We start from the raw sequence: 55,219 nt of genomic DNA on the forward strand, positions 1-55,219 counted from the left end.
CAGGAGAACCACCATGCACAGCAACGACGTTCAGGAACTGCTCGACCGCGCCGCCATCACCGACGTGCTGTACCGGACCGCCCGCGCGATGGACAGCAAGGACTGGGACCTGCTCGCGGCCGGTTACACCGAGGATGCCCAGGGCGACTACGTCAACGCCGCCGCCAGCGGGCGCGCGGAGATCGTCGAGGGCACGCGGGCTTTCCTGGGGCCGCTCGATGCGACCCATCATGCCGTGCACAACATCGAGGTCAGCATCGACGGCGACGCCGCCACCACCCACGCCACGATGACGGCCCAGCACGTGCGAGGTGGAGAGCAGTTCCTGTTGGGCGGCACCTATGACGACACCTTCCGGCGTACCGAGCAGGGCTGGCAGATCAGCCACCGCCGTATCCGGGGCCTCTGGAGCACAGGGAACCCGACCGTTCTCACGGTGCCCGTCTCCTGAGTCGATCGGTGCCTGAAGACGTGTTCGGCGGACCACGGCGCACGCTGGCGGCGATCCGCCGAACACGTCCCAGGTGACTGGTGACGGACGGTCAGATGCCCGCCCCGCCGGTCTCGGCCATCCGCAGGGGCCGGTAGCCGTCGGTGTCGAGCTGGGCGAGTTCACCATCGATGTCGACGGAGTGGTGCCGTAGATATGCACGTTCTCGTGGTGGGTCGGGCCAGCACCTCGTCGTCGACTTGGCGGCCGGTGCGGCGCAGAGCGGCCACGCCGAGCCCGTGATACTCCGTGGACCAGCACACGATCGCGTTGGTGGCCAGGGTCAGGCACCACATCTGCTCGGTCTGCTGCTCGTGATGCCGGTGCCGCAGTGCTCCCTCGCTCGCGTAGGCCAGAGGAGAGCGGCGCAGGGCGTGCAGGTTCTCGCCCTTGTTGAGCTGCCGGGCGATCCGCCGCCGGTAGGTCCCGTCGGCCAGGTACCGGGTGGCGTAGACGGTGCGGCGCAGCGCCCCGTATTTTTTGATCGCGCTGGTCAGCGCGTTCTGCTGCCGTTTGGAGGAACACAGCTTGCCGACGACCAGGGCTGCGATGGCGTGTCCGCCTTGCACGCTGGCGGCGACGCGCCGCAGGTCGTCCCACATGTCCGTGATCAGGTTAAGGTTCAGCCGCCGGGTCAGCAGCGGCCCGGTGCGCGGGTGCCGGTCGAGGAAGTGGGCGCGGGCCCCGTCCGGTACAGGGCGATCTTCCCGAGGTCCCGGATCCGCGGCGAGAGTTGCTTGCTGACCAGGTCGAACAGGGCGAAGTTGGCCAATGTTGCGCCGTGGGTGTCGGTGGCGTGCTCGAAGGTCGGCAGGTCAGTGGCGTTGCCCAGTAGCCCGTCGAACACATAGTGCGACTCGGGCGCGGTCGCCACGATCACTTTGGTGTCGAAGGTGGAGTGCTGGTCGGAGACGTGGGTGTAGATCGACAGGGCCATGGTGTGTGCCTCAAGGCGGCGCAGGTAGGTCAGCTTCTCCAGCTCTGCCTTCACCGCGGCCGGGCTCGACGACGTCGGCCCCACGCCCAGCCACGCCAGCGGCGTGCGGCCGAGATAGGCGTCCGGGACCAGCAGCAGATCCAACTCGGCGCAGCGCCGGTCGGTGAGAAGGTGCTTCACCCGGGTCCAGGTCTCCGTCCGGGCGCGTGCCCGGGCCGCGGCCACCCGGCGCAGCAGCAGGATCACCCCGGGCCGGATCACCCGCGACGAGAGCAGGTACTCGCAGGCCAGCCGTCGCCGTGATGGCGTGGGTGGCTGCCGGCGCTGATGGCCGCCCACTATCCTCCGCCGAGGTTGTGGGTGCCGGGAGTCAGGCGCGCAGGGCGACGACGGCGTCGATGCCGGTGGGCTCGGCGGCGTCGAGCCGGGAGCGCCCGCCGCTGGCTTCGGCGAGTTTGGAGACCAGCGCCAGTCCGATTCCAGCTGGGCGAGCGCGTGCTGTTGCTCGCCCAGCTGGAATCGGACTGGCGCTGGTAGACGTAGCCGAACGGCAGTGCCAGGCCGGCCAGGACGACCAGGGTGAGCGACACATAGGTCAACAGCAAGCGGCGGATCACAGGGATCGGTACGGGTGGTCCGGCTGCGCGGGTCCAACCATGAGGTGGCCTGCTCCGTATCTGTCATCGCGGGGACAACGCTGGTCGAGGAGGTCATGGTGCGGGTTCTGCTGGTGGAGGACGACGAGTCGATCGCTGAGCCGCTCGCTGACGGGTTGAGCCGGTACGGCATCACCACCGACCGGGTGGGCACCGGCGCCGCGGCGTTGAGCGCCCCGCTCCGAAATTTCGTGCTGCTGGATCTCGGACTGCCCGACATCGACGGCATCGACGTGTGCCGGCGGCTGCGGCAGGTCAGCGACGTCCCGATCATCATGCTGACCGCCCGCGGCGACGAGACCGACCGCCGGGGGTCCGCCGCGCGGCTGAACGGCGCCCGGCGCCGACCAGCGGGCCACCACCCCCTCGCCCACCACGATCTCCTTGACCCCGCCTTCACCGGATACGAAAAGCCGGTCGCGGCGCGCCCACAGCCGCTCCGGCAGTTCGCCCTGTTCCATCTGCCACAGCGTCTCGCCCGAGGAGGTGGTGACGAGCAGGTCACCGCGGTGCCCGGCGACGGCCCGGTTGCCGTTGGGCAGGAACGCCGCCGCCCGGGCGGGCCCGCCGAACAGGCTGAGGAACGTGCCGGTACGGGCATCGAGTTCCACAACGCCGGCATTGGTGGCCACCAGTGCCCGCATCGAGGCGATGTCAGCGGCGACGCTGTGCGAACAGCCGGGCAGCCGCGTCTCCCACACCAGGCGTCCCGCCATGTCCATCCGGAACACCCGGCCGTCCGCGGTGCTGGCGAGAACCCCGCCAGGCACCGCCGCCGGCCGCCGGGTGGCGGCGAAACCCGTCGGGTGATGGTCCTCGACGGTCACCGTCCAGTGGATGTCGCGGCACAGCCGAACCACGGCAATCCCCGCGTCGGTCGCCACGTATCCCGTGGCCGGGTCCTCCACGGTCGCCTGCACATCCCACACAGTGTCAACTGCCAGCTGCGCCGTCGTCGCGGGTGTCACCTCGCCCGCGATGTCCGTCTGCGCGACGGGCAGACCCTCGTCCGCGATCGAGATGACCTCGCCGGTGACCGCGTCGACGTCCGCGGCGCACAGCCAGGTGCCACGGACGAATTGCACCACGAAAACGTGGCGGCCGAACTCGTGCGCGATCCGCACGCCGGCCATCCGGTCGCCACCGGCCTCCCGCAGGACCGCGTCCACCGCCCGGGCGATGTCCGCCGACGACCACGTTTCCTGCGCTGCTGTCTCTGTCACGTCAACCTCCACCGCATCAGCCGTACGCAGCGGTAGACGTGCCGTCACCAGACTCCGGATTCGTGCCCGGACAGACCCTGCCCAGCCCCTGGACGATTCCCGTAGCTACGACTCGCCCACCGGCCACCAACGGCCCGCCACCGCAGCCGTGGGCACCCGATCGCCTTGTCGCAGGCAGCCGACGACGTCGATTGCCAGGAACTGGCCAGGGAAAAGCCAGACATTCGCCGGGGCCGCGTCCGCAGGCCCCGATCCCCCGTACTGCCCGACGTCACCCGTCGACCGGTGGCGTCCTTGGCCGTCGATGCGGCGGCCCCGGCAGTTGGAGGATCTGATGCGGAGAAGTCTGTTGGTCGCGGTCACCGTCGTGGGCGTTGTCGTGCCCTTGAGCGCAGGTACCGCTTTGGCGATGGCCGGCGACTCCGCGGATCGGCGGAGCACCTCGGCCGGATTCGAGATCGAGATCGATCCGGAACTGGACGCGAAGTTCGGCCCGCGGCCGGTCAACGCCGTCGAAGCAGCCGACATCGTGACCCGCCGGTTCCCCGGCGCCCGGGTGCTGGAGGCCGAACTCGACGAGCGGGCCGGCGGACCCATCTGGGAGATGGAGTTCCGGCTGCGCGGCAACGAGAACGAACTGGACGTCGACGCGGTAACCGGCGCCATCCTCACCGACAGTGACGACGACTGACCCAGCAGGGTACGGCCGGTCAGAGCAGACGGTTGGCTTCCCGGCGGCCGCGCTTGCCCAGCGGCACCTCGGCCATGTCGACCGTCTGCACCGACACACCCTTGATCGGATAGCCGCGCCCGGCCATCCAGGCCTCCGCCTTCGACTGCGCACGCACACCCGCCGCCGGCACCTCGTCGGGGCCGTCCACCTCCTCGGCGAACCGGAACGTGAAGAACGGCCGCGCCGGCAGGTCGTACGCCAGATACCCCTCCGCGGTGTACTGCGTGTTCATGAAGTCGTGAGCCGCCGACTCCGCCCGCAACTCCGCCATCTGCGCCTCGCTCAAACCGTCGAAACTGCCCCGCACCGTCACCCGCACCGAACGACCCATGGCCCCACCCTGCCAAAAGCCGCCCCGGCCCGAAACCGGATTACTCACGGCCAGCCGACCTCGTCCAGGAACTCCTCGACCGCCACCACGATCCGCGCCAGCACCGCGATCGTGTCCGTCAACGGACCCGGCACATACATGCCATGGTTGGCCGCCGGCACCTCCACCACATACGGCGACAACCGCCGCGCCGCAGCAGGATCCCACAGCGGATCGGCCGAACCACCCACCAGAAGAAACGGCGCCGTCGCCCGCTCCAACGCCGCCGTCAGCCACACCGCCGTCAGAACCGGAGTCAGCCACACCGCCGGCAGACTCCGGTCCGCCGCCAGACCCGCCGCGAAACACCCCAGCGACTTCCCGATCAGCAACGGCTGGCCCGGCAGTCCTTTGAGCACCGGGGCGACCTCACCCTGCACCCACGCCTCAACGCCCGGCCCCGGACCCGGCGGCTCCCCGGTCCACTCGTACCGATGCACCACCGCGCCGCGCTTCTCCGCCACATCGCCCGCATACATCGGAAGCGGAGAACCGGGCCCGAACCTGCGTCCAGGAATCACCACCGCATCGGCCATGCCGTGACGCTATCGGGGCTGGAAGCGGAACGCGATGCCCCGTGGATCATCCACCTCGGCCAAACCATCCGTCACGGTGAACGCCGACAACCGGTCCAGCGCCGCAGCCGCCGACGAGACATCACTCAGCTGCACCGTGAAACCCCGGAAAGCCAGCCACGTGTCCACAGCCACCTCGTCCGGGCCCAGACCGTCGATGTCACCCGACACCGACGCCACCACCCGGATCCGGTCGCCCCGCTGCTCGGCCACCCGCACCGCCACCCGGTCGTACCGGTGATGACCCCGGAAATACACACTCGCCTCGGCCGGCTCCGCGAACGACGCGCACGACACCTCGGCCCCGGCCATCGCCCGCCAGTCGGCTGCCGCCCACGGCAACCAGTCGAGGTCGAGCGCAGCCCGCTCCCCCCGCACCGGCTCCAGCGGAACCGAACACGTCCACGTCAGCGCCGGGGACAACCCGATCACCGGATTGTCGAACAGCAGACCGGACCAGCCGCCACCCTCGGCGGCGATCAGCGCGCGAGCCTCCAGCCCGCCCTTGTCGTCAGCCACGCGCGGCAGTTTCTCACAGCCCCCCCGGCACTCTCCCGGGCCGCCACCGTCAGCAGATGACTGCTCGCCCCCAGCAGACTCGGCTCGTCCTCGACCTCCCGCAACCTGTCCAGCAGCAACGCCGGATCGTCGAGAAAATCGGCCAGGGCAGCCGGGCTCATCCACAACGGACCCTCCACCGACACCAGCCGCCGCAACACCAGACCCGCCTCGGCCACCTCGACCGGCAACTCCTCCGGCCGGTGGAAATAGGCGCTCGTGAACCAGCGCGGCACCTCCCGCGGATTGCCGTGCCGCCCCTCGGCCAGCGTCCGCTCGACCAGCGGGCCGAACCCCGGATCCCGGAAGAACCCCTTCACGAACCCGTCGAACAACGACGCGAACCGGCTGATCGTCGCGGCCACCACCACGCCACCCGGCCGCACCACCCGGGCCGCCTCCCGCCACGCCGCCAACCGATCCGGCCGCTCCTGCAGGTGATACAGCGGCCCGAGAAGCAGCACCACATCGGCGCTCGCATCCCCCGCCGGCAGATCGCGGGCATCACCCACCACGGCTTGCACCCCGGGCAACCCGGCCGAGACCGCCACATGCTCGGGCACCGGGTCGACCACGGTCACCCGATAACCGGCCTGCGCCAGGGGCGCCGCGTACACGCCCGTCGCGCCGCCGACGTCGAGCACCTCGGCCGGGGCGGGCGGCAGCATGCGGGTCAGCACGTCCCACGTACGCAGGAACTCGAGCCGCCCGGCGCCGGAGCTCAGCCGGCCCCGTTCGCCCCCGCGGCGGTAGTACTCCAGAACCTCAGGTCTCAGCATGCTGCCGATCGTCCGGCCGCTCGGCGCGCCGAGCAAAGGGTTTTGGTCGGAGCCGCGGGCGGCCCGGAGGGTCGTCCGTCCTGTGTGTCGTTGATCTCCGTGCCTAAGCCATCCTAGGATGATAGGAGTGACAGGGACGGCACCGTACGCAGGGGGTACAGGCCGTCGGGCAGGTCGCGGCCGGTGCGGTTCACGAAGATCGCGGGGATGCCGAGTCCGGCCGCGCCCAGCAGGTCGGAGGCGGGTGAGTCGCCGATGTGGACCACGTCGGCCGGTGCCGCGCCCAGCAGGCGCAGAGCCGTCTCGAAGGGTTCGGGGCGGGGCTTGTAGGCGCGGGCGTCCTCACTCGTGACCACGTGGTCGACGGTGATGCCGAGCCGCTCCAGGATGCCGTCGAGGTGGTCGCGGTCGGCGTCGGAGACCAGGCAGACGGGCACGTCGACCGCGTCCAGGAACGGCCGCGCGTCGGGGAACAGCGCGGGCGAGGGGTCCTGGGCCGCACGGCACAGGGCGGGGGCATCCACCCGTACGCCGAAATGAGCGGCCGCCGCGGCCAGACTGCCCGCGTTGAGGTCGTCGAGGGTACGGAAGCCTTCGCCGTACGCGGTCTCGGCCATCGCCCAGAGCCGCGTCTCCCACTCCCGGGCGACCTCGTCCGCGGTCGCGCCGGACCGAGCGGCCACCTCGGCGGCGATGGCTGCCGCGCCCGCGCCGTCGTCCCGCACGAGGGTGCCGAACACATCCAACAAGATCGCTTTGCGCATGGGCCGATCGTAAGGTGGCAGGATGAAGACGTTTCGCGAGGCGACCGCCGTCGACCAGGATCTGCGAGCCGACCTCGATGCCCAGTGGGCGGTCGGCGACAAGCTGCACGGCGGCTACCTCATGGCTGTCCTCGGCCGGGCGGTGGCGGCCGTCGCCCCGCTCCCCCACCTGGTGGCGATGACGACGACCTTCCTGCGCCCACCGGCACCGGGGCCGGCCCACGTCGAGGTCGAGACGCTTCGCGCCGGGCGTACGGCGGGACAGTACCGGGCCCGGCTCGTGCAGGACGGGGAGCCGTGCGCGGAAGCGCTGGTCACCCAGGGCACGCTCGACACGGCGGAACCGTTCTGGAGCCGCGCCAAGGCGCCCGACCTGCCCGCCGAACAGGACTGCTTCCTGCTGCCCGCGAACGCGCCCGGCTCGCTGTTCCCGGTGCCGCTGCTCGACGTGGTGGAACACCGGCACGACCCGGCCGTGTTCGGCTTCGCGGCCGGGCAGCCGTCGCGCGACGGACGCGTCGCGGGCTGGCTGCGGCTGGCCGACGGCGCCGACTGGGATCCGCTGAGCCTGCTGATCGCCACCGACCCGGCCCCGCCGGTGTCGCTCACCCTCGGCGTGACCGGCTGGGCGCCGACGCTGAGCCTGACCGCGTACGTGCGGCGGCTGCCCGTGCCCGGGCCGGTGCGTGTCGTCATGCACTCGAACGAGATCACCTCGGGGCGCATGGACGAGATCGTCGAGGTCTGGGACGACGGCGACAACCTGGTGGCGCAGGGCATCCAACTGGCCGCCGTACGGGTCTAGGGCAGCGGGACCACGTAGGAGTCGACCCGGGCGATCAGGCCGTCCCGGAACGTGAAGAGGTCGTTGAAGGCGAAGCGGAAGGGACCGTGGTCGACGGTCGCGCCCTGCCCCTCGCCGGTCGTGATGACGGTGGCGCCGTCCTCGTAGACGCGCTGCAGGTCGAGGGTGGGGCTGCCGGTGAAGGCCGGGTTCTCGATCTCGCCGTCGAAGTCACGCTTGCCGCGGGTGGTGCGGTGGCCGTGGATGACCCACTCGACGTCCTCGGTGAGGGTGGCCAGGATCCGGGCGTGGTCGCTGGTGCGGAAGCCGTCGAAGTACTGGGCGACCAGGTCGCGCTGTGCGGTCATCGTGTCTCCATCAGGTGGGTGGCCAAGGCGTCGAGGATGGCGGCCAGGCCGTCGGCGGCCTGGGTGGTGCGCAGTTCGGGAGGCAGTCGCTTCTGGTGGACGGTGAGGTCGGTGCCGCCGGGGGCCGGGCGCAGGGTCACGGTCGTGCGCAGGCCGGTACGCGGCTCGTCGAAGACCAGTTCGCGCGGCGGCGACACGGTCACGTAGACGAACGACAACCGGCCGGCCCGGCTGCCCGGGGCGACGGTGTCGAGCCGGAACGAGCCGCCCGGTCGCAGGTCGACGCGCACCGAGCCGGCGGGCACGGTGGCGTGCGACCCACCCCAGAAGGCTGCGATGCCGGTGGCCGAGGTGAAGGCCGCCCAGACCCGCTCGGGCGGGGCGGGCAGATGGCGCGAGGCGATGAGCTCGTCGCCGTGCAGGCGGGCGGTCACTGCGCCTCGAGATGCCGGGTGAGGACGTCGAGCCGGTCGTCCCAGACCCGCCGCTGCTCGTCGATCCAACCGCCGACCAGCGCCAGCTGATCGGCTCGCAGGCGGCAGGGGCGGCGAGTGCCCTCGCGGCGCTGCTCGACCAGGCCGCAACGGCGCAGCACGCCGACGTGGTGCGAAATGGCCTGCTGGGTCAGGGCGAAGGGCTCGGCCAGCTCGCTCACCGTGGCTTCCCCCCGAGCGAGCCGGCTGACCAGGGCCCGGCGCACGGGGTCGGACAGGGCGGCGAACGAGGCGTCCAGCTCGGAAGGGGGCATGCACCGCACTCTAATACAAGCGGTCGTTTGTGCAAACAGGCGTTTGTGCGACGAGGATGATCTCGGGTGTGATCGCCGCCTCCGGCTTTCCGTCCCCATCTCCGTACGAGAAGGACAGCGCCCGGCGCAGGTCGTGCAGCGTGCCGGTGCCGCGGCCCAGGTCGAGAACGCTGGTGGCGCCTAGCCGGGCGGCCAGGGCGGCGTAGAAGCGGTGGTCGTTGTCGGCCGGGTTCAGTTCGTCGTACGCGGCGGCGAAGTCGAGAGCATGCGTGCAGTGAGCCCGTCCCGAGGCGGACACGCAACGCGATTACGCGCGATAGGCTGCCACCCTGTGATCACTGTTGCCGGGCCGGACGACCGCCGGGGCGTCCTGGAAGCTCTCGTCGCCGCGTTCGTGAAAGATCCCGCACTGCGCAACGTCTTCCCCGACGACGACACGTACCCCCGCTACGCCGAGGCGTTCTTCGGCGCCTGCTTCGACAAGCGCGTCGGCCACCGCTCCATCTGGACGATCCAGGGCGGCGCCGCCACCGCCATCTGGGAGCCGCCCGGTGTCACGCACGCCGGTGGCGCGCTCGAGTCGGTGCTGCCGGCCGACGTGGTGGAGCGGGTCCGTGCGTACGACGAGGCGGTGCACGCCGCTCTGCCGAGCGAGCCGTTCTGGTATCTGGGCGTGCTCGGCACCCATCCCGACCACACCGGACGCCGCTGGGCGCAGGCCGTCATGCACGCGGGCCTCGACCGGGCCGCCGCCGACGGCCTGCCCGCCGTGCTGGAGACCAGCAACCCCGCCAACGTCGACTTCTACCGCCGGGCCGGCTGGCAGGTGACCGGCGAGATCGAGACTCCGCTCCCCACCTGGATCATGCAGCGCTGACCGAATTGTTAGACCCTCCCACCTTATGAAGGAGATCGCCGGGTTCTATCGGCGGCCGAGCGCGACCTCCGGCCCCGGGCGTCACCGAGACCAGCTGCCCGGCCTTCCGACCAGCCCTGCGAGGTCTGCTGATTCACAACTACACAGCCGAGGTTCAGGGCGTGCGATTCTCGGCCGGGCGGTGGTCGCCGGGTCGGCGTTGGCGGGCGCCACGCCCATAGTCGGGAAGAGCCATTCGGCCTCGGCCGGGGCCGGCAGCGCAGTGCCGTACATCTGGTGGACGACGGCCCGGCCGCCGGGGCGCAGGACCCGGCGGAAGCCCGGTCGAGCGGGGTGACGTGGACGAGCACGTCGCGGCACCAGATCAGATCGACCGGCCCGGAGGCGGCCGGCAGCTCCGTCGCCCGGCCCGCCGAGCGCGGCCACCAGCTCGTACAGCAGGTCAGGGCCATCTGCACGCCGGCCTCGACCGCGGGCTGGTGGCGGTAGAAGATGTCCAGGTCCATGACGGGTCACATTGCCGGGAGGCCGCCGATCTCTGCCACGACTGTTCGCGTCGCCGGGCTCGTTCCGGCGGGAGCGGCCCGAGTCGCCGTCGACGGGGTGGACGGGGTCGGGAAGACCACGTTCGCCGCCGAGCTGGCCGGGGCGCTGCGGGCCGGCGGCCGGGAGGTCGTTCAGGTGTCGGCCGACGACTTCCATCAGCCGCGGGCGGTGCGTCATCGGCGGGGGCGCCAGTCGGCCGAGGGGTTCTGGCTGGACAGCTATGACTATCCCGCGCTGCGGCGCACCGTGCTGGAGCCGCTCGGGCCCGGGGGTGATCGCCGCTTCCGGCGGGGCGTGCACGACCTTCGTACGGACGCGGCTCTGGATCTGGAGTGGGAGACCGCGCCGGACGACGCCGTGCTGATTGTGGACGGGCTGTTCCTGCACCGGGACGAGTTGCGCGGGTGCTGGGAGTTCACGATCTTCCTGGACGCGCCGTTCGAGGTGACCGTGCCGCGGATGGCCGCGCGGGACGGCTCGCACCCCGATCCGGGCCATCCGAGCCTGGCCCGGTACGTCGGCGGGCAGCGGTTGTATTTCGCGGCCTGCCGCCCGCAGGAACGGGCCGATGTGCTGATCGACCACTCGGATCCGGGCGCCCCCAGAATTGTTCGCCGGTGAGGTAGAAATCCGTCGGGCGGCTCCGTTCAACCGGTGACAGCACGAACGAGGACGGGAGACAGCAATGCCGAAGTACCTGCTCATCGTGGATCACCGGCCCGGTGCGGTCGAGACGCCGATGGACGAGTGGAAGCCGGGCGACGTCAAGGCGCACATGGACTACTACGGGGCGTTGCGCGAGGAGCTGCTCGACAGCGGGGAGCTGGTCGACCAGCACGCGCTGACCGGGCCCGAGTTCGCCAAGGAGGTCGTCAGCGACGGCGGCGCGCCCGTGGTCACCGACGGCGTCTTCCCGGAGTCGAAGGAGATGCTGGCCGGCTTCCAGCTCGTCGAGGTGGCCGACGAGCAGCGCGCCTTCGAGATCGCCGCCCGCATCTCGGCCGTGCCGGGGCCGGGCGGGGTGCCGCTGCAGCAGCCCATCGGCGTACGGCGGGTGATGGAGGCCGCCGACTTCGAGGCCCTCGGGTCCGAGCGGTGATCGACCTGCTGCGCGAGCTGACGCCGCAGGTCGTCGGCGTGCTCACCCACCGGTTCGGCGACTTCGAGTCGGCCGAGGACGCGGTGCAGGAGGCTCTGCTGGCGGCGGCCACCCGCTGGCCGGTGGACGGGACGCCGGCGAACCCGCGCGGCTGGCTGATCCAGACGGCGCAGCGCAAGGTGCTCGACCAGCTGCGCGGCGACCAGGCCCGGCGCCGCCGCGAGGTTCTCGCGGAACGGCGGGAAGCGGCCGGGTCTGCGGTGGACCGCGATGACACGCTCGATGTGCTCTTCCTGTGCTGTCATCCGGCTCTGAGCGACACGTCGGCCGTCGCGCTGACGCTGCGGGCGGTGGGCGGGCTGAGCACCGGGGAGATCGCGCGGGCGTTCTTCGTGCCGGAGAAGACCATGGGCCAGCGGATCAGCCGGGCCAAGCAGCAGATCCGCGCGTCGGGCGCGCCGTTCGGCGGGGCGCCGCGGCTGGGGGCGGCCCTGCGCGTCCTCTACCTGATCTTCAACGAGGGGTACGCGAGCAGCGCCGGGACGACCGTGCATCGGGTCGGGCTTGCGGCGGAGGCGATCCGGCTGGCCCGCCTGGTGCACGATCGGCTGCCGGAGGACGGCGAGGTGGCCGGCCTGCTCGCGTTGATGCTGCTCACCGACGCGCGGCGCCTGGCCCGTACGGATGCCGGGGGTGACCTGGTGCCGCTGGCCGAACAGGACCGGACGCGGTGGGACGCCGGCCGGATCAAGGAGGGCACGGCCGTCCTGGACGCGGCGTTCCGGCGCGGCCGGGTCGGCGAATATCAGCTGCAGGCGGCGATCGCGGCGCTGCACGACCGGGCCGCCTCGGTCGACGCCACGGACTGGCCGCAGATCGCCGCCCTGTACGGGATCCTGGAACGGATCACGGGCAGCCCGGTGGTGGCGCTGAACCGGGCGATCGCGGTGGCCATGGTCGACGGGCCGGCGGCCGGGCTCGCCCTGGTCGACAGCGTTTCCATGAACGAACACCATCGGGTCCCGGCGACCCGCGGGCACCTGCTCGAGCTGGCCGGCGACCACGCGGGGGCGGTGGCGCAGTACCGGCTGGCCGCGGCGGCGACGGCCAGCGAACCCGAGAAGCGGTACCTGACGATCCGGGCCGCGACCTTGACCTTGACCCTCGGGCAAGGCCGAGGGTGACTCGTGCCGGTCGCGGTGACCGGCACGAGGAGGATGTCGCGGTGGGGCTGCTGACGATCGGGGCGTTCGCCCGCGCGGCGGGGCTGACGCCCAAGGCGCTGCGGCTGTACGACGAGCTGGGCGTGCTGGCGCCGGCCGCGGTCGACGCGGAATCGGGCTACCGGTTCTACGACCCGTCGCAGGTGGCGCACGCCCGGCTGGTCGCGCAGCTGCGCGAGATCGGGATGCCGCTGGCCGAGATCCGGGAGGTGTGCGCGCTGCCGCCGGCGGAGGCCGCGGACGCCGTCGCCGGGTTCTGGCAGCAGGTCAGCGCCGACACGGCGGCTCGCGCCCGGCTGACGTCCGCCCTCGTCGAGCATCTGTCGGGGAAGGACACCACCATGAGCGACTACCGTTTCGCCGCGGGCATCGACCCGGGCGTCGGGCGCGACACCAACGAGGATCAGGCGTACGCGGGTGAGCACCTGGTCGCCGTGGCCGACGGCACGCGGGGACCGTTCGGGGCGGCCGCCGCGGCGGCCGCGATCGAGGCGCTGAAACCGCTGGAGCTGACGGCCGGCCCGGGCGCGGAACTGCTGACGGCGCTGGCCTCGGCGGTCACGGCGGCCGACCGTACGGTGCGGGGCCTGAGCCCGGACGACGAGCCGGTGACCACGCTGACGGCCGTGCTGCGGCGCGGGTCGCAGCTCGCGCTCGTGCACATCGGCGACACCCGGGCCTACCTGCTGCGCCACGGCGGGCTGTCGCTGCTGACCCAGGACCACACGTGGGTGCAGACGCAGGTCGAACAGGGCAAACTGTCCGCGTCGGAGGCGGCCGGGCATCCGCAGCGGGCGCTGCTCGTGCGGGCGCTGGGCTGGGGCGAGGGCGTCGAGGCCGACCTGGCCCTGCGGACGGCCCTGCCCGGCGACCGGTATCTGCTCTGCTCGGACGGGCTGTCGGCGGTCGTGCCCCGGGACACGCTGCGGGCGGTGCTCACCTCGGCGCAGTCCCCGGACGAGGCTGTCGGGCAACTGATCGCCGCTGCCCGCGAGGCCGGCGCGCCGGACAACATCGCGTGCGCCGCTTACTTCAGCACCGCTTAAGTGTCGGCGAGCAGAATTAAATAGACCTTACGCGTACGCGTTGAGACCGTGACCGCATGACTCTGAGCGGCCTCCACGTCCCGTTGATCACCCCGTTCGCCCCGGACGGCACCGTCGACCTGCCCGCGCTGGAGCGCCTGGCCGCCGACGTGCTCGACGCCGGGGCGAGCGGCGTGGTCGCGCTCGGCACCACCGGCGAGCCGTCGTCGCTGACCCCCGCCGAGCGCGCGTCCGTCCTCACCGTCCTCGCCGACGTCTGCCGCGACGCCCAGCTGATAGTGGGCGCCAACGACGCCGGCGCACTACGCGCAGCGCCCGCGTCGGCCACGGCCGCGCTGACTCTCGTGCCCCCGTTCGTCAGGCCCGGCGCCGACGGGGTGGTCGCCCACCTGACGGCCCTGGCCGCCGAAAGCCCGGTGCCGCTGGTGATCTACCACGTCCCGTACCGCACGGCCCAGCCCCTGACGGCGGACGCCGTCCGCCGGCTGGCCGCGATCCCGGGCGTGGCCGGCATGAAGCTGGCCGTCGGCGGCATCGACGCCGACACGATCACCCTGATGGCCGACCCGCCCGCCGGCTTCGCAATCCTGGGCGGAGACGACGCTTTCATCTCCCCGCTGCTGGCACTGGGCGCCCACGGCGGCATCCTGGCCTCGGCCCACCTCGCCACCGCCGAATACGCCGCACTGACGCGCGCCTGGGAACCGGCCCTCGGTCACCGTCTGGCCCGGCTGTCGGCAGCCCTGTTCGCCGAGCCCAACCCCACGGTCATCAAGGGCGTCCTGTACGCACAGGGCCGCATCGCCACCCCGGACGTACGCCTCCCCCTGCTCCCCGCCGCACCGGAGTCCGTGCGGGCGGCGCTGGATCAGGCGGGCCAGGGCTGGTCCGTCTCGACCGGGGCGGTGTAGTCGACGCCGGGGACGTCGAAACCGTACAGGGACCGGAACTGGCGGCGGAACCAGGCGATGTCGGCCACCTCGTCCACCGTGGCCGGAGTGAGTACGGCCCAGCGCTGGGCCACCTCGGCCTGCACCGCCGGGTCGAGCTCCCAGCGGTCCAAGCGGATCCGGCCCTCGTCGTCGAGATCCGGCGGGGCCGCGCCGGTCAGCTGGTCCCAGAGCTGCACCGACTGCTCCAGCGGGGACCGCATGCGGTCGCCCAGCACGCTGCGCAGCAGGCTGACGTAGAGGGCGATCCCGGGGATGGCCGTCGACGCCTGGGTGACGGCCGCGCCGTTGACCGACGTGAACGCCCGGCCGCCGACAGGGGTCAACCGCTCGGTGAGGGCGGCTGCGGTGTTCTCCAGGTCGACCTTGGCGGCGCCGATCGTGCCGTCGCGGTAGACGGCCGAGGTCAGCTTCGACCCGATGTAGGACAGGGCCACGGTGGTGAACCCGTCGCGCAGCAGGCCGCGGGCGGCCAGCGCCTCGATCCACCACGACCAGTCCTCGCCGCCCATCACCTTGACCGTGGCCGCCGCCTCCTCCTCGGTGGCGGGCTGGGCGGTCACCTCCCGCAGTTCGGGGCGGCCGTCGCGGTCGAAGGCCAGGGTCCGGGTGGTGTGCTCGGCGCCCAGCGGCTTGATGACCGACTGGTAGGTGGTGCCGCTGCGGGGGTCGGTGCGGCGGGGCGCGGCGACGCTGTAGATCAGGACGTCGAGGCCGCCGAACCGGTCGGCGATCAGGTCGAGCGCCTGCCGCTTGGTGGTGTCGGCGAAGGCGTCGGCGTTGAGGAAGGTGAACGCCGGCGACAGCTTCGCGGTGGCGATCGTGCGGTACCAGCCGGCGGTTGCCGTGCGGCGGCCGGGCGGTTGTTCGAACGCGATCCCGATGCCCTCGATGCCGTGGCGGGTCAGGCCGGCCACGGTGGCTGCCAGTCCGTACCCAGCGCTCGAGCCGATCACCAGGGCGGTCGGCTTCTTGCCCGGCGCCCGGGCCGCGCCGAGTTGCTCCCGCATGTCGGCGACCGTGCGGAAGCAGCCGGCGGGGTGCGAGTCGACCAGCAGGAAGCCTCGACCGGCGGGGCTGACGATGCGTTCGGACACGGGCGGCCTCTCAGCGGGGAACGCGGTACCAGACGGAGGGGATCGGTCCCGGCGTCGACGAGATCTCTTCCAGGGGCACGGCCCGGCCGCCGGGGTGGCGGAACAGCGGGGTGCCGTCGCCGAGCAGGACGGGAGCGACGAACACCAGGATCTCGTCGAGCAGGCCGGCGGTCAGGCACTGGGCGGCCACGTCGGCGCCCAGGACGTTGACGTAGCGGTCGCCGGCGGCGGCCCGGGCCGCGGTCACCGCTTCGCGCAGGCCGGTGACGAACGTGGTGCCGGGGACGGGGCTGTCCGGCGGGTTGTGGGTCAGCACGAACTGCGGGCCCGACCACAGGCCGCCGAAGGCGCCCTCCTGGTCGGTGCCCTCGTTCGGGTCGTTGCCGAAGAACGTGCGGGCGCCGGTCAGCAGGGAGCCGATCTGCTGCCACAGTCCGTCGGCCACCGCGTGCGGGCCGGTGTCGGGCAGCTCGGCCATCCAGGTCATGTCGCCGTCGGGGCCGGCGATGAAGCCGTCCAGGGACATCGTCGCGGAGTACAGAAGTTTCGCCATGGTTGTTGAGACGGTCGCGGCGCCGGAAACTGATCGGCCGCGTCAGGAGCGGCGGCGCCGGCCCAGCAGCACCGCGCCCGCGCCCACGACCAGCAACAGCACGCCGCCGAGCAGCAACGGCATCGTGGCCGCGCCGGTGATCGGCAGGCCGCCACCACCACCGCCGTCACCGTCACCGGGCGCGGGCGCCGCGGTGCCGCCCGTCGGGGACGGGGACGGGCTGGGCGACGGCGACGCGGGCGGTGCGAGGCCGGTCAGGTCGGCCACGTAGCTGGTCTTGTCGTTGTCCGGGTTGATCGTGTTCACGAACCATTCGCTGCCGGCGAAGTTGGACGGCGAGTCGAAGACGTACAGCTCGACCGGCACCTTCGTGCCGCGCCACGGGGAGTTGGCGGCGATCGGGACCGTACGCTTGATCTCGGTCTCCTGCCCGGGGGCGAGCGCCTGCCGCACCGTGCACTGGTTCTTGCCGCTGGTGAACCGGCACGACGCGCCCGGCCCGACGCCGGTCCCGTGCCAGTTCGTCACCGGGAACGTCTCGTGATAGGTGAACTTCGTCGTCGTCTGCGGACCGTAGTTGTGCAGCACGACCGTGTAGGTGACCGCTTCCTCAGCGACCGTCAGATCCTTCACGGCGATGCCCATGTCGGCCGACCCGGCCACGGTGCTTTCCCAGCTGCGGGTGTTGTCGACGGGCCAGTCCTCCTGGCCGCCTTCGACGTCGAACGTCAGCGTGAACGGCAGCTTCGTGCCGATCGGGGTGTCCTGGCCGACCAGGAGCTCGATCGGGAAGACGAGCGACGTGAACATGCTGCCGGCCGGCGGCTGTTCGGTGGAGGTGCAGGTCAGGACGCCGTCCGCCAGGTCGCAGGGGCCGGACGACTCGCCCTCGCCGGGGGCGTAGGTGACACCGGCCGGGATGGTGAGCTTGACGGCGAGGCGGGACGGATCGATCGGCAGGGTGTCCCCGCCCGTGGTCGAGGCGTCGGCGCGCAGCGTCAGCTTCCACGTGTAGCCCTGCGGGAACTCGGCCGGTGCGAAGATCTCACGCACGCCGGAGTGGACGGGCTCGGCATGGGCGGGGGTGGCGGCGACACCCCCGAGGACGACGGTGAAGCCGAGCACGCTGGCGATACGGCGGAGGATCACCGCCGGAGGTTAGCAGGGCTCGACGCCGTACGGCGCCCCCGATCAGATCCTGCGACGGCGACCCACCAGCCGGGCGAACGCGCCGGTGATCGGCAGACCGCGATCGCGCTCATCCGATTTGGCGCTAATTCCGGATGGTGAATCGGGTGCGCTCCCAAGTTTCGGGGTCATGACAGCAGGGTTACGTTCCGGCAATGGCGATGAAAGCGCTTTCAAAGGCGACCATCTATCAGGTCGCCCAGCTCGCGGGCGTCTCCATCGCCACTGTCTCGCGGGCTCTGCGCGACTCCGACCTGGTCACGGCCGAGACGCGGGAGCGGGTGCGGAGTGCCGCCCGCGAGCTGAACTTCACCCCCAGCCGGCCGGCCCGGTCGCTGGCGGAGGGCCGTCACGCCGCCAACGGCATCGTCTTCCCCGACCTGATCGGTCCCTACTACGCCGAGGTGGTGCTGGGGTACGAGGCGACCGCGGCCGCCTCGGGCAGCAGCGTGCTGATCCTGGCCACCAACGGGCGGCCCGACGCGGCGGCCGCGGTTCGCGAGCTGGCCGGGCGGGTCGACGGGCTCACCGTGATGGGCCGCACCGTCGACGACGAGGTGGTGGCCGGGATCGCGAGCGCCGGGCTGCCCGTCGTGCTGCTGGCCCGCGACCCGGTCGACGGCGTGGACACCGTGCGGGCCGGCAACTCCGGCACGGCGCGGGCCCTGGCCGAGCACCTGGTCGGGCACGGGCACCGCACGATCACGTTCCTGGGCGACCCGGACGAGTCGCCCGACGTCGCCGGCCGGTACGCCGGTGTGCGGGCCGGGTCGAAGGGGGCGCGGCTGACCCTCGTACGCGGGAAGGGTCTTGACCTTGATTCGGGCCGGCGCGCCGCGGAGCAGCTGCTGACCCACGAGAAGCCGGACGCCGTGATCTGCGCGAACGACGAGGTCGCGCTGGGCGTGCTGCTCGCCGCGAGCGAACACGGCCTGCGCGTGCCCGAGGACCTGGCCGTGACCGGCTGGGACGACCTGCTCGCGGCCCGGTTCGCCGGACTGACCACAGTGCGGCAGCCGATGCGCGAGCTCGGCGCGACCGCCGCCCGCTGGCTGAACCGGCGGATCGACGAGAACAGCGGAGAACAGAACAGGACAGCCGCCCGCCGCCGGATCCTGGCCACCGAGCTGGTGATCCGGCAGAGCTGCGGGTCGCACGAGGAGGTGCGTTCATGAGACAGCGATGGCTGGCCGTGGCAGCGTCCGCGGCCCTGATGGTGAGCGTGACCGCGGGATGCGGCCGCGACGACAGCGGCGGCGGCGAGACCGCCCGGTCCGTGGCGGAGGGCAAGGCCACCGGCGAGATCACCGTGTGGGCGATGGGCACCGAGGGCGAGAAGCTCGGCGAGTTCGCGAAGGCGTTCACCGCGGAGAACCCGGAGGCCACGGTGAACGTGACCGCGGTGCCGTGGGACTCGGCCCAGCAGAAGATCTCGAGCGCGATCGCGGCCGAGCAGACCCCGGACGTGTCGATGATCGGCACGACCATGCAGGGCGAGTTCGCCACGACGGGAGCGCTCGACCCGACCCCGGCCGACCTGTTCGGTAAGGACGTCTTCTTCCCGGGCGCTTGGGACACCACGGTCGTCGACGACACGTCGTACGGCATTCCCTGGTACGTCGAGACGCGCGGCATCTTCTACCGGACCGACCTGGCCCGGAAGGCCGGCTTCCCGGACGGCCCGAAGACGTGGGAGGACCTGACGGCGTTCGCGAAGGCGTTGCAGGACAAGGCCGGCGCCAAGTGGGGCATCAACCTGCAGCCCGGCAAGACCGGCAGCTGGCAGTCGATCCTGCCGTTCGGCTGGTCCAACGGCGCTTCCCTCGAGTCCGACGGGAAATGGACGTTCGACACGCCGCAGATGGCCGAGGCGCTGACGTACTACCAGTCGTTCTTCAAGAACAAGCTGTCCCCGGCCGACCTGCCGCAGGGCGCGCTCGAGCCCGCGTTCGTCAAGGGCGAGATCGGCGCGTTCATGTCCGGGCCGTGGCACGTGGGCATCCTCAACGAGCAGGGCGCCAAGGGAAAGTTCGCGGTCGCGCCGATGCCGGCCAGGCAGTCGTCGACCTCGTTCATCGGCGGCAGCAATCTGGCGGTGTTCAAGGACGCCGAGAACCGGGACGCCGCCTGGAAGTTCCTGGCCTGGCTGAGCAAGCCCGACGTCCAGGTGAAGTGGTACCAGGCGGTCAACGACCTGCCGGCCGTGCAGTCGGCCTGGGACGACCCGGCGCTGGCCGATGACCCGATGCTCAAGGTGTTCGGCACCCAGCTCGAGTCGGCCAAGGCGCCGCCGTCGTTCCCGACCTGGACCCAGCTGGCCGCGACGTTCGACGTCGAGGCCGAGAAGGTGTGCGTCGCCGGGGCCGACCCCGCGGCCGCGCTGAAGGCGGTGCAGAGCCAGGCCGAATCCATCGGCACCGGCTCGTGACCGCGGTCCTGACGCGGCCCGCGGAGGCGGGCCGCGTCGCCCCGGCCGGTAAGCGGCGCCGGAAATGGGCCAGCTGGTCCTTCGCGGCCCCGTTCACCGTGCTGTTCCTGGTGTTCGCGCTGCTGCCGGTCATCGCCTCGCTGGTGATGAGCGTGACCGACATGCGGGCCACGGATCTGCGGACGCCGCTGTCGGTGAACTTCGTCGGCCTCGACAACTACACGAGGCTGTTCTCCGACGACCTGTTCGTCCGCTCGGCGATCAACACGCTCGTCTTCGTGGGTCTGGGCGTGCCGCTGACCATCGTGGCCGCCATGGCCGCCGCCAACGGGCTCAACTCGGGCCTGATCCGGTTCCGGGCGCTGTTCCGGGTCGGCTTCTATCTGCCCGTGGTCACCAGCATCGTGGCCATCGCGGTGATCTGGCGGTTCCTGCTCGACCCCGAGGCCGGCCTGGTCAACAATCTGCTCGCCCAGGCCGGCATCACCGGGCCGAACTGGCTCGGGGACACCAGCACGTCGCTGGGCTCGATCATCGTGATGGCCGCGTGGCGCAACTTCGGCTCGCTCATGGTGATCTTCCTGGCGGCGCTGCAGGGCATACCCACCGACCTGTACGAGGCCGCGCGGCTCGACGGCGCGGGCCGGTGGCAGCAGTTCCGGCGGATCACGCTGCCGCTGATGCGCCCGGCCCTGCTGTTCGGCGCGGTCATCACCGGCATCGGCTACCTGCAACTGTTCGAGGAACCGCTGGTGATGACCCAGGGCGGGCCGCTCAGCTCGACGCTGTCGGTCAGCTACCACATCTACAACCAGTTCGGGTTCGGCAACTACGGCTACGCCGCGGCGGCCTCGTACGTGCTGTTCGTGGCCATCGTCGCCCTGTCCGTGCTGCAGTTCCGGCTGCTGGGGAGCCGTGATGACTAGAGACCGCATCGCCAGGTTCTCGCTGTACGCCATCCTGGTGGCCGGGCTGCTGGTGGTCGTGGGCCCGTTCCTGTGGATGCTGCTGTCGTCGTTCAAGACCGAGGCCGAGATCCGCTCGGTGCCGCCGACCTGGTGGCCGTCCACGTGGTCGCTCGGCAACTACCGCGACCTGTTCGACCGGCTCGACTTCCCGCAGTACTTCGCCAACTCGGCGATCGTGGCCGTGCTGGTGACGCTGGGGAACCTGCTGTTCTGCTCGCTGCTCGGGTACGCCCTGGCCAAGCTCGACTTCCCCGGGCGCAAGGCGCTGTTCCTGGTCGTGCTGGGCATGCTCATGGTGCCGGGCATGGTGACCTTCGTGCCGCAGTTCGTGCTCGTGTCGAACATGGGACTGGCCAACTCGTACGCGGGCCTGGTGCTGCCGTTCCTGGCCGGGCCGTTCGGCGTGTTCCTGATGCGCCAGTTCCTGCTCGCGATCCCGGACGACCTGATCGAGGCGGCCCGGGTCGACGGGGCCGGCGAGTGGCGGATCTTCTGGCGGGTCGTGCTGCCGCTGTGCAAACCGGCCCTGGCCACCCTGGGGATCCTGACGTTCCTCAGCTCGTGGAACAACTTCCTGTGGCCGCTCGTGGTGGCCACCACCGACGACAAGTACACGCTGCCGGTGGCCCTCGCGCTCTACGCCATCGGGCAGAACCGCATCTACTACGGCCTGCTGCTCGCGGGCGCGGTCGTCGTCGTGCTGCCCGTCCTGATCGTCTTCCTGGCGCTGCAACGCCACTTCATGCGCGGCATCGCCACCACCGGACTCAAGTAGGAGCGTTCTCATGCGACGACTGCTCGTACCCCTCCTCGCCTTGGCGATGATCCTGAGCGGGACCCAGGTGGCGCAGGCCGCGCCCGACCCGCTGCGCACCTACGCCAAGGACACCTGGAAGTCGCTGGTCGCCATGACCGACCCCGCGACCGGCCTGGTCGCCGACAACATCCCGGGGGACCTGTCCGCGCCGGACGCCTACACCTCGCCCACCAACATCGGCGGCTACCTGTGGTCGGCTGTCGTGGCACGGGAACTGGGTCTGATCTCGTCGCGGGAAGCCACCCAGCGGGTTGATCGCACCCTGACCACGCTCGCCGCGCTGCGCCACCACGACGAATCGGGCATGTTCTACAACTGGTACGACCCGCACACCGGAGCGGTGCTGACGGTGCTGCCGGACGGGACCGCGGTGACGCCCTTCCTGTCCAGCGTCGACAACGGGTGGCTCGCCGCGGCGCTCCAGGTCGTGGAGGGCGCCTTCCCGTCGCTGCGCGGCAAGGCGGCACGGGTGCTCGACCGGATGGACTTCGGGTTCTTCTTCAACCCCGCCGCCGTCTCCCCCATCGGCACGCGCGGGCTGATCCGCGGCGGCTTCTGGGACACCCAGCCGCCCGGGTGCTCGGTGGCTTCTCCGGCCGACGGCGTCTGGTTCACCTGCAACCACTACGACATCACGGTGACCGAGCCGCGGATGGCGACCTATCTGGGCATCGGCTCGGGGCAGATCCCGGCCACCGCGTACTTCGACACCATGCGCACCCTGCCCGACAGCTGCGACTACTCGTGGCAGGAGATGCAGCCGCGGGGCTTCACCACCACCCACCTGGGCCGGCAGGTCTACGAGGGCTCGTACCGCTACCGGGGCATCACGTTCGTGCCGTCGTGGGGCGGCGACATGTTCGAGGCGCTGATGCCCGACCTGTTCGTGCCCGAGGCGGCGTGGGGTCCGCGCAGCTGGGGCCGCAACCACCCGGCGACGGTGGCCGCGCAGATCGAGCACGGGCTGAACGACGCCGGGTACGGCTACTGGGGGTTCTCGCCGGCGTCGAACCCGTTCGGCGGGTACGGGGTGTACGGCGTGGACGCCATGGGCATGGACACCGACGGCTACCCGTCCGACGTCGAGGGCGGCAAGTACGACGCCGGCTTCGGTGACTGCCGTCCGGCCGGGCCGCCCGCCGTCTACGGTGACGGTGTGGTCACGCCGCACGCGGCTTTCCTGGCTCTGCCGTACGCGCCCGGGCCCGTCCGCGCCAACCTGGCCAAGATGAAGAACAACCTCGGTGCGTACGGACCGGGCGGGTTCTACGACGCGGTCGCCGTGCGCTCGGGCACCGTCGCCCAGCGGTATCTCTCCCTCGATCAATCGATGATCATGGGAGCTTTGGGTAACTACCTGGCCCAGGACGTCATCAAGAAGGCGTTCGTGACGCCGCGGTTCGAACGGGCCGTGAGGCCGCTGCTCGCCCGCGAGACGTTCAACGTGCCGGCCGGGCAGCGGCTGCCGCAACTGGGAGGTCGATGAATGACGATCGAGGACCAGGCCCGGTCCCGCTGGGCCACCCTGATGGGCGGCGGCGGGGCTCAGGACCGTACGCCGGGAAAGCCGCAACAGTCGACGCTGCCCGCACCCACCGGGGTCTTCGCGGTCAGCGGCCGGGGCCAGGTCAGCGTCTCGTGGGACGCGGTGCCGGGCGCCATCGGCTACGCGGTGCACCGGGCCGACTCGGCCGACGGGCCGTTCGAGGTCGTCGACCACGGCGGCGGCGACGTCCTGGCCGTGCCCCACGGGCCCTACGCCGACACCACGGCCGGGCGGGGCGGCTGGTACGCGGTCGCCGCCCTGGAGACGGTGACCGCGCTCGGGCCGGTGTCCACCCCGGTGCCCGCCGTCGACATCTCGCAGCCGCCGATGGTGACCGTCAACGTCGGAGCGGACACCTCACCCCTGCCGCGCGTGTGGGAGGCGATGGTCGGCTCGGAGCACCTGTCGCATCTGCTGTCGACCGAGGTCACCGGCGGGCGCCTGATCGGCGAGGAACTGGCCGAGGCGCTGCGGCGCGTCCACGACGAGCTGGGCGTGCGGACGGTGCGCGCGCATCACATCCTCGGCGACGACGTGGGGGTCTACCGCGAGGTCGGCGGCGAGCCGGTGTACGACTTCAGCCGGGTCGACCGCATCTACGACGCCGTCCGGTCGATCGGGATGACGCCGGTCGTCGAGTTCGGCTACATGCCCCGCGACCTCGCCCGGGACCCGTCGCAGACGGTCTTCACGTATCAGGGCGTCATCTCGCCGCCGCGCGACTGGGACCGCTGGTACGACCTGATCCGGGCGTTCACGGCGCACGTCGTCGACCGCTACGGGCTCGACGAGGTGCGCTCGACCTGGTGGTTCGAGGCGTGGAACGAGCCCAACCTGTCGGTGTTCTGGTCGGGCACGACCGAGGAGTACTGGAAGCTGTACGAGCTCACCGCGCGAGCGGTGCGCGACGTCGACCCCGGCCTGCGGGTGGGCGGCCCGGCCACGGCTGCGGTGGGCTGGGTCGAGGACACGCCCGCCACGGCCGGCTTCCTCTCCACCCACGTGTACGGGACGCTGCCGCTCGACCTGCGCCCGCTGGCCGGCGACCGTCCGCTGCTGTGGACCGAGTGGGGCGTCACCGCCACCCACGGCAACCCGATCAACGACACCGTGTTCGCGGCGGCGTTCCTGCTCAAGGGCATGCACTCGGCGGCCGGGCGGATCGAGGCGCTCGCACCCTGGGTGGCCAGCGACCACTTCGAGGAGCTGGGCCGCCCGCAACGGCTGTTCCACGGCGGCTTCGGGCTGCTCACCGTGGGCAACCTGGCCAAGCCGAAGTTCTGGGCGCTGTCGCTGGCGGCCCGGCTCGGCCCCGAGGAGCTGCCGGTGTCGCTGTCCGGCGACGGCGCGAACAGCCTGGTCTCGGCGTGGGCGTCCCGCTACGACGACGGCGGAACCGGGGTGCTGCTGTTCAACAGCACCCTCGACCACAGCCGGACCGCCGGCGAACCCCACCTGCACCGTCGGGTGGTGCTGCGGCCCGGCCTGACCGTGCCGCACCGGCTGCGGATGTGGCGGGTCGACCGGACCCACGGGAACATCGCCGCCCAGTTCGACGGCGAGTGGCCGTCGCCCGCGCAGTGGGAGGCCCTGGCCGAGGCGGACCACCTGGACGAGTCCGAGCCGCCGCGGCGGGTCGCGCCGGGCGAGGACGTCACTCTGGAACTGCCCAACCCGGGCATCGTGTTCCTGGAGTTCCGGCCTACTCCGACCAGGACCGGGTGACCGTCAGGTTCTCCTGCCACCGGCGGCGGGCAGCCGCCGGCCCGTGACGGAAGCGCTCGACGAAGCTTTCGCACCGGGCCACGGCCGCCCGCTGCCGGCGCGCCCACGAGGGACGCACCCCGTACCCGCCGAACAGGTCGTCCAGGTCGGCGACGGCCCGCGGGTGGTGGCGCCGGACGATCCACTCGCACCAGGCGAGATCCTCGATCGGGTCGCCCGGGTGCGCCCACTCCCAGTCCAGCAGCCCGGTGACCCGGAACGTGTCCTGGTCGAACAGCATGTTGTTGGGCCCGAAGTCGCCGTGCACCACGACCCAGCCGGTGCCGGCCGCGGCGCCCGGGAAGACCCGGCCCACATCGACCTGCTGGAGCCGCCGCAGCAGTTCCCCGCACGACCGCAGCACCGGACGGGCCAGTCCCTCGTCGATCAGGTCCTGGCCGTGCAGGCCGGGCAGCTGCTCGAGCTCGAGGGCGCCCTCGGGCACGCCGAGCACCTTGGGCACGGGGATGCCCGGCGGGAGCCGCTCGAGCAGGCTCAGCTCGGTGCCCCGGCGCAGCGCCTCGTCGATGCCGCCCTGGTAGCGCTTGACCACCACGGCCCCATCGCCGCGGGTGTCGTTCGTGTAGCCGTGCCGCAGTGGCCGCACCGCCCCTCCCCTGCCGCTCGTCGTGTGCCTGTGGGTGCCCGGCGATCGTACGACCTGCGCCTTCCGGCTTTCTCCCGCCGCCGTCCTGCCGCCTCTCGCCTACGTCCGGGCGGTTCGCCTCCGCGCCGTGTGATGGCGGGGTCGCGTCGCCTCCGCGCTTAGGTTCGAGCTGGTGGGCCCTGGCCGATCCGTTCCGAGGCGAACGCGATGCCGCCGCGCCAGTAGCCGAGCGCCTCGATCCACCAGGTCAAGCCGGCTGCGGCGTACGGCGCTGTCTGTTCCGGGGCCGTCGCCGGGTCGGTGGCGCCTTCCAGCACGAAGTCGTACGGGCGGTTCACCCGGCGCGGCCGGTGGGCCGACTCGCCCCGCACGAAGGCGACCGTCGCGGCGAACTCGTCGAGGGGGACGTTGCGTTCACGCTGGTTCTCGTAGATGGGCATGGCACCGTCGAAGCGGGCGGCCCGGCGCAGACCCGGGCGGTGCGGCCAAAGCCCCCCGCACCAGATCGGAATCCGGCCGGCGCCCCACTCCGCCCACAGTGCCGTGAGCCGGTCGATCCGCTCGTCGAGGGCGCGGCCGCGTGCCCTCAGGCCGGCGTCGAGGCCGAAGTCGGTGAACTCCCGGTCGAGCGAGCCGATGATCGGCAGCACGGTGAGCCGCCCACCGGACAGGACGTTCAGGGCGGCCGTCTCCTGGGCGACGTCCTGCACCTGCCGCCGGGGCAGCACGACCGTGAGGACGATCCGCACCCGCTCGGTGGCCGCCGCGATCGCCGACGCCGCCACCACCGCGTTCGTGACCGGCCAGTCCGGGTCGTGATAGAGCAGGTGGTCCCACAGATGCACGCCGTCCCACCCGTGCCGCTCGGCCGCGATCCCCAGCTCGACGATCCGCCGGACGTCCCCGAACTCCCCGACCGTCGGCAGACCCACGGCGTACTTCAGTCCCATGCCCGCACCCTACTGACGCCCAGCTCTGTCTCCGCGGGCCCCTCACGGCACAGCCCGGAAAACGTTCCCGAGCATGGCGCTTTGCTCGGCTCACGCACGGCGGATTCACCGGCTCGCCCCGACAACGTGCCTTGGGCGGTCATCGCTCCCGGCGCGGCGGAGGTTCGGTCGGTGGAGTGCCGCGCGAAGCGCTGGGCCGTGCGGCCAGGGTGGCCGAGTCGGCGCAGGGCGCGGCGGGGTGGTCAGGCCGGGGGCCGCGCGGCCAGGGTGGCCGGGTCGGCGTAGGACCCGGCCGGCGGTCAGTCGGTGGCGCCCGGGTCGGCGGGGCGCCAGGCGCGGCGGCGGCCGGAGCGGACGGCGGCGGCGACGATGCCCAGGAGCAGCACGACGCCGCCGCCGATCGCGGCGAACAGCATGGCGTTGCGCTGGGACTGCTCGCGGCGGGCGGCCAGCGCGACGGCGGCCGGGTCGTTGGCCCCCATCCGCTCGGGAACCGGCTCGGCGCGGCCCTCGGTGTTCAACGTGGCGGTCAGCGCCCGGTAGGGGTTGAGCGCGCCCAGCCCGTACTCGGCGCTCGAAGCACCACCCGGCGCCAGGTCGGCCGTGGCGACGATCCGCTGCCGCACCCCGGCCGGGGTGATCGCCGGGAAGCGCTGCTTGAGCAGGGCCGCCGTGGCCGACACGAACGGCGTGGCGAAACTGGTGCCGCTGACCGACGCGTGCCCGGAGACCCGGTTGGCCACCGTGACCGGCTCGCCGATCGCGACCAGGTCGACATAGTCGCCGCGCTGGGAGAACGACGCGCGCACGCCGCTGCTGGTGATCGCCCCGACCCCGATCACGCCCGGGTAGCGGGCCGGGAACGGGTCGGGGTTGCCGTCGTCGGGGCCGCCCTTGTTGCCGACGGCGGCCACGACGACCACGCCGGCCGCGATCGCCCGGGCCACCGCCGCCTTCACGTCGCCGTTGTTCTCGGTCATCACGAGCGAGAGGTTGATCACGTCGGCGTCGCCCTCGTCGACCGCCCAGTCGATCGCGTCGGCGAACTGGGCCGGGCTTCCGCGATCGCCCACCACGTCGCCGCCGATCTCGAGCTGCTCGCTGATCCGCACCGGGACGATCACCGCGTCGGGCGCGAGCCCCTGGAAGCCGGTGTTGCCGGCCGGCGCGGCCCCGATGATGCTCGCCACCGCCGTGCCGTGGCCGGCGCAGTCCTGCCGGCCGGACTGCTCGCCGTGCAGGAAATCGGCCCCCTCGTCGACACGTCCGCGCAGCTGGGGATGCTCGGCGTCGACGCCGGAGTCGATCACGGCGACGCGCACGCCGGCGCCCGTGGCGAACCCGGCGAGCCGCTTGGGGTCGTACACCTGGTCTTCGGTCGGAACGCCCGCGGCGACCGGCGCCGCCGCACCCGGCTGCTCACAGACCACCGCCGCGCGGGCCGGCGCGGGGACCGTCAGCACCGCGACGAGCACCGCCCCGGCAGCGGCCGGCCGACGCCAGTCCATCGAACACCTCCGCACCTGTGGCAGCGATTCGCATGGATGGTATCGAGGGGGTGCGACAACCCCTGTTGTGCGTCCAGGGATCACACAGTTAGGTTGTGGAAACCATCTGCGGCGTCGTGAGGGAAACCGGTGAGATTCCGGTGCGGTCGCGCCACTGTGAACGAGGGTTCCGCTCTCGTGAGTCAGGACGCTCACCCGTCGCAGCCTGTCATCCGGGACGCGTCATCCCGCAAGGAGGTTCCTGCCATGCCCAAGGCCACGACCGCAGGTCACGTGAGCACCCCCGTTGTCACCCCGCGGCTGCTCTGGACGGCCCTGACCGTCGTCGCGTTCATGCTGCTCGTCACCTACCTGGTCGCGTTCGACCAGGGTGCGGTGTCGCAGAGCGGCATGTACCTGCACGAGCTCATGCACGACGGCCGCCACCTGCTCGGCGTTCCGTGCCACTGAGCGAGGGCTCGAAGGCGCCGACGTTCGGCGCCCTGCTGCTCCGGGGCCTGCTCGCAGGCCTGATCGCCGGTCTGCTGGCCGGCTTCTTCGCGTACGGCTTCGGCGAGCCCAAAATCGACGCGGCCATCGCCATCGAGGAAGCGGCCTCCACCGCCCAGGCACCCTCCGCCGAAGCCGGTCACGAAGAACCGCTCGTCAGCCGCGGTGGCCAGAAGGTCGGCCTGCTCCTGGCCACCGGTCTGTACGGCGCGGCCATGGGCGGCCTGCTGGCCGTGGCGTACACGCTGCTGCGCCGCCGCCTGCGCACCACGAGCGACACCCGTGCCGCCCTCAGCCTGGCCGGCGCCGCCCTGCTGGGCCTGGTGCTCGTGCCGTACGTGAAATACCCGCCGAACCCACCGGCCGTCGGCGACCCCGGCACGATCGACCAGAGAACGATCAGCTACCTGGCGATCGTCGTCATCGGCCTGGTCGCGGTCTGGGCCGCCGTGGTCGCGAAACGCACCCAGCCCACCGAGTGGCGCCAGGCGATCGCCGCCGTGACCGGCTTCCTGGTCGTCGTGGTGATCGGCTACGCCCTGCTCCCCACCATCAACGAGGTTCCCGCAACGTTCCCGCCGGACCTGTTGTGGTCGTTCCGCCTGACGTCCCTGGGCACCCAGGCGGTCATGTGGACCGTCCTCGGCCTCGCCTTCGCAGCGCTGCTGTCGCTGGGTCGCCGCCCAGCCACCCAGCCCGGGAAAGCAACCGCGGCCGCCGCCTGACGCGGCCTGTTCATCAACGCGCTGCTTTATCACCGCCGCTGCGCACGCCCGGCCCGACGCCGAGCGTGCGCAGCGGCGATCAGGCCCTCCATCGAGCGAGCCGCCTTCGCCCGACGCACTCTCGCGCAGCACGGCGTCAGCCTGACGGGCAACCACGGTCAGCCCAGATCGATCAGCAGCTCAGCTGGCCGAGCGACGTGCGCCGCAACCTCACAGCACGGCCTCGGCCCAGCGGGCGACCACCGTCAGCACCGGAGCGCGGCCGGCCAACATCGCTTCGAGGCCGCGCTGGTCGTAGCCGGCCTTGCGACCGCCGCCGTTCATCGCGGCCGTGACCATGCGGGGCGCGAGCCAGAAGTACTTCGCCGCGCCGCACGTCATGATCGCGCGGCGGACCGTCTCGTCGTCGACCGCGCCGTCGAGGCCGCGCCGGTACTGCTCGGCCACCACCGCGAGCACGTCGTCGAGCCGCGCGATGTCGATCAGGCCGTCGAAGAACGAGTCCAGGGCCAGATTCGCCGGGTCCTCGCCGATCGCGCCCGGCCCCGCGTACGCCCAGTCGAGCAGCACCGGGCCGCGCTGCGCGAAGACCAGGTTCATCGGCCAGACGTCGTGGTGGCACAACGTACGCGGCAGGTCGTCGGCCCGCGCGAGAATCTCGGCCCGCCGCTCCCACAATCGGCGCAGCCCGTCGCGCAGCGATGGCTCCCACGCCGCCGCCAGCACCGGGTGCTCCCAGTGGAGGTCGGCGTCGAACGCGTTCGCCATCGTGTAGTCGCGCAGCCAATCCCGCGCCAGCCACGGGTCCGTGGGCGGGCGGCCGAGCCACTGCGCGTGCGCGCCGCCCAGGCGGAAGGCCACGTCGCCCAGCTGGGCGACGTCGGCGGCCGGCCCGGCAGTGCCGGTCACGTCCTCGAGCCACATCGCCACCGACCCGTCAGGGCATTCCACCTCCTCGTACAACTCGGGCCCGGGCAGGCCGGGCAGGGCGGTCGCGGCTAAGCCGGACGAGTACGCCGCCGGTTCGCGCCGCCAGTAGTTGAAATGACCCGGATCATCGCTGGCCGCCAGGTGGTCGGCCGCGCCCTCTCGCCTCGGCGTCGCGATCTTGAGGATCGCGGTGCCTCCGTCACGGTAGACCCGCCAGACCCCGCCGGTCACCTCATTCGCCGTGCTGTGGACAAGTTCCTCGACGGTCCATCCCGGACGGAGCAGGTTTTCCACAGGCCGACCTTATCGGCGCGAAACTGTCGGAGCCGCCCGCTACGGTCCTCGCCATGACCGCATTCCTGCCCGGCGTCGAACTCGCCCGCCTCTTCTACGCCGAGGCGGTCCGCCCGCTCCTCGGCCACCGGCCCCACGCGGCCGCCCGCCTCGGCCCCGGCTCCGACGTGCTCGGCTTCGACACGCCCCGATCCACCGACCACGACTGGGGCCCGCGCCTCGAGCTCTTCGTCGACGACGACATCGGCGAGCTCGGCGCCCTGCTCAGCGAGCAGCTACCGACACGCTTCCGCGGCTGGTCCACCCACTTCGAGCCGCCGGGCGCCCGGGTGCGCACGATGGCCGACACCGACGGCCCGGTCGACCACTACGTGACGATCACCCCGTTCCCCCGTTGGTGCCACGGCCTGCTCGGCTTCGACCCGGCCGCCGGCGGCATCACCCCGCTCGACTGGCTCGCCACACCCTGGCAGCGCCTCGCCGAGATCACCGGCGGCGCGGTCTTCCACGATCCGGGCGGTGCGATCTCCCGCGTACGCGAGGGCCTGCGCTGGTATCCCGCCGACCTCTGGCGCTACGTGCTGGCCACCCAGTGGCAGCGCATCGCCGAGGAAGAGCCGTTCCCCGCCCGCGCGGCCGAGGCCGGCGACGACCGCGGCGCACGGGTGATCACCGCCCGCCTCTGCCGCGAGATCGCCCGGCTGTCCCTGCTCCAGTCCCGCCGCTGGCCGCCCTATTCGAAGTGGCTCATGGCCGCCCTGCCGCCCGACAAGGTCGCCTGGCACCTCACGGCCGCGCTGTTCGCCGACGAAGCCCGCTCCCGCGAGGACGCGCTCTGCACCGCCCTCGAGGCCATCGCCGAGAAACAGAACGAGCTCGGCCTGACCGCAGAGCTGCCCCCGACACGACGCGAGTTCCACGACCGGGGCTACGAGGTGATCGGCGGCGACCGCTTCGCCGAGGCCCTGCGCGCCGCCATCACCGACCCGTCCCTGCGCACCCGTCCCCTGACCGGCGCGATCGACCAGATCACCGACAACACCGCCGTCCTGACCAGCCCACCCATCTGCCGAGCCGTAACCGCGGCCGCCACCACCCCCTGACCCACCAGCCCGGCCACATGTATTCAGCAGGCCGAACCGCCGGCGAACGCAGCACCACCCTGCCCGCGGTCGCGTGGCCTTGTGCAGCGACGCGAGGTTGAACCGGTGTCGCCTACTCCGCCTGCGGACGTCATCGCGGTCGGCGGCACGCGACGCATCTGGCCGGGCCGTTGCACGACGCCCCCAGCCCTGCGTGCAACAGCTCGGCGGCCGGGAAAGCGGGACGTCTCACCGCCCGGGAAGGTGGTGCGAGGCGGGACGGAGGGCCGGATAGGTTCCGCTGGTGATGACGATTGGTGCGCTGTGGTCCTTCGTCGTGGTCGTCGGTCTGCTCACCATGACTCCCGGGCTCGACACCGCGCTCATCCTGCGGACGGCGACGGTCCGGTCGACGCGGCAGGCCTGGGGTGTAGTTCTCGGCATCCAGACCGGCACGCTCGCCTGGGGTGTGCTGGCCTCGGCGGGCATCACGGCGCTGCTGACCGCGTCGCACGTCGCCTATGACGCGGTCCGATGGACGGGTGCCGCCTATCTCGTCTGGATGGGGGCACGCATGCTCTGGGCCACGTGGCGCGGAGAGGCGACGCGCGACCATGAACCGCGCATGGCGTCCGCAGCTGGCTTCCTCGCCGGGTGGCGGCGCGGCCTGTTCACCAACCTGCTCAACCCGAAGGTGGGCGCCTTCTACATGGCGCTGCTCCCCCAGTTCATCCCGGCCGGCGCGGCGCCCCTGCTGTACGGCGTCCTGCTGGCGGGCGTGCACGTCGCGCTCGGCCTCCTGTGGTCCACGGCCCTGGTGGCAACCGCACGCCGGCTGCGCAGTCTGCTGAGCCACCCCCGCGCCCGGCGCGTCCTGGACCGCGTCACCGGGGTCGTGATCGTCGCCTTCGGCATCCGCCTCGCCACCGAGGCCCGCTGACGCCACCCCGAGAGGGCTGAAGAGCACCACGTCCGCCGCCGACTGCAGTCAGCGAAAACCCAAGGCAGGGATGCCGTTGATTCCTTTTGCCCTTGACCCGGCCCGCATCCGGGCGACCAGCAGCACAACCGCTAGGGCGTCCTAGGATGCTAGTTTACTCCTCTACAGTCGGGGAGTCGTGTCGTGGCGGTGTGAGCGGGCCGGGCACGCTTAGGGTGACCTTGCGATGAACGAGAACGACGATGTCGAGACCCGACCCTGCGCGCACTGTGGACGGCCGGTGCCGCAGCGGACGTCCGCCGGGCGGCCCTTCCGGTACTGCCGTGACAACGACGGGGAATGCCAGCGCGCGTCGCGGAACGTGCGCATGCGGCACCGCTCCTCCCCCGGGCTGGCGGGGCAGGTCGCCCGCACCTGGGAGATTGTCGACCGCCTCGATCAGCTCGCCGGGTCGCTGACCGAGGCGTTGCACTCCGAGCTGTCGCCGGCCGGTGTCGAGCGCCAGGTGGCGGAGATCCGGGCCGAGACATCGAGCCGGATCGCGGCCGCGCACACCGAACGCGACGATGCGCGCCGTGACGCCGAGCGGTCGGTGGCGGAGACAGCTGCGGCGCAGCAGCTCGCCGCGGCGGCGGCCGCCGAGCGGGAAGAGGCCCTCCGGCGCGCGGAGGAGTCCGAGCAGGCGTCCCGCGCCGCGGCCGAGCGGGCCGCCGAGGCGCTTGCCGGGCGTGAGGAAGCCCAGCGTGCGGCCACCGCCGCGGCGGCTCTCCGGGAACGGGCGGAGGCCGACCGGGACGCCGCGCGGGATGAGCTCGGCACGGCCCGGGCCGAGATTCTCGACGTACGCCGGGAACGCGAGGCCACCGAGCGGGAGCTGGTCTCGGCCTTGCGCGACGCCGAGACGGCCGCGACCCGCAGCGAGGAGCTCCGCCGCGAACGGGACGCCGCGCGGGAGGACACCCGGAAGGCCGAGACCGAGCTGGCCGCCGCCCGGCGCGAACTCACCGAGCAGCGTGACGCGGCGGACAAGGCCCTTCAGGACGTACGCCGGGAGGCCGCATCCGCCCGGCAGGCCGCCGACGCCGAGGTGGCCGAGGTGCGCCGCGATCTGGCGGGTGCCCTGGCCGAGCGGGATGCCCTGGTGCGTACGCGCGAGGAGCTCGAACGGGCCGCCCGCGACCGGGCCGACCTGGAACGCCGCCTGGGCACCGCGCAGTCCGAGGCCGAGGCCGCGCAGACCCGGGCCGCCCAGCTTTCCACCCAGGTCAGCGACCTGGCTTCGGCCCTGGCCAGCCTCGGCACGACCCGCCCCACCCCGCCCACCCAGCCCACCCGGGCCGACACCCACGCTTGACCGGCCGGAATGCTGCCCTGTAGGCACGGGGCAGCGTCGGCTGGGTGGACGCCGCACGGAACGGGCTCGCCGCCGCCGGCCGAGTCGATCGCGGCGGCGGAAGCTGCTGAAGCCGGGTGGACCGTCCACATCACCCGGAGGCGGGATGGCGGGGCGGCGACGCGCCGGTACATTGCTGCCGTGAGCGGAGGTGGCGTTGTGCGGCGTGGTCGTCTGATGCTGCTCGCGGCCCTGGTGGCTGTGCTGGCCGGTGGGTGCACGAACGGGCGCCACGGGGCCGCGCCGGTGCCCTCCGGAGATGGGGCGCCACGGGCGATTCCGACGCCGGACGGCGCCGGCGGAGCCGCGGCCGCCGTGTTCCCGCTCGATCAGTTCATGGTGCGGCCGGCGCAGGCCAACGACCTCGACACGGTGGTCAAGCGGCTCACCCGCGCCTGCCTGCTGAGCCGCGGGGAGGACTGGCGGGGCGGGCAGCGCAACGAGTTCGATCTGCTGCGCCACCGGGCGCACCGGTTCGGGCTCGACGACGAGCTGCTGGCGGCGTACGCCGGCTATCACTGGGACGACGTGCCGGGCTCGCCGCACCCGCGAGGACTGGACGACTGCGCCGGCGAGGCCTATCGGGTGCTGGGCTGGGCGCCGGACGAGTTCCGATGGCTCGGGCAGCTTGCCGAGCAGACCGTCGAGCAGACGTACGCCGACCCGCGCGCAGCCACCGTCACGAGGCGCTGGAGCGAGTGCATGGGCCAGGCCGGCTTCCGGTACGCGGCTCCGCTCGACGCCGAGGCCGACCCCCGCTGGTGGCGTGACGAGCAGGCCGGCGCGGCGGAGAAGCAGACCGCCGTGGCCGACACCCGGTGCAAGACCCAGGTCCGGTTCGCCGAGCAGCTCAGCGGCGTGCTCGCCGAGAAACAGGTGCGGGCGGTGCGCGACAACGCCCGGCGGCTCGAGGCGTTCCGACGCATGGCCACTGCCGCGGCGGCGAAGGCGGACGCCGTGCGCGGCGACCACCGGTCCCCGCAGCCCGGCGAGTCCGGGAAGGCCGTTCCGCCCGGCATGTGGCGAACCGAACACACCTCAGCCTGATCCCGGCAGCGAAGAATGATCCAGCTTCCGCCTGAGGGCCGGTGCGACGCCGATGCGCCGGCGCCACAAGGCCTGGCGTCACAAGGGTCCGGCCGCATCGGGCGAGATCCGGGAAAGGCAGGCCGATCAGGGCGGAGCCGCATGATCCGGCTCGAACGGGGGAAGGTTGCAGGACGGGAGTTCTCAGCTTCGGTGGACGACGGACGAATGAGGGGCAACGCGGCGCCGAACCAGGCGGCGGTATGCGGTATTACTCGACCGGGTGAGCAATATCGCACCACTTGGAGAACACCCATAGGCCGCAAAGTGGACCAAGGTCCACTTCGGTGGGGGTGCGCGGTGCCAGGTAAGGGCCGCGGGCGGTTACGCTCGTAGCGTTAACACCGCCGTCACAACGGTGGTCCAGTGTCTCGGCGACCGTAGGAATCCGACGGCCGCCCCTTTCGTTACATCAACGGAAGCAGCACCACGAGCGAGGGGAAAGCCACCATGGGCGAACGCATGCTGCGCGGCAGCCGTCTTGGCGCAGTCAGCTACGAGTCCGACCGCAACACCGAGCTGGCTCCCCGGCAGACCCGAGAGTACCTGTGCGTGAAGGGTCACCAGTTCGAGGTGCCGTTCGCCGTCGACGCCGAGGTGCCCGCCACCTGGGAGTGCAAGTTCGACGGCAGCGTCGCCCGACTGGTCGACGGCAACGAGCCGGAGCAGAAGAAGGCCAAGCCGCCGCGTACCCACTGGGACATGCTCCTCGAGCGGCGGTCGATCTCGGAGCTGGAGGACATCCTCAACGAGCGGCTCCAGGAAGTCCGCACCCGCCGAGGCCGCTGACCCGGTCCAACCGAATCACGAACGAGGCCGCCTCACATCGGGGCGGCTTTTTTCGTACGCGCCATGGCCGCGAGACGTCCGAGCGGAGCGCACGCACGAAGGACAGCGAACGGGCCCCGCGCCGGGGCAACGGCGGAGGCCCGGAACGGGACGGCGGGTGTGGCCGGTCAGCGCATGACCTCGCCCTCGATGACCTCGCCCTCGATGGCGGCGGCCGGCGTCCGCGGGCGCGGCGAGGACGACGCCGGCTCCTCGTCGATGACCACGATCGGGTCGCCCGGGTGCACGCGCACGTGGCGGGCGCCGAACAGGTCGGACGCGGCGGCGCCACCCACGCGGCGCTCGGCGTACCGCTCCATCTGGTGGCGGGCGAGCTGACGGCCGGGCGGCAGCAGCAGGAGCAGACCGGCCACCGACGACACGAAGCCCGGGATCGCCAGCAGCAGCGACCCGGACAGCCCGACGAGACTGTGGGAGACCTCACGGCCCGGCGGGCGTCCCTCGACGGCGGCGGCCTGGAAGCGGCGCCACCCCTTCATGCCCTCGCGGCGCAGCAGGGCCAGGCCGGTGAGGCTGGCCGCGACGCCCAGCAGGATCGCCCACAGGCCGCCGATGGCGTGCACCACGGCGATGAAGACGGCGATCTCGACAACAGCCAGCGCGGGCAGCAGCAGCGGTAGCAGGGCAAGGCTTCGACGGCGCATGCGGTCCCTCCGTGTCAATCGACCTCAAGCATGACACGCAGCGGCGCGGTCACGGCCAGGTCGAGCCCTCGGCGGCACGCTTGCCGAACCGCTTGCGCAGCACCTCACGGCGGGCCTGCAGGCCCCACACCGTGACCCTGAGCAGCTGTTCCTTGAAGATGTTGCCGCTCATCTTGCTGACGCCGTGTTCGCGCTCGGTGAACGTGATCGGCACCTCGGCGATCCGGAACCCGGCCTGGTAGGTGCGCCAGGCCAGCTCGACCTGGAAGGAGTAACCGGTCGAGGCGACCGTTTCGACGTTGATCACGTCGAGAACGGGCATCCGGTAGGCGCGGTAGCCGCCGGTCGCGTCCTTGAACGGCATGCGCAGGGCCATCCGGATGTAGATGTTGCCGCCGCGGGAGAGCAGCAGCCGGCGCATCGGCCAGTTCCGCACGCTGCCGCCGGGGATGTAGCGGGTGCCGAGGACGGCGTCGGTGTCCTTCAGCGCGTCGAGCAGCCGCGGCAGCTCCTCGGGGGCGTGGGAGCCGTCGGCGTCCATCTCGACGACCGCGTCGTAGCCCTTGTTCTTGGCCCAGGCGAACCCGGCCTTGTACGCGGCCCCGAGCCCTTCCTTGCCCGCGCGGTGCAACACGAAGATGTGGTCGTCGGTGACACCCAGCTCGTCGGCGATCGCGCCGGTGCCGTCGGGCGAGTTGTCGTCGGTGACGAGGATGTCCGCCTCGGGGACCGAGCTTCGCACCCGCTCGGTGATCAGGCGGATGTTGTCCGCCTCGTTGTAGGTCGGGATCACCACCAGGACCCGCCCCACCCCGGGGTAGCCTTCCGCCTCGCTCACCGTGCCTCCGCATCGTCGTCCGTCGTACGCCGGCGGCGACGCAGCGGAAGCGCACCGGCCAGGGCGAGGACCGCCAATGCGGTCATCGCCATCTCGGGCCAATGGCCCAAACGAGTCGCCAGCGTAGTCGTTCCGCCCAGCCTCATGTCACGCACCATCACCGCGCCGACGTTGAAGCCGCTCGAGTCGTACACCTGACCGGCCGTGCCGGCGAAGGCGGACACCCCGACCGTAGACACCATCAGGGCCTCCCGCCCGTGCTCGACGGCGCGCAGCCGCACCATGGCGAGCTGCTGACGGGCCTCGGCCTCGTTGAAGGTCGCGTTGTTGGTCTGCACCGCGAGCACCTGCGCCCCTCCGATCACAGTGTCGCGGACCACATCGTCGTACGCCACTTCGAAGCAGATCACGTCGCCCACGGTCACCGCGCCGCTGTCGATGACGCCGGGGTGGTCGCCGGCGAGCATGTTGCGCACCAGGTCGACCTTGTCGGTCACCATCCGGGCGATCGTGCGCAGCGGCACGTACTCGGCGAACGGCACGGGGTGGCGTTTCACGTACGTCTGGCCGAGGTCCGGGCCCGTGCCGGGGTTCCACAGGATGCCGGCGTTCTTGATGTCGCCCGGGGTGTCGGTGCGCAGCACGGTGCCGACCAGGATCGGCGCCCGGATCAGGTCGGCCGCCCGGGAGATCTCGGCGGCCGCGTCGGAGTTGCGCAGCGGGTCGATGTCGCTGGAGTTCTCGGGCCAGACGACCAGGGCGGGCTGCTTCTGGCGGCCGGCGGCGACCTCGGCCGCGAGCCGTTCGGTGGCGGTGACGTGGTTGTCGAGCACGGCCCGGCGCTGGGCGTTGAAGTCGAGCCCGAGCCGGGGCACGTTGCCCTGCACGACCGCCACCGTCGCGGTCTCGCGGCCCGGCTGGGCCACCGGCGCCAGCAGCGGACCGGCGATCAGCGCGGCCGCCGCCAGCGCGAAGCCGAGGGCCGGGCCGAGCGGACGGCGGGTGTGCGGGCGCCGCGTGCTGGGCCGCCACGCGCGCCAGGCCAGCGCGACCAGGGCCCCGCCGGCCGCGGCGACGGCGAAGGTGACCAGCGGGGCGCCCCCGTAGGCGGCCAGCCGCAGCGCGGGCCCGTCGTCCTGACTGAAGGCGAGCCGCCCCCAGGGGAAGCCGCCGAACGGGGCACGGTCGCGGGCCGCCTCCTGGGCCGCCCAGAGCAGGCCCAGCAGGAGCGGCCACAAGGCGCGCCAGCGGTCGGCCAGGGGTGACAGCCAGGCCGTGGCCAGACCCAGCAGCCCCAGGTACGCGGCCTGGGCCAGCGACAGCAGCAGCCAGGGCAGCCACCCGGCGGCGAACGTGGTCCACCACAGCAGCGGCAGGAACAGCACGAGCCCGGCCAGGAAGCCCAGCCCGAACGCCGGGCGCAACCGCCGCCGGTGGGTCGCCCCGGCCAGCAGGGCCACGCCGACCGGCGAGAGCCACCACAGGCCGTAGGGCGGGAGCGCGAGCAGCAGGGTCAGCCCGGCCAGCACGGCCAGCACGGGCGCGACCCGCCGCGGCACCGGCCGGGGCCCGGAGTTGTGCGCCGTGACCTGCGGCGCAGCGGGGGGCTGCAACGTCATCTCCACGCGCGAGAGGCTACCTCGCGGCGCCTGAGCGGAAACGGACAGTCGGGGCGGGCGGCGGCATCGATAAGGAAACAATCGATGTGGGCACGCTGACAAAAGCGAGGCGCGGTCCCGCCCCGGGACCGCGCCTCATGTGCACCACACCCCGGGCACGGCCGGTGGACCGCAGGGAGTTCCCGAACGCCTTCGGACCGACATGCTCCGCGCCGGCTGCGCGGGTCACGCCGTTGTCTACTGGCGCCCGTTCCCTCCTCATGCCCACCGCGGACATGATCTTTCCGCGTCGCCCCGCCGACCCCCGCCCCCTGGACCTGGCTGAACGCGCGACCCCTGCGAGGACTGCGGCCAGTGGGCGGGGGAACGAAGCGAACAGCATCGCTCCCGTGCTCAGGATTGGACGACGGTACGTCCGGCCCCCGCGGTGCTGTCAACCGGCGTCCCGGTGCTCGGGCGTGTCGCGTTTCTCGGCGTGTCATGTCACGTACCCGTTCGGGCTACAGGCTGTTCACCAGCGTGGCCGCGGCGTCACGATGATCGATCGACAACAGCCCGGCGGCGGCCAGGACGTACTGCTCGTCCACGACCGCGCGGGCCGAGGTGGGCGCGACCCAGCCGCCGGACTGGTCAGAAAGCACCGCGTCCAGCACAAACCCTCCGCCCCCGTGCCGCAGCACGCCCCCGGATCCGACCACCAGCCGCACGTCCCGCAGATCCCGGCCGCCTGTACGGGGCTGACCAGGACCGGACGAGTGGCCCCGCGCGTGGCGCCGCAGCGCGACCGTGGCGGCGGCCGCGGCTAACTCATTGTCACCCGAGAGGAGTACGGATTCCGGCAGTGCCAATTTCTCGGCGACCGCGGCCGCGCGCGTGCCGTCGGCACTCACCGCGACGCCGAGATCACCCTCCACGGTTCGGGAGCGCCACAGCGTTCCCGCCACGTCGCGGCGCGGCCCCGATTCGCTCTCGGCGTCGGGCACCAGAGCCGAGTACACGTCCGTGGTCGCTCCGCCCACGTCCACGACCAGGACGCCCGATCCTGTGCTGTCAGCGAGCAGCTCAACCCCCGCGAGGACCGCGTCCGGGGTGGCCGCCCGGACCAGCGAGGCGAACCGGGCGCCCCGGGACAGCCGCTTGCCACCGATGACGTGCCGCAGGAACACCTCGCGGATGGCCGCCCGCGCCGGGGCCGGATCGAGCACGCCGATCCGGGGCAGCACGTTGCCCGTGACGGTCACCGGGACGCGGCGTCCGGTCAACAGCGCCGCCGCCTCGGCGCGGACGTCCGCGTTGCCCGCGACCACGACCGGAACGCGCAGCCGCGAGGCGCCGAGCCGCCGGGCGTTGTGCAGCAGCACCTCGCCGTCGCCGCCGTCGGTGCCGCCGACCAGCAGGATCACATCCGGCCGGGATTCGCGCAGGGCCGCCACCGCCCGGCCGTCGAGCAGCCCGGCCGCCACGTGCACGACGCGGGCGCCCGCGGACAGGCCGACCCGGTGCCCGGCCTCGGCGGTGACCAGCGACTCGTAGCCCACGACGGCCAGCCGCAGCCCACCGCCGGCCGACGAGCAGACGTACACCTCGTCGCCCGGCCCGACGGCCGCAACGGCCTGATCCAGGCCGGTCAGCACGTCACCGCCCGTCGTGGTCGGCACCTCGGCCCGGCGCACGAGCCGCCCCGCCGACAGGTCGATCAGGGCGGCCTTCGTGTACGTGGACCCGACGTCGACGCAGACGGCGGTGCTCACTGTTTCGGCGGGACGACAACCGTGCCCGTCGCGGTCACGGCGACGATCGGCTCGTCCAGGACGGAAGCGGCCGACCCGCCCGTGCCCCGGCACACCACCCGCGACTCGAACGCGATGGTGCGCGACCGGGTGCCCATCCGCACGACGGTGGCGACGATCTCGAGCACGTCGCCGGCCTGGATCGGCGCCTTGAACTGCACGTCGTCGTACGAGGCGAACAGCCCCTCGTCGCCGTCGAGCCGGATGCAGACCTCGGTGGCGACGTCGCCGAACAGCCCGAGCGAGTAGGCCCCGTCGACCAGGTTTCCCGCGTAGTGCGCGTGCGAGTAGGGAACATAGCGGCGGTGGGTGACCGTGATCATTTCGCAGCCTTCAGTCCGGTCGGGGACGGTGGTGGGGTGGTGGGACGGGCGGCCAGGGCGTGGACGAGGTAGGACGCGACTTCGCGCGGGGTGGTGCCCCGGCTGAAGATCCGGTCGACGCCGAGCTCGCCCGCCATCAGCTCGTCGAAGCGCGGCCCACCGACGATCAGAAGCGGACGCTTGCCGGCCGGCAGGGCCTCCCGGAAGGCCGCCGACATGGCACGGGTGTTCTGCAGGTGCGCGTCGCGCTGGGTGACGACCTGGGAGACGAGCACGGCGTCGGCCTTGCGTTCCCGGGCGGTCTCGACCAGGTCCGGCACGGAGACCTGGGCGCCCATGTTGGTCACCGACAGCTCGCTGTAGTACTCCAGGCCCTTCTCCCCCGCGATGCCCTTGAGGTTGAGGATGGCGTCGATGCCCACGGTGTGGGCGTCGGTGCCGATGCAGGCCCCCACCACGTTGAGCCGCCGCCGCAGCCGCCGCTTGATCGTGGCGTTGACCTCCTTGGCGCTCAGCAGCGGATAGTCGCGCTCGACGACCTGCACCTTCTCGGTGTCGACGAGATGGCTGACCTTGCCGTAGACGACGAAGAACGTGAACCCGTCCCCCATCGGCTTGGCGTGCACGAGCAGCGCCGGGTCCATGCCCATCTTGTTGGCGAGCTGGACGGCCGCGCCCTCGGCCCGCTTGTCGTGCGGGATCGGCAGCGTGAACGACAGCTGCACCATCCCGTCCCCGGTGGTGTCCCCGTACGGCCGGACGATGCTCATGCTTCCAGGGCCTCCGTCACGGGGTTGTAGTAGTCGTCGTCGTGGCCGGCGACGCCGTCGAGGCCCTTGCCGCGGTCGGCCGGTCGCTTCATGATCCCGAAGGTGCCGTCAGCGATGGCGTCCAGCAGGGAGTCGTCGACGATCTTCTCCAGCAGGTCCACCGCCTCGCCGAGCACCTCGTTGGCGCGCTGCTGGATGAAGCCGCCGGGGGCCGGGACGAAGTCCTCGTGCAGGTTGCCGGCGCCGGTCAGCACGTAGCGGACGTTCTGCAGGGCGATGTCGCGGTCGGACAGCCACGGCGTCACCACGGCCTCGGTCATCATGCCGACCAGCAGGATGCCCTGCCCGGTGAGCGCGCCGACCAGGTTGAAGAACCCGTCGAGCAGGTTGCCGCGGAACACGTCGCCGGTCATGTGCTTGGTCGGCGGCATCCACTTGAGCGGCGCGTCCGGGAACATCTCGCGGGCCAGCAGCGCGTGCGCGAGCTCGAGGCGGAACGACTCGGGCAGCTCGGGATTGATCTCGAAGGCGTGGCCGAGGCCGAGCTGCCAGTCCTCGAGGCCGGCCTCGTGCGCGAAGAACTCGTTGAGCAGCTGCGACACCGTCACCGTGTGGGCCGCCTCGACCGCGTCGGCCGTGGTCAGGTAGTTGTCCTCGCCGGTGTTGATGATGATGCCGGCGCGGGCGTGGACCTGGCGGCTGAACCGCTGGTCGACGAAGGTGCGGATCGGGTTGATGTCGCGGAACAGGATGCCGTACATGCTGTCGTTGAGCATCATGTCGAGCCGTTCCATGCCGGCCAGCGCGGCGATCTCGGGCATGCACAGCCCGGACGCGTAGTTGGTCAGGCGCACGTACCGGCCCAGCTCCTTCGACGTCTCGTCCAGGGCGGCCCGCATCAGGCGGAAGTTCTCCTGGGTCGCGTACGTGCCGGCGAAGCCCTCGCGGGTCGCGCCCTCGGGCACGTAGTCGAGCAGCGACTGCCCGGTCGAGCGGATCACCGCGATCACGTCGGCCCCGGCCCGCGCGGCCGCCTGCGCCTGCGGGATGTCCTCGTAGATGTCACCGGTGGCCACGATCAGATAGATCCACGGCCGCTGCTTCGGGTCACCGAGGCGCTTGACCAGCCGCTCCCGTTCGGCCCGGCGCCGGTCGACGATCTTCAGGCCGGCGCCCGTCGCCCGCTTGGCCGCCCGCTCGGCCGCCACGGCCTCGGAGCGAGACGACGGCAGGTCGAACCGGATCGCGCCGGCCGCCGCCTTCTGGGCCAGGACGGTGATGTCGTCGACCCCGGTGCTCCGCATGGCGTGGAACACCGGGACCGCGACGCCGTGCCCCAGCCCGACGTCGGCCCGCACCGCGTCGACGAGCCGGTTCACCCAGGGGATGCCGTCGGAGTCGGCGCCGTGCACACCGGCCAGCCGCAGCACCGCCCGCTCCACCGACACGGTGGTGTGCGAGCGGGCCAGGTCGACCACGGGCTGCCCCGCCTTCGCGGCGAGCCGGCGCGCCGAGCGCACCACCCGCGGGTCCAGATCAAGCTTGGACGCCACCCCTGCTCCTCATTTTCGTCAGACTTCGTAGATTGTTTCGCCGTGCACAGTCGTGCGGCGGCACACCGGGGACGCGCCGTCCAGAACCGGGAGCCCCTCCCGCACGCCGGCCGGGGTCTCCCAGACGGCGAAGGTGGCCGACTGCCCCGGGGCCAGCACACCGGCGTCGCCGACACCGGCCGCCCGCCAGCCACCCCGGGTCGACGCCGCGAACGCCGCCCGGACGCCCATCCGGAAGACCGGGTTGCGCGGGGTCACCGCCGCCGCCACCATCGCCCACGGGTCGAGCGCGGTCACCGGCGAGTCCGACCCGAAGGCCAGCTGCACCCCGGTCGCGTGCATGGCCCCGATCGGGTTGGACGCCATCGACCGTTCGACGCCCAGACGCTGCGCGTACATCCGGTCCGGACCGCCCCACAGCGCGTCGAAGACCGGCTGCACCGAGGCGGTCACCCCGAACTCGACCATCCGGGCGATCATCGGCTTGTCGATCAGCTCGACGTGTTCGACCCGGTGGTGGCCCTCGCGGACCGCGTCCACCCCGACCGACTTGGCGGCGAGCGCGAAGCCCTCCAGGACGGTCTCGATCGCGGCGTCGCCGATCGCGTGGAAGCCGCCCTGCACGCCGACCGTGATGCAGTCGAGCAGGTGCTCGGCCGCCTGCTCGGCGGTGATGAAAGCCTCGCCGCAGCCGCCGTGCCCGTCGAGGAAAGGCTGCCGGACCGAGGCCGTGCGGGAACCGAGCGCGCCGTCGGCATAAAGGTCTCCGGCCGCCCCGACCGCGCCCAATTCGCGAGCCTTCAGGGCGCCGCCCAGCTCGCCCCAGTAGCCGAAGACCTGGGGCAGGCCCTGGCCGCCCAGCGCCAGCAGGGACGTGAAGTCGGCCTCGCTGGACGTGCCGGGGCCGCCGCACTCGTGCACGGCGGCGATGCCGAGGGAGGCCGCCTTGGCCAGCGCGGCCCGCTGGGCCGTCGTCCGCTGCGCTCCGGTGAGGGCGTTCAGCGCGATGGCGCGTACGGCATGGTGGTTGTCCTCCTTGACCAGGCTCTCGCCGACCGGCAGCCCGGCCGCCGCGAGCAGCGCGGTCGAGGCCAGGGCGGAGTGCACCGAGGCCTGGGAGAGGTAGACGCGGCGGCCCGCGGCGGCCCGGTCGAGCTCGGCCGACGTCGGCAGCGTCTGGTCGGCCCAAGTCGACTCGTCCCAGCCGTGGCCGTGCACGACGCCGTCGGCCGGGCGGGTGGCGGCGAACCTCTCGACGGCAGCCAGCAGCTCGTTCCGGGCGCGGACGTCGGCCAGGTCGAGGCCGTCGATGGCCAGACCGGTGTCGGTGGCGTGCAGGTGCGCGTCGACGAAGGCCGGGGTGACCAGGCCGTTCTCCAGGTCGACGGTGCGGTCGGCGGACGGGGCGCCGGCAGCGTCGCCGAGCCACACGATCCTGCCGTCGCGAACCAGCATGGCGGTGGCCCGCGGGTCGGCGGCGGAGTAGAAGCGGCCGTGGGTGTAGAGCGTTTCTTGACGCTTTTGCATCGGTTTTCCGCCGCGGTTAGGCACAGTCATGAGCGTCAGTCTCCCGCGAGACGCGCCTCGAAGAGCGACCGGACCGCCGGGACGCGGCGGAGCAGATCCACCGCGAACTCGGCGTGACCGGGCACGTAGCCGTTGCCGATGAGCATCGTCACGTCGGCCGCCAGGCCCTCGGCGCCCAGCGCGGCCGCGGGGAAGCTGGTGGCCATCGAGAAGAAGATCACCGTGCCGCCGGGCGCCGTGGCCAGGATCGCGCCGTGCTCGCAGCCGGGCACGTCGACGCAGACCACGGTGATCGTCGCCGGCTCCCCCACCGCCGCCGCGACCTCGACCGGGTTGCGGGCGTCCGCGATCGCCACCTCGTCGGCCACCCCGGCGGCGCGGAGGAGGTCGGCCTCGTCGGTATTCCGGACAATTCCCACCGTACGGGCGCCGGCCATGCGTGCCGCCGCGAGCGCAAGGGAGCCGCTCTTGCCGGCGCCGCCGAGGACCACCACGCGGGGATGCTCATATTCGGCGACGATCCGGTCGGTGAGCGCGGGCGCGCCGCACACGTCGTAAACGGCGAGCGCCAGCTCAGGGGCGAGATCGTCGGGCAGCACGCCGACGATCGAACGGCCGAACAGGATGGCGGTGCCCTCGGCCGGCGCCTGCTCGCTGCGGCCGTCCCAGTTCCTGAGGGCGTCGGTGATCCGGAGCGGGGTCAGGGTCAGCGAGACGAGCGTGGCCACGCGGTCGCCGGCCTTCACGCCCAGCGGCGACGAGGGGCCGACCTCTTCGACGACGCCGATCAGCATGCCGCCCGAGCCGGTGACCGGGTTGTGCATCTTGCCCCGGGCGCCGACGATCTCGAGCACCTCGGCCCGGACCGCGTCGCCGTCGCCGCCGTGCTTCTCGGACAGCTGACGGAAGCTCGCCGCGTCGAGATTCAGGCGTTCCACCCGTACGCGAACTTCGTCCTCGCGGATGGCGGGGCTCGCATCGAGACGCCAGGCGGCCTGCGGGAGCACGCCGACCGGCTCCAGGACCCGATCAACACCGACAGAAGACGTCATTCGCCCCACCTTTCACAGCAATTCATAGATCCTGGGCCGCGTGTCTACCGTAAATCCTACGGGCAGATGGTTTCTAGACCGCAAATCCTCCAGTAGCGTGATGTTGTCCGAACGATCGATCAGGGAGGCCCCGTTGACCCAGCCCGCCGGACAGCCGTACGAATACCACCGCCGCCCCCTCGTCGAGCCCGACTGGACCCGGTTCCCCGGGTGGCGCGACGTGACCGAGGCGCAGTGGCAGTCCGCCCAGTGGCAGCGGGTCAACTGCGTCAAGAACATCAAGCAGCTGCGCGCCCTCCTGGGCGACCTGCTCGACGAGAGCTTCTACACCGACCTCGAGACCGACCAGAAGCGCCTGGCCACGATGTCGATGCTGATCCCGCCGCAGATGCTCAACACCATGGTCCCCGACCGGGCGCCCGACACGGAGTCGTTCTACGCGGATCCGATCCGCCGCTACATGCTGCCGGTCGCCACCGACCGCCACCTCGACTGGCCGTCGCACCCGCACGCCACCCGCGACTCGCTGCACGAGCACGACATGTGGGTCGCCGAGGGTCTCACCCACCGCTATCCCACCAAGGTGCTGGCCGAGCTGCTCTCCACCTGCCCGCAGTACTGCGGGCACTGCACGCGCATGGACCTCGTCGGCAACAGCACGCCCACGGTCGACAAGCTCAAGCTGTCGCTCAAGCCGGTCGACCGGTACGACGCCCACCTGGCCTACCTGAAGGCCCACCCCGGCGTACGCGATGTGGTGGTCAGCGGCGGCGACGTGGCCAACGTGCCGTGGAAGCAGCTCGAGGCGTACCTGATGGGCCTGCTCTCGGTGCCGACGGTCCGCGACATCCGGCTGGCCACCAAGGCGCTGATGGGCCTGCCCCAGCACTGGCTGCAGCCCGACGTCGTCGAGGGCCTGCACCGGGTGGCCATCACGGCCCAGCGGCGCGGCGTCAACCTGGCCGTGCACACCCACGTCAACCACGTGAACTCGCTGACGCCCCTGGTCGCCAAGGCCACTCGGACCCTGCTCGAGGTGGGCGTGCGCGACGTGCGCAACCAGGGCGTGCTCATGCGCGGCGTCAACGCGACCTCGGCCGACCTGCTCGACCTGTGTTTCGGGCTGCAGGGCGAGGCCGGCATCCTGCCGTACTACTTCTACATGTGCGACATGATCCCGAACGCGGAGCACTGGCGGGTGCCGGTGTGGCACGCTCAGCAGCTGCAGCACGACATGATGGGCTACCTGCCCGGCTACGCGACCCCGCGGATCGTCTGCGACGTGCCCTTCGTCGGCAAGCGATGGGTGCACATGGTGTCCGAGTACGACCGCGAGCACGGCATCTCGTACTGGACCAAGAACTACCGCACGTCCATCGAGCAGGACGACGACGAGGCGCTGTCGAAGCTGTACGCCTACTACGACCCGATCGACACGCTGCCCGGGTCCGGTCAGGACTGGTGGCGCAAGCAGGAAGCCACGGCATGACGAAAGGGGCCCCCGAGCGGGGGCCCCTTTCGCGCGTCACTGTCAGCTGAAGGCGTCGCGGACGTCCTTGCCGGCGTCCTTCACGTGCTCGCCGGCCTTCTTCGCGTGCGCCTCGGTCTCCTGAGCCTGCCCCTCGGCGACGAGCCGCTCGTTGTCGGTGGCCCGGCCCACGGCCTGCTTCGCCTTGCCGGAAAGCTCTTCCGCCTCGTTCTTGACCTTGTCGGTGAAGCTCATTGCTCTCGAACCTCCGTGGTTTCGGCGTGTTCGAAGGATGCCCGTCCACCTCTGCCCCGAAACACAGCGCGTAAGGCATCCTAGGAACCTAGCCAAGGCCCCATATATAAGATCGCCACTGTGAATGATCGTGCCGCGCACGCGAACTCCTTCGGACCGGCCGCCGAGACCTACGAGCGGGGGCGGCCGTCCTACCCGGCGCAGGCCCTCGACTGGCTGCTGCCCGGCGGACGTCCCCGCGTGGTCGACCTGGGCGCCGGCACCGGCAAGCTGACCCGCCAGATCGCCGAGCGCGGCCTGCCGGTCACCGCCGTCGAACCGTCCGCGGGCATGTTGGACCAGTTGCGCCTCGCCGTGCCCGAGGTGCCCGCCGTGCCCGGCAGCGCCGAACAGATTCCGCTGCCCGACGCCTCGGCCGACGCCGTGCTGGTCGCGCAGGCCTGGCACTGGGTCGACCCGGTCGCCGCCGTCCCCGAGATCGCCCGGGTGCTCTCCCCCGGCGGCCGCCTCGGCCTGCTGTGGAACGTGCGCGACGAACGGGCCGGCTGGGTCCGGCGTCTCGGCGAGATCATCGGCAGCCCCGAGCAGGATCGCGACACCAGGGTGGGCGCCCCGTTCGGCCCGGTCGAGACGGCCACCTTCGAGTGGACCGAGCTGATCGGCCCGGAGCGCCTGATCGACATGGTGTCGTCGCGCAGCTACGTGATCCTGTTGGAACCGGACGAGCGGGCGGCCCTGCTCAGCGAGGTGCGCCGCCTCATGGCAACCCACCCGGATCTGGTCGGTCGCACCGAGTTCACGCTCCCCTACGTCACCGAGTGCGCCCGCGCGACGCTGACCTGAGACCTCAGTGCACCTCGGCCGGGGCGGCGCCCGGGGCGATGCGGGGCGGGCGGTTCTCGTACGGCGTGGACAGGACGACCGTCGTGCGGGTGGTGACGTTGGCCGCGGTGCGGATCTCCTGGAGCAGGCGCTCGAGGTCGGCCGGGCTGCCCACCCGGACGAGGAGCATGTAGAAGTCCTCGCCGGCGACCGAGTAGCACGAGTCGATCTCGGGGAGGTGGGCCAGGCGCTCGGGCGCGTCGTCGGGCTGGGACGGGTCGAACGGGCGGATCGCCACGAACGCGGTCAGCGGCAGTTCGAGCGCCTCGTACGAGACCTTGGCCGTGTAACCGGCGATCACGCCGCGCTGTTCGAGGCGGCGCACCCGCTGGTGGACAGCCGACACGCTGAGCCCGACCCGCTCGGCGAGGTCGGTGTAGGACAGGCGGCCGTCCGCGGTGAGGGCGCCCACGATCGCCCGGTCGATCTCTTCCACGGGCGCCACCCTACCGAACCGTCCTACCCCTGCGGCGCGTCCTTCTCGACCTCGGCCAGCAGCGCCCGGGCCGCCGCCTCGTCCTCAGGATTGACCTGGATCTGCACGCCGTCGGTGACGCTCAGAGCCGGGTCGAGACCACCGGCGTCGTCGGCGATGGCCACCGCCCGCAAACCGTTGCTGCGCAGCAGGCCAACGGCGAGGTCGGCCTCGATCTGAGAGCCGACCATCGCCACCGTCACACCTTCGATGTTGTCCATGCCGACCAGCATGGTCGTTCCGGGCCGCGCCCGCACCCGTGACGCGCCCGGGTCACACCCCCTTGACCAGAGCGCGGCTGATCACCAGGCGCTGGATCTGGTTGGTGCCCTCGACGATCTGCAGCACCTTGGCCTCGCGGAACCACCGCTCGGCCGGGTGGTCGCTGACGTAGCCGGCCCCGCCGAGCACCTGCACGGCGTCGGTGGTGACCCGCATCGCGGCGTCGGTGGCGAACAGCTTCGCCTTGGCCGCCTCGGTCGAGAAGGGACGGCCCGCGTCCTTGAGCCGGGCCGCCGACAGCAGCAGCGCGCGGGCCGCCGAGACCTGCGTGGCCATGTCGGCCAGCAGGAACCCGAGACCCTGGAACTCGGCGATCGGGCGCCCGAACTGCTCGCGCTCCTTCGCGTACGCCACGGCGTAGTCGAGCGCGGCCTGGGCCAGCCCGACCGCGCAGGCCGCGATGCCGAGCCGCCCGGCGTCGAGCGCCTCCATCGCGATGGCGAAGCCGCTCCCCTCGGCGCCCACGAGGCGGTCGGCGGGCAGGCGGCAGCCGTCCAGGACGATCGGCGACGGGGCCGACGAGCGCAGGCCCATCACCCGTTCCGCCTTCTGGGGTTGGAGGCCCGGCGTGCCGGCGTCGGCGATCAGGCACGAGATGCCCCGGGGGCCGGGTCCCCCCGTACGGCAGAAGATGTTGTAGAAATCGGCGTCGCGACCGTGCGTGATCCAGGCCTTGGCGCCGGTCACCACCCACTCCTCGCCCTCGCGCACGGCCTTGGTCGTCAACGCGGCGGCGTCGCTGCCACCCTGCGGTTCGGACAGACAGTAGGCGCCGAGCAGTTCGCCGCCGAGCATGTCGGGCAGCGACTTGCGTTGCCGCTCGCTGCCGTGGGCGTACACCGGGTAGCAGGCCAGGGTGTGCACGCTGACCGCCTCGGCGATGGCCAGCCAGCGGCCGGCGAGGGTCTCGAGCACCTGCAGATAGACCTCGTAGGGCTGGCCGGCGCCGCCCACCTCCTCGGGATAGGGCAGGCCGAGCAGACCGGAACGGCCCAGCGTGCGGATCACCTCACGGGGGAACTCGGCTCGCGCCTCGTAGGCGTCGGCTTTGCCGGCGAGCTCGCGGTCGCAGAGCTCCTCGGTCAGGGCGAGCAGGTCGTGTGCTTCTTCGGTCGGGAGCATGCGATCTACCGTCACGACGCTCAGCTTAACGGTCGTTAGGTCAGCGGCGCGACGGGCGGTCAGTATGGTGGCACGGTGACCGCACAGCCGCTGCTCGCCGTCGACGCCCCCAGCCTCTACTTCCGCGCCTTCCACGGCATCCCCGAGAAGGCCGCGCAGACCAGCGCCGGGGAACCGGTGAACGCGATCCGCGGCTTCATGGACATGCTGGCCCAGCTGATCCGCACGCGTCACCCGGACCGGATCGTCTGCGCCCTCGACGCCAGCTGGCGCCCGGCCTGGCGGGTGGCGCTCGTGCCGTCGTACAAGAAGCACCGGGTCGCCCACGGCGACGTCGAGGTGGTCCCGCCGGCGCTCGAGAAGCAGATCCCGGTGCTGCTCGAGGTGCTCAAGGCGGTCGGGATCCCGGCCTTCGGCGTCGACGGCTACGAGGCCGACGACGTGCTGGGCACCCTGGCCGCCGGCCAGCCGGGCCCGGTCGAGGTCGTCTCCGGCGACCGCGACCTGTTCCAGCTGGTCGACGACGAGCGCGGCACCCGGCTGCTCTACTGCGGCCGCGGCGTGGCCAAGCTCGAGGACGCCGACAACGCGCTGGTCGAGGCGAAGTACGGCGTGCCCGCCAAGTGGTACGCGGATTTCGCGGCCATGCGCGGCGACGCCAGCGACGGTCTGCCCGGGGTGGCCGGCGTCGGCGAGAAGACGGCCGCGCGGCTGGTCATGCGGTACGGCGGGGTCGACGAGATCCTGGCCGCGCTGGACGACCCCGACGCGGGCTTCGCCCCGGGCCTGCGGACCAAGCTCGAGGACGCCCGCGACTACCTGGCCAAGGCCCTGCCGGTGTGCAAGGTCGCGCTCGACGTGAAGCTGCCGGAATTCGACCCGGCCCGGCCCCGCGCCCCGAAGGACCCGGACGCGCTGCTCGCGCTCGCCGACCGCTGGAACCTGGCCTCCTCGGCCAAGCGCCTGGTCGACGCGCTGGCGGGCTAGAACGTCAGCAGGTACGTCTCGCCGGTGACCGCCTCGCCGGCGAAGCCGGGGTGTGGCGCCGCGTCGGTGAGGGCGAAGCCGCGGGAGAGGTAGATCCGGCGCGCCGCCGCCTGCCGGTCGGTGGTCCACAGCCGTACGCGCCGATAGCCGGCCTTCCGGGCGAAGCCGACGCACGTGTCGACGAGCCGGCCGCCGACGCCGAGCCCGCGCGCGTCGGGGTGCACGAGCAGCACGCGGAGCACCGCCGTGCCGTCCCCGCCGTCCACGCACAGCACGCAGCCGGCGCGCCGCCCGTCGACCTCGGCGATCCACGCCGCCTCGCGCCCGGGGTCGTGGGCGGCGGCGTAGTCGGCCACGATCCGCGCCACGAGCCCCTCGAACGACGCGCCCCACCCCCACTCCGCCGCGTACAGCTCGCCGTGGGCCAGCACCACCCAGCCGAGATCCCCCGGCTGTCCCAGTTCCCGGATCACCGTCGCCACCTCCCACTGAAACGACTGTTTCAGTGGGCATACTATGCCTCATGTCGGGCGAGCGGCGGGAAGAGCTTCTGGAGAAGGCGTACGCGTACGTCCGACGGACCGGCCTGTCCGAGATGTCGCTCCGGCCCGTCGCCGCAGCCATCGGGTCGAGCCCCCGCGTGCTGCTCTTCCTGTTCGGCAGCAAGGAGGGACTGATCCGGGCCCTGCTGGCCCGGGCCCGCGCCGACGAACTGGCCTCGGTCGACGGCCGCCTTCCCGACGGCGCCGACGCGGCCGGCCTCGCCGTGTGGGCGTGGCTGGCCGACCCTGCGAACGCGTCCGTGCTGCGCCTGTGGGTGGAGGCCTACGCCCGCTCGCTCGGCGCCACCGACGGCCCGTGGGCCGGGTTCGCGGCCGAGACCGTGGGCGACTGGCTCGACGTGCTCGCGAGGGCGCAGCCACCCGGCGAGCGCGACTCCCCCGCCGGTCTGGCCCACCGCACAGCGGTGCTGGCCGTCCTGCGCGGCGCCCTGCTCGACGTCCTCGCCACCGGCGACGCCGAGCGGGTCACGGCCGCCGTCCGCCGGGTCCTCGCACCTTGAGGTCTACGCGTGGGACGACGTGGGGGTGGGGACAGCGTCGTTCCGCCGGCCGCGCCCGGTCAGCACGTCGGCCAGGGCGGCCACCAGGGCCACCACGACGAAGCCGACCGTCAGCCACAGGGCGCCCCGGAAGGCCGAGCCCCAGTCGCCCTGACCGGCGGCCAGGCGGTTGAAGAACAGCGAGCCGACGGCGGCGATGCCCATGGCCGTGCCGATCCGCTGGCCGGTCTGCAGAACGGCGCCGGCGCTGCCCGCGCGGGCCACCGGCACCTCGGCCAGCGTCAGCGTCTGGTTCGGGCTGATCACGAAGCCGCTGCCCGCACCCGCGACCAGCAGCGGGAGCGCGGCCGCCCAGCCGCCGCCCGAGCCGGGCACCGCATCGAGCACGACGTCCGTGGCGACCAGACCGGCGATGACCGCGATCAGACCGCCGACCACCATGTGCCGGCCGAAGCGGTTGACGAACCGGCCACCCACGGCCGCGGCCACCGCCGAGCCCACCGCGAACGGCGTGATCGCCAGGCCGGCCTCGAGCGCGGTGTAACCCAGCCCGCTCTGCAGGTAGAGGGTGTAGATGAAGAAGATCGTGGTGAAACCGGCGAAGTAGAGCAGCCCGATCAGCGCGCCCAGCGCGTACGACCGCACCTTGAACAGGCTCAGCTCGACGAGCGCGGTCCCGGTCCGGTTGAAGGACCGCTCCCACAACAGGAAGCCCACCAGGACCACCAGCCCGGCCGCCGCGAGCAGCCACTTCCAGGAGCCCTGCCACTCGCGCTCCTGCACCAGCGGCAGCAGCACCAGCGTCACGCCCAGCCCGAGCAGGGCGACCCCGACCGGGTCCAGGCTCTCCTGCCGTTTCTGCTCCCCGGTGGGGATCCACCGGGGAGCAGCCACACCGCGACGATGCCGATCGGGATGTTCAGGAAGAAGATCCAGCGCCAGCCGTCGGTGGGGCCGATCGCCGCGATCAGCACGCCGCCGAGCAGCGGCCCGACCGCCGTGGAGACGCCGATGGTCGCGCCGAGCAGGCCGAACGGGCGGCCGCGCTCCCGGGGCTCGAACATCTGCTGGATCAGGCCGGAGACCTGCGGGTTGACGATGCCGGCGGCCGCGCCCTGCACGAGCCGGGCCACGACTAGCCACAGCGCCGACGGGGCCAGGCCGGCCGCGGCGCTGGCCAGGGTGAAGAGGATCAGCCCGGCGATGAAGACGTTGCGCCGGCCGCGGGCGTCACCGAACCGGCCCGCCGGCACGAGCAGCAGGCCGAAGGTCAGCGCGTAGCCGGAGAGCACCCACTGCAGCTCGGCCGAGCTCAGGTCCAGCTCGTCGCGGATGGAGGGCAGCGCGACGTTGACGATGCTCACATCGAGCAGGGTCATGAAGCCCGCCACCAGGGCAACGGTGAGCGCCTTCCAGCGCGTCGACTGATCCGTGGTCACGAACTGACCGGTTCCCCGGTCGATGCCGGTCCAACCCGGGATCTAGTGTGTGCCGCATGACGCGCCCGGCGAGCCGTATCCTCTGGCCGAAGCGTGTGCGCCCGCACCGCCCAGAAACCGGCCGATACCGACCATAGCGTGACGATCTCCGCTACCCGGGGCGGGAGATCCGACCATTCACTCAGGCCCGGGCCCGAGAGCCCGATCAAACACGGGGACGGGCTGGTGCGGCGAGGCGAGGAGGACCGATGACGACGCGAACCGCTCGCGCCGCTTTCGGCGCCTGGATCGTGGTGCTCGCCGCGTTCTACTACGCCTTCCCGGGCAGCCACCTGATCACCTGGGCCCTGCTGGGCTACTCGTGCGCGGCCGCGGTCGTCTGGGGCGTACGCCTGAACCGCCCCGCCCGCCGCCTGCCTTGGTATCTCATCGCGGCCGGGCTGGTCTGTTTCGTCACCGGCGACACGGTCTACAACCTGATCCTGTGGCTGGGGCACGAGCCCGCCTTCCCCGGCCCGGCCGACCTGCTCTACCTGCTGGTCTACCCGCTGATCACGGGCGCCTTCCTGCTCTTCGTACGGTCCCGGGGCGGCGCCAGCAACCGGGCCGCCCTGCTCGACGCGCTCGTGCCCACCGTCGGCCTCGGCCTGCTGTCCTGGGTCTACTGGATCGCGCCGTTCACCCGCTCGCACGAGCTGAGCTTCCTCGAGAAGCTGGTGTCGGTCGGCTACCCGCTCGGCGACGTCCTGGCCCTGGCCGTGACCCTGCGCATGCTCACCACCCCCGGCCGGCGCCCCCGGGCCCTCACCGGGATCGTCATCGCGATCGTCGGCCTGCTGATCAGCGACATCTTCTACGGCCAGTCCGTGCTCAACAGCGCCTGGTCGCTGGGCGGACCGGTCGATCTCGGCTGGATCGTCTTCTACGCGGTCACCGGCTGGTCGGCCCTCATGCCGTCGATGCGGGACCTCACCGAGGAGCTGCCCCAGCACGCCGGGGCCGAGATGGGCACCAGCCGGATCGTCTGGATGGCCACGGCGGCGCTGATCGCCCCGGCCATCCTGTACGTCGAGTGGATGAACGGCCACGAGGCCGAGGTGGCCCGCGGCGGGGTCGTCGACGCGCCGGTCATCGCGGCCGCCGCCGCCCTGATGTTCCTGCTGGTACTGGCCCGGGTCAACGGACTGGCC

General features: G+C 72.1%; 59 protein-coding genes, 2 pseudogenes and 1 riboswitch (1 of these 62 cut by a window edge). Of the genes and pseudogenes, 29 read left to right on the forward strand and 32 right to left on the reverse strand.

Annotated elements, in window-relative coordinates:
- On the forward strand, window positions 1-451 hold a 451-nt coding region (locus tag LXN57_RS33540; protein ID WP_251802236.1), incomplete at its 5' end, for a nuclear transport factor 2 family protein.
- 161 nt (window positions 452-612) lie between these two features.
- On the opposite strand, the pseudogene LXN57_RS48230 reads toward LXN57_RS33540, so the two are convergent.
- Window positions 613-1,418: pseudogene (locus LXN57_RS48230) on the reverse strand (Tn3 family transposase); the annotation flags it as partial.
- Between the two features lie 721 nt (window positions 1,419-2,139).
- Between LXN57_RS48230 and LXN57_RS33555 the strand changes: the two are divergent.
- Both LXN57_RS33555 and LXN57_RS33560 read left to right on the forward strand, forming a co-directional pair.
- Complete coding sequence (locus LXN57_RS33555) at window positions 2,140-3,342, forward strand: response regulator (RefSeq protein ID WP_251802377.1); 1,203 nt, start codon at window positions 2,140-2,142, stop codon at window positions 3,340-3,342.
- 298 nt (window positions 3,343-3,640) lie between these two features.
- Window positions 3,641-3,997 carry a PepSY domain-containing protein gene (locus tag LXN57_RS33560; RefSeq protein WP_251802239.1) on the forward strand — a complete coding sequence of 119 codons (357 nt, stop codon included), beginning with the start codon at window positions 3,641-3,643 and terminating at the stop codon, window positions 3,995-3,997.
- A 19-nt stretch (window positions 3,998-4,016) separates the two neighbouring features.
- Here LXN57_RS33560 and LXN57_RS33565 read toward each other — a convergent pair whose 3' ends face one another.
- The 5 genes from LXN57_RS33565 to LXN57_RS33585 form a co-directional block, all read right to left on the reverse strand.
- Window positions 4,017-4,370, reverse strand: a complete 354-nt coding sequence (locus LXN57_RS33565) for a DUF6204 family protein (RefSeq protein WP_251802240.1) — start codon at window positions 4,368-4,370, stop codon at window positions 4,017-4,019.
- A gap of 44 nt (window positions 4,371-4,414) precedes the next feature.
- Window positions 4,415-4,945 (reverse strand): alpha/beta fold hydrolase, encoded by a 531-nt coding sequence (locus LXN57_RS33570; protein WP_251802241.1) that lies wholly within the window; start codon window positions 4,943-4,945, stop codon window positions 4,415-4,417.
- 9 nt (window positions 4,946-4,954) lie between these two features.
- The gene (locus LXN57_RS33575) at window positions 4,955-5,503 is read right to left on the reverse strand and encodes a hypothetical protein (RefSeq protein WP_251802242.1); all 549 of its coding nucleotides are present in this window, start codon (window positions 5,501-5,503) and stop codon (window positions 4,955-4,957) included.
- On the reverse strand, window positions 5,464-6,321 hold the full coding sequence (locus LXN57_RS33580; RefSeq protein WP_251802243.1) for a class I SAM-dependent methyltransferase: 858 nt from the start codon (window positions 6,319-6,321) through the stop codon (window positions 5,464-5,466). The genes LXN57_RS33575 and LXN57_RS33580 overlap by 40 nt, the downstream gene beginning before the upstream one ends.
- 113 nt (window positions 6,322-6,434) lie before the next feature.
- The gene (locus LXN57_RS33585) at window positions 6,435-7,085 is read right to left on the reverse strand and encodes an HAD family hydrolase (RefSeq protein WP_251802244.1); all 651 of its coding nucleotides are present in this window, start codon (window positions 7,083-7,085) and stop codon (window positions 6,435-6,437) included.
- Window positions 7,086-7,107: 22 nt separating this feature from the next.
- Between LXN57_RS33585 and LXN57_RS33590 the strand changes: the two genes are divergently transcribed.
- The gene (locus LXN57_RS33590; protein ID WP_251802245.1) at window positions 7,108-7,890 is read left to right on the forward strand and encodes a thioesterase family protein; all 783 of its coding nucleotides are present in this window, start codon (window positions 7,108-7,110) and stop codon (window positions 7,888-7,890) included.
- On the opposite strand, the gene LXN57_RS33595 is transcribed toward LXN57_RS33590, so the two are convergent.
- Genes LXN57_RS33595 through LXN57_RS33610 form a run of 4 tightly spaced genes read right to left on the reverse strand, consistent with a single transcriptional unit; the run spans window position 7,887 to window position 9,283 of the window.
- The gene (locus LXN57_RS33595) at window positions 7,887-8,237 is read right to left on the reverse strand and encodes a nuclear transport factor 2 family protein (protein ID WP_251802246.1); all 351 of its coding nucleotides are present in this window, start codon (window positions 8,235-8,237) and stop codon (window positions 7,887-7,889) included. The two genes, LXN57_RS33590 and LXN57_RS33595, sit on opposite strands and share 4 nt — an antisense overlap.
- Entirely contained in the window at window positions 8,234-8,671 is a 438-nt protein-coding gene (locus tag LXN57_RS33600) for an SRPBCC family protein (RefSeq protein ID WP_251802247.1), read from the reverse strand. Before LXN57_RS33600 ends, LXN57_RS33595 begins: the two co-directional genes overlap by 4 nt.
- On the reverse strand, window positions 8,668-8,985 hold the full coding sequence (locus LXN57_RS33605; protein ID WP_251802248.1) for an ArsR/SmtB family transcription factor: 318 nt from the start codon (window positions 8,983-8,985) through the stop codon (window positions 8,668-8,670). The genes LXN57_RS33600 and LXN57_RS33605 overlap by 4 nt, the downstream gene beginning before the upstream one ends.
- Window positions 8,986-8,995: 10 nt before the next feature.
- Entirely contained in the window at window positions 8,996-9,283 is a 288-nt protein-coding gene (locus LXN57_RS33610; protein WP_251802249.1) for a hypothetical protein, read from the reverse strand.
- A gap of 33 nt (window positions 9,284-9,316) precedes the next feature.
- Here LXN57_RS33610 and LXN57_RS33615 point away from each other — a divergent pair, with 33 nt between their 5' ends.
- The 7 genes from LXN57_RS33615 to LXN57_RS33645 all read left to right on the forward strand — a co-directional run bounded on the left by LXN57_RS33615 (window position 9,317) and on the right by LXN57_RS33645 (window position 14,687).
- Window positions 9,317-9,862, forward strand: a complete 546-nt coding sequence (locus tag LXN57_RS33615; protein ID WP_251802250.1) for a GNAT family N-acetyltransferase — start codon at window positions 9,317-9,319, stop codon at window positions 9,860-9,862.
- A 276-nt stretch (window positions 9,863-10,138) separates the two neighbouring features.
- Entirely contained in the window at window positions 10,139-10,351 is a 213-nt protein-coding gene (locus LXN57_RS33620; protein WP_251802251.1) for a hypothetical protein, read from the forward strand.
- Between the two features lie 15 nt (window positions 10,352-10,366).
- A complete protein-coding gene (locus LXN57_RS33625) occupies window positions 10,367-11,029 on the forward strand; it encodes a nucleoside/nucleotide kinase family protein (protein WP_251802252.1) in 663 nt (220 codons plus the stop codon).
- 64 nt (window positions 11,030-11,093) lie between these two features.
- Window positions 11,094-11,507 (forward strand): YciI family protein, encoded by a 414-nt coding sequence (locus LXN57_RS33630; RefSeq protein ID WP_251802253.1) that lies wholly within the window; start codon window positions 11,094-11,096, stop codon window positions 11,505-11,507.
- The gene (locus tag LXN57_RS33635; protein WP_251802254.1) at window positions 11,504-12,691 is read left to right on the forward strand and encodes an RNA polymerase sigma factor; all 1,188 of its coding nucleotides are present in this window, start codon (window positions 11,504-11,506) and stop codon (window positions 12,689-12,691) included. Before LXN57_RS33630 ends, LXN57_RS33635 begins: the two co-directional genes overlap by 4 nt.
- Before the next feature lie 41 nt (window positions 12,692-12,732).
- A complete protein-coding gene (locus LXN57_RS33640) occupies window positions 12,733-13,776 on the forward strand; it encodes a MerR family transcriptional regulator (RefSeq protein ID WP_251802255.1) in 1,044 nt (347 codons plus the stop codon).
- Between the two features lie 56 nt (window positions 13,777-13,832).
- Window positions 13,833-14,687, forward strand: coding sequence for a dihydrodipicolinate synthase family protein (locus tag LXN57_RS33645; protein WP_251802256.1), 855 nt, complete (start codon window positions 13,833-13,835; stop codon window positions 14,685-14,687).
- Here LXN57_RS33645 and fabV read toward each other — a convergent pair.
- The 3 genes from fabV to LXN57_RS33660 are packed head-to-tail and all read right to left on the reverse strand — an operon-like array spanning window position 14,645 to window position 17,525.
- Window positions 14,645-15,823 (reverse strand): enoyl-[acyl-carrier-protein] reductase FabV, encoded by a 1,179-nt coding sequence (gene fabV / locus LXN57_RS33650; protein WP_251802257.1) that lies wholly within the window; start codon window positions 15,821-15,823, stop codon window positions 14,645-14,647. The genes LXN57_RS33645 and fabV overlap by 43 nt on opposite strands.
- 10 nt (window positions 15,824-15,833) lie before the next feature.
- Entirely contained in the window at window positions 15,834-16,376 is a 543-nt protein-coding gene (locus LXN57_RS33655) for a dihydrofolate reductase family protein (RefSeq protein ID WP_251802258.1), read from the reverse strand.
- 42 nt (window positions 16,377-16,418) lie between these two features.
- Window positions 16,419-17,525 (reverse strand): hypothetical protein, encoded by a 1,107-nt coding sequence (locus tag LXN57_RS33660; protein ID WP_251802259.1) that lies wholly within the window; start codon window positions 17,523-17,525, stop codon window positions 16,419-16,421.
- Window positions 17,526-17,719: 194 nt separating this feature from the next.
- Between LXN57_RS33660 and LXN57_RS33665 the strand changes: the two genes are divergently transcribed.
- Genes LXN57_RS33665 through LXN57_RS33690 form a run of 6 tightly spaced genes read left to right on the forward strand, consistent with a single transcriptional unit; the run spans window position 17,720 to window position 25,048 of the window.
- Window positions 17,720-18,739, forward strand: coding sequence for a LacI family DNA-binding transcriptional regulator (locus LXN57_RS33665; protein ID WP_251802260.1), 1,020 nt, complete (start codon window positions 17,720-17,722; stop codon window positions 18,737-18,739).
- Entirely contained in the window at window positions 18,736-19,992 is a 1,257-nt protein-coding gene (locus LXN57_RS33670) for a sugar ABC transporter substrate-binding protein (RefSeq protein WP_251802261.1), read from the forward strand. The genes LXN57_RS33665 and LXN57_RS33670 overlap by 4 nt, the downstream gene beginning before the upstream one ends.
- Window positions 19,989-20,918, forward strand: a complete 930-nt coding sequence (locus tag LXN57_RS33675) for a carbohydrate ABC transporter permease (protein ID WP_251802262.1) — start codon at window positions 19,989-19,991, stop codon at window positions 20,916-20,918. Before LXN57_RS33670 ends, LXN57_RS33675 begins: the two co-directional genes overlap by 4 nt.
- The gene (locus LXN57_RS33680; RefSeq protein ID WP_251802263.1) at window positions 20,911-21,735 is read left to right on the forward strand and encodes a carbohydrate ABC transporter permease; all 825 of its coding nucleotides are present in this window, start codon (window positions 20,911-20,913) and stop codon (window positions 21,733-21,735) included. The genes LXN57_RS33675 and LXN57_RS33680 overlap by 8 nt, the downstream gene beginning before the upstream one ends.
- A gap of 10 nt (window positions 21,736-21,745) precedes the next feature.
- Window positions 21,746-23,263 (forward strand): glucoamylase family protein, encoded by a 1,518-nt coding sequence (locus LXN57_RS33685; protein ID WP_251802264.1) that lies wholly within the window; start codon window positions 21,746-21,748, stop codon window positions 23,261-23,263.
- Window positions 23,264-25,048, forward strand: a complete 1,785-nt coding sequence (locus tag LXN57_RS33690) for a GH39 family glycosyl hydrolase (RefSeq protein WP_251802265.1) — start codon at window positions 23,264-23,266, stop codon at window positions 25,046-25,048.
- Here the strand turns inward: LXN57_RS33690 and LXN57_RS33695 are convergent.
- The 3 genes from LXN57_RS33695 to mycP all read right to left on the reverse strand — a co-directional run bounded on the left by LXN57_RS33695 (window position 25,026) and on the right by mycP (window position 28,152).
- Window positions 25,026-25,694 (reverse strand): phosphotransferase family protein, encoded by a 669-nt coding sequence (locus tag LXN57_RS33695; protein ID WP_251802266.1) that lies wholly within the window; start codon window positions 25,692-25,694, stop codon window positions 25,026-25,028. The genes LXN57_RS33690 and LXN57_RS33695 overlap by 23 nt on opposite strands.
- Window positions 25,695-25,852: 158 nt before the next feature.
- Window positions 25,853-26,644: an LLM class flavin-dependent oxidoreductase gene (locus LXN57_RS33700; RefSeq protein ID WP_251802267.1), complete on the reverse strand. Its 792-nt coding sequence runs from the start codon at window positions 26,642-26,644 to the stop codon at window positions 25,853-25,855.
- Between the two features lie 299 nt (window positions 26,645-26,943).
- Window positions 26,944-28,152: a type VII secretion-associated serine protease mycosin gene (gene mycP, locus LXN57_RS33705; RefSeq protein ID WP_251802268.1), complete on the reverse strand. Its 1,209-nt coding sequence runs from the start codon at window positions 28,150-28,152 to the stop codon at window positions 26,944-26,946.
- Window positions 28,153-28,245: 93 nt separating this feature from the next.
- Window positions 28,246-28,393: riboswitch (adenosylcobalamin (AdoCbl) riboswitch) on the forward strand.
- Window positions 28,394-28,398: 5 nt separating this feature from the next.
- Here mycP and LXN57_RS33710 point away from each other — a divergent pair.
- Together LXN57_RS33710 and LXN57_RS33715 are read left to right on the forward strand one after the other, a co-directional pair.
- The gene (locus LXN57_RS33710; protein ID WP_251802269.1) at window positions 28,399-28,602 is read left to right on the forward strand and encodes a CbtB domain-containing protein; all 204 of its coding nucleotides are present in this window, start codon (window positions 28,399-28,401) and stop codon (window positions 28,600-28,602) included.
- On the forward strand, window positions 28,593-29,366 hold the full coding sequence (locus tag LXN57_RS33715; protein WP_251802270.1) for a CbtA family protein: 774 nt from the start codon (window positions 28,593-28,595) through the stop codon (window positions 29,364-29,366). The genes LXN57_RS33710 and LXN57_RS33715 overlap by 10 nt, the downstream gene beginning before the upstream one ends.
- A 210-nt stretch (window positions 29,367-29,576) precedes the next feature.
- Here LXN57_RS33715 and LXN57_RS33720 read toward each other — a convergent pair whose 3' ends face one another.
- Window positions 29,577-30,590 carry a phosphotransferase gene (locus LXN57_RS33720; RefSeq protein ID WP_251802271.1) on the reverse strand — a complete coding sequence of 338 codons (1,014 nt, stop codon included), beginning with the start codon at window positions 30,588-30,590 and terminating at the stop codon, window positions 29,577-29,579.
- A gap of 53 nt (window positions 30,591-30,643) precedes the next feature.
- Here LXN57_RS33720 and LXN57_RS33725 point away from each other — a divergent pair, with 53 nt between their 5' ends.
- The 5 genes from LXN57_RS33725 to LXN57_RS33745 all read left to right on the forward strand — a co-directional run bounded on the left by LXN57_RS33725 (window position 30,644) and on the right by LXN57_RS33745 (window position 35,880).
- The gene (locus LXN57_RS33725) at window positions 30,644-31,693 is read left to right on the forward strand and encodes a DUF4037 domain-containing protein (protein WP_251802272.1); all 1,050 of its coding nucleotides are present in this window, start codon (window positions 30,644-30,646) and stop codon (window positions 31,691-31,693) included.
- 286 nt (window positions 31,694-31,979) lie between these two features.
- Window positions 31,980-32,612 carry a LysE family translocator gene (locus LXN57_RS33730; protein ID WP_251802378.1) on the forward strand — a complete coding sequence of 211 codons (633 nt, stop codon included), beginning with the start codon at window positions 31,980-31,982 and terminating at the stop codon, window positions 32,610-32,612.
- Between the two features lie 226 nt (window positions 32,613-32,838).
- Complete coding sequence (locus tag LXN57_RS33735; RefSeq protein ID WP_251802273.1) at window positions 32,839-33,966, forward strand: coiled-coil domain-containing protein; 1,128 nt, start codon at window positions 32,839-32,841, stop codon at window positions 33,964-33,966.
- A gap of 198 nt (window positions 33,967-34,164) precedes the next feature.
- Window positions 34,165-35,052, forward strand: a complete 888-nt coding sequence (locus LXN57_RS33740; RefSeq protein WP_251802274.1) for a hypothetical protein — start codon at window positions 34,165-34,167, stop codon at window positions 35,050-35,052.
- 489 nt (window positions 35,053-35,541) lie between these two features.
- Entirely contained in the window at window positions 35,542-35,880 is a 339-nt protein-coding gene (locus LXN57_RS33745) for an RNA polymerase-binding protein RbpA (protein WP_203818942.1), read from the forward strand.
- A 167-nt stretch (window positions 35,881-36,047) separates the two neighbouring features.
- Here the strand turns inward: LXN57_RS33745 and LXN57_RS33750 are convergent, their stop codons facing one another.
- From LXN57_RS33750 to kdd, 9 genes are all read right to left on the reverse strand, one after another.
- Window positions 36,048-36,584 (reverse strand): FxsA family protein, encoded by a 537-nt coding sequence (locus LXN57_RS33750; RefSeq protein WP_251802275.1) that lies wholly within the window; start codon window positions 36,582-36,584, stop codon window positions 36,048-36,050.
- Window positions 36,585-36,633: 49 nt separating this feature from the next.
- Window positions 36,634-37,422: a polyprenol monophosphomannose synthase gene (locus LXN57_RS33755; protein ID WP_251802276.1), complete on the reverse strand. Its 789-nt coding sequence runs from the start codon at window positions 37,420-37,422 to the stop codon at window positions 36,634-36,636.
- A complete protein-coding gene (gene lnt, locus LXN57_RS33760; protein WP_251802379.1) occupies window positions 37,419-39,041 on the reverse strand; it encodes an apolipoprotein N-acyltransferase in 1,623 nt (540 codons plus the stop codon). Before lnt ends, LXN57_RS33755 begins: the two co-directional genes overlap by 4 nt.
- A 500-nt stretch (window positions 39,042-39,541) precedes the next feature.
- On the reverse strand, window positions 39,542-40,792 hold the full coding sequence (locus LXN57_RS33765; protein WP_251802277.1) for a glutamate mutase L: 1,251 nt from the start codon (window positions 40,790-40,792) through the stop codon (window positions 39,542-39,544).
- Window positions 40,789-41,154, reverse strand: coding sequence for a 3-aminobutyryl-CoA ammonia lyase (kal, locus tag LXN57_RS33770; RefSeq protein ID WP_251802278.1), 366 nt, complete (start codon window positions 41,152-41,154; stop codon window positions 40,789-40,791). The genes LXN57_RS33765 and kal overlap by 4 nt, the downstream gene beginning before the upstream one ends.
- The gene (gene kamE, locus LXN57_RS33775) at window positions 41,151-41,924 is read right to left on the reverse strand and encodes a lysine 5,6-aminomutase subunit beta (RefSeq protein ID WP_251802279.1); all 774 of its coding nucleotides are present in this window, start codon (window positions 41,922-41,924) and stop codon (window positions 41,151-41,153) included. The genes kal and kamE overlap by 4 nt, the downstream gene beginning before the upstream one ends.
- Complete coding sequence (gene kamD, locus LXN57_RS33780; protein ID WP_251802280.1) at window positions 41,921-43,477, reverse strand: lysine 5,6-aminomutase subunit alpha; 1,557 nt, start codon at window positions 43,475-43,477, stop codon at window positions 41,921-41,923. Before kamD ends, kamE begins: the two co-directional genes overlap by 4 nt.
- 18 nt (window positions 43,478-43,495) lie before the next feature.
- Complete coding sequence (locus LXN57_RS33785) at window positions 43,496-45,004, reverse strand: amidohydrolase (protein ID WP_251802281.1); 1,509 nt, start codon at window positions 45,002-45,004, stop codon at window positions 43,496-43,498.
- Window positions 45,005-45,039: 35 nt separating this feature from the next.
- Entirely contained in the window at window positions 45,040-46,056 is a 1,017-nt protein-coding gene (gene kdd, locus LXN57_RS33790) for an L-erythro-3,5-diaminohexanoate dehydrogenase (RefSeq protein ID WP_251802282.1), read from the reverse strand.
- Window positions 46,057-46,156: 100 nt separating this feature from the next.
- On the opposite strand from kdd, the gene LXN57_RS33795 reads away from it, so the two are divergent.
- On the forward strand, window positions 46,157-47,545 hold the full coding sequence (locus LXN57_RS33795) for a KamA family radical SAM protein (RefSeq protein ID WP_251802283.1): 1,389 nt from the start codon (window positions 46,157-46,159) through the stop codon (window positions 47,543-47,545).
- A 42-nt stretch (window positions 47,546-47,587) separates the two neighbouring features.
- On the opposite strand, the gene LXN57_RS33800 is transcribed toward LXN57_RS33795, so the two are convergent.
- Entirely contained in the window at window positions 47,588-47,779 is a 192-nt protein-coding gene (locus LXN57_RS33800; RefSeq protein ID WP_251802284.1) for a CsbD family protein, read from the reverse strand.
- A gap of 120 nt (window positions 47,780-47,899) precedes the next feature.
- Here LXN57_RS33800 and LXN57_RS33805 point away from each other — a divergent pair, with 120 nt between their 5' ends.
- Complete coding sequence (locus tag LXN57_RS33805; protein WP_251802285.1) at window positions 47,900-48,622, forward strand: class I SAM-dependent methyltransferase; 723 nt, start codon at window positions 47,900-47,902, stop codon at window positions 48,620-48,622.
- Window positions 48,623-48,626: 4 nt separating this feature from the next.
- Here the strand turns inward: LXN57_RS33805 and LXN57_RS33810 are convergent, their stop codons facing one another.
- From LXN57_RS33810 to LXN57_RS33820, 3 genes are read right to left on the reverse strand one after another with little or no spacing between them, the layout of a single operon-like run.
- Entirely contained in the window at window positions 48,627-49,097 is a 471-nt protein-coding gene (locus LXN57_RS33810; protein WP_251802286.1) for an Lrp/AsnC family transcriptional regulator, read from the reverse strand.
- A 23-nt stretch (window positions 49,098-49,120) separates the two neighbouring features.
- Entirely contained in the window at window positions 49,121-49,357 is a 237-nt protein-coding gene (locus tag LXN57_RS33815; RefSeq protein ID WP_251802287.1) for a DUF2007 domain-containing protein, read from the reverse strand.
- Between the two features lie 52 nt (window positions 49,358-49,409).
- On the reverse strand, window positions 49,410-50,555 hold the full coding sequence (locus LXN57_RS33820; RefSeq protein WP_251802288.1) for an acyl-CoA dehydrogenase family protein: 1,146 nt from the start codon (window positions 50,553-50,555) through the stop codon (window positions 49,410-49,412).
- 60 nt (window positions 50,556-50,615) lie between these two features.
- Here LXN57_RS33820 and LXN57_RS33825 point away from each other — a divergent pair, with 60 nt between their 5' ends.
- Window positions 50,616-51,527: a 5'-3' exonuclease gene (locus tag LXN57_RS33825; protein ID WP_251802289.1), complete on the forward strand. Its 912-nt coding sequence runs from the start codon at window positions 50,616-50,618 to the stop codon at window positions 51,525-51,527.
- On the opposite strand, the gene LXN57_RS33830 is transcribed toward LXN57_RS33825, so the two are convergent.
- Window positions 51,524-52,000: a GNAT family N-acetyltransferase gene (locus LXN57_RS33830; RefSeq protein ID WP_251802290.1), complete on the reverse strand. Its 477-nt coding sequence runs from the start codon at window positions 51,998-52,000 to the stop codon at window positions 51,524-51,526. The genes LXN57_RS33825 and LXN57_RS33830 overlap by 4 nt on opposite strands.
- A 50-nt stretch (window positions 52,001-52,050) precedes the next feature.
- Here LXN57_RS33830 and LXN57_RS33835 point away from each other — a divergent pair, with 50 nt between their 5' ends.
- A complete protein-coding gene (locus tag LXN57_RS33835; RefSeq protein WP_251802291.1) occupies window positions 52,051-52,590 on the forward strand; it encodes a TetR/AcrR family transcriptional regulator in 540 nt (179 codons plus the stop codon).
- A gap of 3 nt (window positions 52,591-52,593) precedes the next feature.
- Here the strand turns inward: LXN57_RS33835 and LXN57_RS48655 are convergent.
- Window positions 52,594-53,969: pseudogene (locus LXN57_RS48655) on the reverse strand (MFS transporter).
- 308 nt (window positions 53,970-54,277) lie between these two features.
- Between LXN57_RS48655 and LXN57_RS33850 the strand changes: the two are divergent.
- On the forward strand, window positions 54,278-55,219 hold the beginning of the coding sequence (locus LXN57_RS33850) for a putative bifunctional diguanylate cyclase/phosphodiesterase (RefSeq protein WP_251802294.1). 2,100 nt of this gene lie beyond the right edge of the window; 942 of the gene's 3,042 nt are visible here — the first part of the coding sequence; the start codon lies at window positions 54,278-54,280; its stop codon lies beyond the right edge, outside the window.

Source organism: Paractinoplanes hotanensis (assembly GCF_023717965.1).
GTDB lineage: Bacteria > Actinomycetota > Actinomycetes > Mycobacteriales > Micromonosporaceae > Actinoplanes > Actinoplanes polyasparticus.

Bases quoted from the DNA above. Each gene is read 5' to 3' on its own strand.
- LXN57_RS33555 (WP_251802377.1), top strand. From the start codon at position 2,140: ATGGTGCGGGTTCTGCTGGTGGAGGACGACGAGTCGATCGCTGAGCCG.
- LXN57_RS33560 (WP_251802239.1), top strand. From the start codon at position 3,641: ATGCGGAGAAGTCTGTTGGTCGCGGTCACCGTCGTGGGCGTTGTCGTG.
- LXN57_RS33565 (WP_251802240.1), bottom strand. From the start codon at position 4,370: ATGGGTCGTTCGGTGCGGGTGACGGTGCGGGGCAGTTTCGACGGTTTG.
- LXN57_RS33570 (WP_251802241.1), bottom strand. From the start codon at position 4,945: ATGGCCGATGCGGTGGTGATTCCTGGACGCAGGTTCGGGCCCGGTTCT.
- LXN57_RS33580 (WP_251802243.1), bottom strand. From the start codon at position 6,321: ATGCTGAGACCTGAGGTTCTGGAGTACTACCGCCGCGGGGGCGAACGG.
- LXN57_RS33585 (WP_251802244.1), bottom strand. From the start codon at position 7,085: ATGCGCAAAGCGATCTTGTTGGATGTGTTCGGCACCCTCGTGCGGGAC.
- LXN57_RS33590 (WP_251802245.1), top strand. From the start codon at position 7,108: ATGAAGACGTTTCGCGAGGCGACCGCCGTCGACCAGGATCTGCGAGCC.
- LXN57_RS33595 (WP_251802246.1), bottom strand. From the start codon at position 8,237: ATGACCGCACAGCGCGACCTGGTCGCCCAGTACTTCGACGGCTTCCGC.
- LXN57_RS33605 (WP_251802248.1), bottom strand. From the start codon at position 8,985: ATGCCCCCTTCCGAGCTGGACGCCTCGTTCGCCGCCCTGTCCGACCCC.
- LXN57_RS33625 (WP_251802252.1), top strand. From the start codon at position 10,367: ATGACGGGTCACATTGCCGGGAGGCCGCCGATCTCTGCCACGACTGTT.
- LXN57_RS33630 (WP_251802253.1), top strand. From the start codon at position 11,094: ATGCCGAAGTACCTGCTCATCGTGGATCACCGGCCCGGTGCGGTCGAG.
- LXN57_RS33645 (WP_251802256.1), top strand. From the start codon at position 13,833: ATGACTCTGAGCGGCCTCCACGTCCCGTTGATCACCCCGTTCGCCCCG.
- LXN57_RS33655 (WP_251802258.1), bottom strand. From the start codon at position 16,376: ATGGCGAAACTTCTGTACTCCGCGACGATGTCCCTGGACGGCTTCATC.
- LXN57_RS33665 (WP_251802260.1), top strand. From the start codon at position 17,720: ATGGCGATGAAAGCGCTTTCAAAGGCGACCATCTATCAGGTCGCCCAG.
- LXN57_RS33670 (WP_251802261.1), top strand. From the start codon at position 18,736: ATGAGACAGCGATGGCTGGCCGTGGCAGCGTCCGCGGCCCTGATGGTG.
- LXN57_RS33680 (WP_251802263.1), top strand. From the start codon at position 20,911: ATGACTAGAGACCGCATCGCCAGGTTCTCGCTGTACGCCATCCTGGTG.
- LXN57_RS33685 (WP_251802264.1), top strand. From the start codon at position 21,746: ATGCGACGACTGCTCGTACCCCTCCTCGCCTTGGCGATGATCCTGAGC.
- LXN57_RS33690 (WP_251802265.1), top strand. From the start codon at position 23,264: ATGACGATCGAGGACCAGGCCCGGTCCCGCTGGGCCACCCTGATGGGC.
- LXN57_RS33700 (WP_251802267.1), bottom strand. From the start codon at position 26,644: ATGGGACTGAAGTACGCCGTGGGTCTGCCGACGGTCGGGGAGTTCGGG.
- mycP (WP_251802268.1), bottom strand. From the start codon at position 28,152: ATGGACTGGCGTCGGCCGGCCGCTGCCGGGGCGGTGCTCGTCGCGGTG.
- LXN57_RS33710 (WP_251802269.1), top strand. From the start codon at position 28,399: ATGCCCAAGGCCACGACCGCAGGTCACGTGAGCACCCCCGTTGTCACC.
- LXN57_RS33725 (WP_251802272.1), top strand. From the start codon at position 30,644: ATGACCGCATTCCTGCCCGGCGTCGAACTCGCCCGCCTCTTCTACGCC.
- LXN57_RS33730 (WP_251802378.1), top strand. From the start codon at position 31,980: ATGACGATTGGTGCGCTGTGGTCCTTCGTCGTGGTCGTCGGTCTGCTC.
- LXN57_RS33735 (WP_251802273.1), top strand. From the start codon at position 32,839: ATGAACGAGAACGACGATGTCGAGACCCGACCCTGCGCGCACTGTGGA.
- LXN57_RS33745 (WP_203818942.1), top strand. From the start codon at position 35,542: ATGGGCGAACGCATGCTGCGCGGCAGCCGTCTTGGCGCAGTCAGCTAC.
- LXN57_RS33750 (WP_251802275.1), bottom strand. From the start codon at position 36,584: ATGCGCCGTCGAAGCCTTGCCCTGCTACCGCTGCTGCTGCCCGCGCTG.
- lnt (WP_251802379.1), bottom strand. From the start codon at position 39,041: ATGACGTTGCAGCCCCCCGCTGCGCCGCAGGTCACGGCGCACAACTCC.
- kal (WP_251802278.1), bottom strand. From the start codon at position 41,154: ATGATCACGGTCACCCACCGCCGCTATGTTCCCTACTCGCACGCGCAC.
- kamE (WP_251802279.1), bottom strand. From the start codon at position 41,924: ATGAGCATCGTCCGGCCGTACGGGGACACCACCGGGGACGGGATGGTG.
- LXN57_RS33785 (WP_251802281.1), bottom strand. From the start codon at position 45,004: ATGCAAAAGCGTCAAGAAACGCTCTACACCCACGGCCGCTTCTACTCC.
- kdd (WP_251802282.1), bottom strand. From the start codon at position 46,056: ATGACGTCTTCTGTCGGTGTTGATCGGGTCCTGGAGCCGGTCGGCGTG.
- LXN57_RS33795 (WP_251802283.1), top strand. From the start codon at position 46,157: ATGTTGTCCGAACGATCGATCAGGGAGGCCCCGTTGACCCAGCCCGCC.
- LXN57_RS33800 (WP_251802284.1), bottom strand. From the start codon at position 47,779: ATGAGCTTCACCGACAAGGTCAAGAACGAGGCGGAAGAGCTTTCCGGC.
- LXN57_RS33815 (WP_251802287.1), bottom strand. From the start codon at position 49,357: ATGGACAACATCGAAGGTGTGACGGTGGCGATGGTCGGCTCTCAGATC.
- LXN57_RS33835 (WP_251802291.1), top strand. From the start codon at position 52,051: ATGTCGGGCGAGCGGCGGGAAGAGCTTCTGGAGAAGGCGTACGCGTAC.